At 44.6% G+C, this 42737-nt stretch carries 47 protein-coding genes, 1 pseudogene and 1 riboswitch; of the genes and pseudogenes, 15 read left to right on the top strand and 33 right to left on the bottom strand.

Features of this window, described 5'->3' with window-relative positions; all coding sequences use genetic code 11:
* Positions 1-102: 102 nt before the first annotated feature.
* Positions 103-654, bottom strand: a complete 552-nt coding sequence (locus FS666_RS10505) for a competence protein ComK (RefSeq protein WP_144463501.1) — start codon at positions 652-654, stop codon at positions 103-105.
* 217 nt (positions 655-871) lie between these two features.
* On the opposite strand from FS666_RS10505, the gene FS666_RS10500 reads away from it, so the two are divergent.
* A complete protein-coding gene (locus FS666_RS10500; RefSeq protein ID WP_120069151.1) occupies positions 872-1099 on the top strand; it encodes an IDEAL domain-containing protein in 228 nt (75 codons plus the stop codon).
* A gap of 161 nt (positions 1100-1260) precedes the next feature.
* Here the strand turns inward: FS666_RS10500 and FS666_RS10495 are convergent, their stop codons facing one another.
* The 9 genes from FS666_RS10495 to FS666_RS10455 all read right to left on the bottom strand — a co-directional run bounded on the left by FS666_RS10495 (position 1261) and on the right by FS666_RS10455 (position 9504).
* Positions 1261-2532, bottom strand: coding sequence for a M48 family metallopeptidase (locus FS666_RS10495; RefSeq protein ID WP_186306601.1), 1272 nt, complete (start codon positions 2530-2532; stop codon positions 1261-1263).
* A gap of 309 nt (positions 2533-2841) precedes the next feature.
* Positions 2842-3153, bottom strand: a complete 312-nt coding sequence (locus FS666_RS10490) for an AzlD domain-containing protein (protein ID WP_144463503.1) — start codon at positions 3151-3153, stop codon at positions 2842-2844.
* On the bottom strand, positions 3146-3868 hold the full coding sequence (locus tag FS666_RS10485; protein ID WP_120069160.1) for an AzlC family ABC transporter permease: 723 nt from the start codon (positions 3866-3868) through the stop codon (positions 3146-3148). Before FS666_RS10485 ends, FS666_RS10490 begins: the two co-directional genes overlap by 8 nt.
* Before the next feature lie 83 nt (positions 3869-3951).
* Positions 3952-5019, bottom strand: coding sequence for an NAD(P)H-dependent flavin oxidoreductase (locus FS666_RS10480; protein WP_144463504.1), 1068 nt, complete (start codon positions 5017-5019; stop codon positions 3952-3954).
* Positions 5012-5191, bottom strand: coding sequence for a hypothetical protein (locus FS666_RS10475; protein WP_120069166.1), 180 nt, complete (start codon positions 5189-5191; stop codon positions 5012-5014). The genes FS666_RS10480 and FS666_RS10475 overlap by 8 nt, the downstream gene beginning before the upstream one ends.
* Before the next feature lie 38 nt (positions 5192-5229).
* Positions 5230-6006, bottom strand: a complete 777-nt coding sequence (locus FS666_RS10470) for an enoyl-CoA hydratase-related protein (protein WP_144463505.1) — start codon at positions 6004-6006, stop codon at positions 5230-5232.
* Between the two features lie 102 nt (positions 6007-6108).
* Complete coding sequence (locus FS666_RS10465; protein WP_144463506.1) at positions 6109-7626, bottom strand: fatty acid--CoA ligase family protein; 1518 nt, start codon at positions 7624-7626, stop codon at positions 6109-6111.
* A gap of 129 nt (positions 7627-7755) precedes the next feature.
* Entirely contained in the window at positions 7756-8748 is a 993-nt protein-coding gene (gene lplA / locus FS666_RS10460) for a lipoate--protein ligase (protein ID WP_120069174.1), read from the bottom strand.
* Between the two features lie 21 nt (positions 8749-8769).
* Positions 8770-9504 (bottom strand): MBL fold metallo-hydrolase, encoded by a 735-nt coding sequence (locus FS666_RS10455; protein ID WP_120069177.1) that lies wholly within the window; start codon positions 9502-9504, stop codon positions 8770-8772.
* 163 nt (positions 9505-9667) lie between these two features.
* On the opposite strand from FS666_RS10455, the gene yhfH reads away from it, so the two are divergent.
* Positions 9668-9796 carry a protein YhfH gene (gene yhfH / locus FS666_RS10450; RefSeq protein WP_120069180.1) on the top strand — a complete coding sequence of 43 codons (129 nt, stop codon included), beginning with the start codon at positions 9668-9670 and terminating at the stop codon, positions 9794-9796.
* Positions 9797-9890: 94 nt separating this feature from the next.
* Here the strand turns inward: yhfH and FS666_RS10445 are convergent, their stop codons facing one another.
* A complete protein-coding gene (locus tag FS666_RS10445; RefSeq protein ID WP_144463507.1) occupies positions 9891-10973 on the bottom strand; it encodes a quinone-dependent dihydroorotate dehydrogenase in 1083 nt (360 codons plus the stop codon).
* A gap of 232 nt (positions 10974-11205) precedes the next feature.
* Between FS666_RS10445 and FS666_RS10440 the strand changes: the two genes are divergently transcribed.
* Complete coding sequence (locus FS666_RS10440; protein WP_120069186.1) at positions 11206-11769, top strand: SCO family protein; 564 nt, start codon at positions 11206-11208, stop codon at positions 11767-11769.
* A gap of 51 nt (positions 11770-11820) precedes the next feature.
* Here the strand turns inward: FS666_RS10440 and hemY are convergent, their stop codons facing one another.
* Genes hemY through hemE form a run of 3 tightly spaced genes read right to left on the bottom strand, consistent with a single transcriptional unit; the run spans position 11821 to position 15261 of the window.
* The gene (gene hemY / locus FS666_RS10435) at positions 11821-13233 is read right to left on the bottom strand and encodes a protoporphyrinogen oxidase (protein WP_144463508.1); all 1413 of its coding nucleotides are present in this window, start codon (positions 13231-13233) and stop codon (positions 11821-11823) included.
* A gap of 21 nt (positions 13234-13254) precedes the next feature.
* Positions 13255-14190 (bottom strand): ferrochelatase, encoded by a 936-nt coding sequence (gene hemH / locus FS666_RS10430; RefSeq protein WP_144463509.1) that lies wholly within the window; start codon positions 14188-14190, stop codon positions 13255-13257.
* 24 nt (positions 14191-14214) lie between these two features.
* Positions 14215-15261: a uroporphyrinogen decarboxylase gene (gene hemE, locus FS666_RS10425; RefSeq protein WP_144463510.1), complete on the bottom strand. Its 1047-nt coding sequence runs from the start codon at positions 15259-15261 to the stop codon at positions 14215-14217.
* Positions 15262-15983: 722 nt separating this feature from the next.
* Between hemE and FS666_RS10420 the strand changes: the two genes are divergently transcribed.
* The 3 genes from FS666_RS10420 (at position 15984) to FS666_RS10410 (ending at position 19539) form a co-directional block, all read left to right on the top strand.
* On the top strand, positions 15984-16496 hold the full coding sequence (locus FS666_RS10420; RefSeq protein WP_144463511.1) for an antibiotic biosynthesis monooxygenase family protein: 513 nt from the start codon (positions 15984-15986) through the stop codon (positions 16494-16496).
* A 104-nt stretch (positions 16497-16600) separates the two neighbouring features.
* Positions 16601-17995, top strand: a complete 1395-nt coding sequence (locus tag FS666_RS10415; protein WP_144463512.1) for a hypothetical protein — start codon at positions 16601-16603, stop codon at positions 17993-17995.
* Between the two features lie 332 nt (positions 17996-18327).
* Positions 18328-19539 (top strand): M20 metallopeptidase family protein, encoded by a 1212-nt coding sequence (locus FS666_RS10410; RefSeq protein ID WP_144463522.1) that lies wholly within the window; start codon positions 18328-18330, stop codon positions 19537-19539.
* A gap of 34 nt (positions 19540-19573) precedes the next feature.
* Here the strand turns inward: FS666_RS10410 and FS666_RS10405 are convergent, their stop codons facing one another.
* From FS666_RS10405 to FS666_RS10395, 3 genes are read right to left on the bottom strand one after another with little or no spacing between them, the layout of a single operon-like run.
* The gene (locus FS666_RS10405; protein ID WP_144463523.1) at positions 19574-20794 is read right to left on the bottom strand and encodes an ABC transporter permease; all 1221 of its coding nucleotides are present in this window, start codon (positions 20792-20794) and stop codon (positions 19574-19576) included.
* On the bottom strand, positions 20778-21530 hold the full coding sequence (locus tag FS666_RS10400; protein ID WP_144463524.1) for an ABC transporter ATP-binding protein: 753 nt from the start codon (positions 21528-21530) through the stop codon (positions 20778-20780). Before FS666_RS10400 ends, FS666_RS10405 begins: the two co-directional genes overlap by 17 nt.
* 55 nt (positions 21531-21585) lie before the next feature.
* Positions 21586-21879, bottom strand: a complete 294-nt coding sequence (locus FS666_RS10395) for a hypothetical protein (protein ID WP_144566819.1) — start codon at positions 21877-21879, stop codon at positions 21586-21588.
* 62 nt (positions 21880-21941) lie between these two features.
* On the opposite strand from FS666_RS10395, the gene FS666_RS10390 reads away from it, so the two are divergent.
* Positions 21942-22364: an HIT family protein gene (locus FS666_RS10390; protein ID WP_144463525.1), complete on the top strand. Its 423-nt coding sequence runs from the start codon at positions 21942-21944 to the stop codon at positions 22362-22364.
* A gap of 402 nt (positions 22365-22766) precedes the next feature.
* A complete protein-coding gene (locus FS666_RS10385; RefSeq protein ID WP_144462575.1) occupies positions 22767-23291 on the top strand; it encodes a tryptophan transporter in 525 nt (174 codons plus the stop codon).
* Positions 23292-23329: 38 nt separating this feature from the next.
* On the opposite strand, the gene yhzF is transcribed toward FS666_RS10385, so the two are convergent.
* On the bottom strand, positions 23330-23524 hold the full coding sequence (gene yhzF, locus FS666_RS10380; protein ID WP_144462577.1) for a membrane protein YhzF: 195 nt from the start codon (positions 23522-23524) through the stop codon (positions 23330-23332).
* 160 nt (positions 23525-23684) lie between these two features.
* Between yhzF and FS666_RS10375 the strand changes: the two genes are divergently transcribed.
* Positions 23685-24062 carry a YtxH domain-containing protein gene (locus FS666_RS10375; RefSeq protein WP_144462579.1) on the top strand — a complete coding sequence of 126 codons (378 nt, stop codon included), beginning with the start codon at positions 23685-23687 and terminating at the stop codon, positions 24060-24062.
* 148 nt (positions 24063-24210) lie between these two features.
* A complete protein-coding gene (locus FS666_RS10370; protein ID WP_144462581.1) occupies positions 24211-24780 on the top strand; it encodes an HTH-type transcriptional regulator Hpr in 570 nt (189 codons plus the stop codon).
* Positions 24781-24878: 98 nt separating this feature from the next.
* On the opposite strand, the gene FS666_RS10365 is transcribed toward FS666_RS10370, so the two are convergent.
* The gene (locus tag FS666_RS10365; RefSeq protein ID WP_144462583.1) at positions 24879-25211 is read right to left on the bottom strand and encodes a DUF1878 family protein; all 333 of its coding nucleotides are present in this window, start codon (positions 25209-25211) and stop codon (positions 24879-24881) included.
* A gap of 145 nt (positions 25212-25356) precedes the next feature.
* On the opposite strand from FS666_RS10365, the gene FS666_RS10360 reads away from it, so the two are divergent.
* The 4 genes from FS666_RS10360 (at position 25357) to wrbA (ending at position 27823) form a co-directional block, all read left to right on the top strand.
* Positions 25357-25902: a DUF3267 domain-containing protein gene (locus FS666_RS10360; protein WP_144462585.1), complete on the top strand. Its 546-nt coding sequence runs from the start codon at positions 25357-25359 to the stop codon at positions 25900-25902.
* Between the two features lie 112 nt (positions 25903-26014).
* Complete coding sequence (locus FS666_RS20285) at positions 26015-26194, top strand: hypothetical protein (RefSeq protein WP_018705485.1); 180 nt, start codon at positions 26015-26017, stop codon at positions 26192-26194.
* Positions 26195-26533: 339 nt separating this feature from the next.
* Complete coding sequence (locus tag FS666_RS10350) at positions 26534-27157, top strand: alpha/beta hydrolase (protein ID WP_144463098.1); 624 nt, start codon at positions 26534-26536, stop codon at positions 27155-27157.
* 54 nt (positions 27158-27211) lie between these two features.
* A complete protein-coding gene (wrbA, locus tag FS666_RS10345; RefSeq protein WP_144463096.1) occupies positions 27212-27823 on the top strand; it encodes an NAD(P)H:quinone oxidoreductase in 612 nt (203 codons plus the stop codon).
* 280 nt (positions 27824-28103) lie between these two features.
* Here wrbA and FS666_RS10340 read toward each other — a convergent pair whose 3' ends face one another.
* The 14 genes from FS666_RS10340 to FS666_RS10275 form a co-directional block, all read right to left on the bottom strand.
* Complete coding sequence (locus FS666_RS10340) at positions 28104-28325, bottom strand: hypothetical protein (protein ID WP_144463094.1); 222 nt, start codon at positions 28323-28325, stop codon at positions 28104-28106.
* Positions 28326-28374: 49 nt separating this feature from the next.
* Positions 28375-29160 carry a TatD family hydrolase gene (locus tag FS666_RS10335; protein WP_144463092.1) on the bottom strand — a complete coding sequence of 262 codons (786 nt, stop codon included), beginning with the start codon at positions 29158-29160 and terminating at the stop codon, positions 28375-28377.
* The gene (locus FS666_RS10330; protein WP_144463090.1) at positions 29157-29912 is read right to left on the bottom strand and encodes an ABC transporter ATP-binding protein; all 756 of its coding nucleotides are present in this window, start codon (positions 29910-29912) and stop codon (positions 29157-29159) included. The genes FS666_RS10335 and FS666_RS10330 overlap by 4 nt, the downstream gene beginning before the upstream one ends.
* Positions 29909-30673 carry an ABC transporter permease gene (locus FS666_RS10325; RefSeq protein ID WP_144463088.1) on the bottom strand — a complete coding sequence of 255 codons (765 nt, stop codon included), beginning with the start codon at positions 30671-30673 and terminating at the stop codon, positions 29909-29911. The genes FS666_RS10330 and FS666_RS10325 overlap by 4 nt, the downstream gene beginning before the upstream one ends.
* Positions 30673-30963 (bottom strand): MTH1187 family thiamine-binding protein, encoded by a 291-nt coding sequence (locus FS666_RS10320; RefSeq protein ID WP_144463086.1) that lies wholly within the window; start codon positions 30961-30963, stop codon positions 30673-30675. Before FS666_RS10320 ends, FS666_RS10325 begins: the two co-directional genes overlap by 1 nt.
* A 2-nt stretch (positions 30964-30965) precedes the next feature.
* The gene (locus FS666_RS10315; RefSeq protein WP_144463084.1) at positions 30966-31973 is read right to left on the bottom strand and encodes an ABC transporter substrate-binding protein; all 1008 of its coding nucleotides are present in this window, start codon (positions 31971-31973) and stop codon (positions 30966-30968) included.
* Positions 31974-32039: 66 nt separating this feature from the next.
* A riboswitch (TPP riboswitch) is annotated at positions 32040-32151 on the bottom strand.
* A gap of 192 nt (positions 32152-32343) precedes the next feature.
* Entirely contained in the window at positions 32344-33582 is a 1239-nt protein-coding gene (locus tag FS666_RS10310) for a helix-turn-helix domain-containing protein (RefSeq protein WP_144463082.1), read from the bottom strand.
* Positions 33583-33671: 89 nt separating this feature from the next.
* Positions 33672-34577: a TIGR01777 family oxidoreductase gene (locus FS666_RS10305; protein WP_144463119.1), complete on the bottom strand. Its 906-nt coding sequence runs from the start codon at positions 34575-34577 to the stop codon at positions 33672-33674.
* 18 nt (positions 34578-34595) lie between these two features.
* Positions 34596-35048: an SRPBCC family protein gene (locus FS666_RS10300; protein WP_144463080.1), complete on the bottom strand. Its 453-nt coding sequence runs from the start codon at positions 35046-35048 to the stop codon at positions 34596-34598.
* 268 nt (positions 35049-35316) lie between these two features.
* Positions 35317-35775: a hypothetical protein gene (locus FS666_RS10295; RefSeq protein WP_120070476.1), complete on the bottom strand. Its 459-nt coding sequence runs from the start codon at positions 35773-35775 to the stop codon at positions 35317-35319.
* Positions 35776-35914: 139 nt separating this feature from the next.
* The gene (locus tag FS666_RS10290; RefSeq protein ID WP_186306498.1) at positions 35915-37042 is read right to left on the bottom strand and encodes a glycerate kinase family protein; all 1128 of its coding nucleotides are present in this window, start codon (positions 37040-37042) and stop codon (positions 35915-35917) included.
* A 131-nt stretch (positions 37043-37173) separates the two neighbouring features.
* Entirely contained in the window at positions 37174-40317 is a 3144-nt protein-coding gene (locus FS666_RS10285) for a S8 family peptidase (RefSeq protein ID WP_144463076.1), read from the bottom strand.
* Positions 40318-40490: 173 nt separating this feature from the next.
* Positions 40491-40916 carry a hypothetical protein gene (locus FS666_RS20280; RefSeq protein ID WP_144487902.1) on the bottom strand — a complete coding sequence of 142 codons (426 nt, stop codon included), beginning with the start codon at positions 40914-40916 and terminating at the stop codon, positions 40491-40493.
* A gap of 86 nt (positions 40917-41002) precedes the next feature.
* A complete protein-coding gene (locus FS666_RS10275; protein ID WP_186306496.1) occupies positions 41003-42199 on the bottom strand; it encodes a CdaR family transcriptional regulator in 1197 nt (398 codons plus the stop codon).
* Between the two features lie 158 nt (positions 42200-42357).
* Here FS666_RS10275 and FS666_RS10270 point away from each other — a divergent pair.
* Positions 42358-42675, top strand: a pseudogene (locus FS666_RS10270) (NAD(P)/FAD-dependent oxidoreductase); the annotation flags it as partial.
* Positions 42676-42737 lie beyond the last annotated feature (62 nt).

Below are 42737 nucleotides of genomic sequence, written 5' to 3'. Positions count from 1 at the left end.
ATTACGGTAGGTGTCTTTGAGTTACTCTAAAACTTGAAAAAAGTATTTGACATTGTACGCTTTAACTAAAAAAAAAGAGAAGAAGGCGTGACTGCCCTTCTTCTACTCGTTGATCCAATAGGATCCATTAGGCTCAGATGCCCGGTTATGTAATAAGTGAGCCGGTTTTTTGTTGAATTTTTCCATTCTCTTCATATTCTGTGTAAACTTGATCCTGAGCATTGCTGTACGCGAAACCTGATTCTCCAAGGAGTAAAAAGAAAGCGGGAGATCAAAGCTTTCGCTGTTTTGGAACGTGACGACTGTTGCATACGGACCATTTTTTTCATAAGAAGCAATATAATCATGGGAAATCCATGCACATTGAGGACTAGCCGGTGATGCGGTTGGAAATAGATAGATGGAAGTATAGGGGTCTACAATGATGGGTGCCTTGTAAGTGATGCCGATTAACTGTTTTGTCCCATCCCTCCTTCCGCTGTAAGAGCTTCCAAAATATGCACAGCTTCTTTTTACAATGTCAAAGGGTCTGCAAGAGACTAAATAGCGGGCGCCTGCTTCAATCACTTCCGAGTATCCATCGCCCGCCGGCCGAATCATCATCGTATAAGGATTAATTTCATAACTTGACAGCACTCTGCCTTTTTCCGTCATTTTCCTGCCCCTTTCTACAGAATTAATACAATTTGCCTATAATAATAACATGGATTTCCAAAAATGTCATCAAAATTCTAAAAAATCAAAACGTAATTCAGGATAAAAGAACCATCTGTATTTTTTAAATAAAAAAGCATCAGAAAATTTAAATTCCTCTCTTGTGTTTTTGCCTAAATCCGTGTATAATTAAAAAAAGGTTCCGAGGTGATCATCGATGGAGAGGAAGAAAACTTATCAGGAACTGTTGAAAGAGTACACGATGACACAGAATCAAAAAGAAGCTAAAGCGTTGGAATGGTACACAGAAATTTTCTTAAATGATCTTTTGCAAAAGCGAAGAGAGGAACAGCTGCGTGCGGAAATTGATCTTGCGCTGGATCAAAGAGACGAGGAAGCTTTTATGAAGCTTTCAAAAGAACTCATAAGCCACATGGACAAATAAAAATTCATCCCCCTTTAAAAAGGGGGATTTTTTTGGTGTTTATTATAAAATGCTCAGGTTGTGAGTAATTTATTTGTCACTTAATGCTGCGTCCGGCTCCAGCGCCTTTGTTCCTTACAGATAGCTACGGGTCCCATGAAAACGGCAGCCATCTCTGTTTCCTAATCTTCATCCTCCTGTCTTTCAAATTCGTCGGCCATTTTGATCCGCTCCAGCATGGTAGGATGGCCGTACCGGAATATTTTTACCAAATACGGCGGATTGACCTGGCTTAACCCGGCTCTTGTCAAATCCTGAAATGTCCGCACCGCAGCGTCACGGTCTTCCGTCATTTCCAAAGCATACCGGTCCGCGCGCATTTCCTGGTAACGCGACACCCAGTTTGTCAGCGGGCTTGCGGCAAAAAGCAAAATGGATGTAATCAGCAGAAAAGCCGGGAGTGAGCTGATACTGGTCATGCTGTCCACTTTCCAGACTTTTCCCCTCTTCCTGACCCATAACTCCATCAGCTTCGCTGTCAGCCACAAACCAATGAAAGACAGCAGTACATATCCCGCAATCCCTTTATAGATGTGCTTCTCCACATAATGGCCCATCTCATGCGCCATGATGAACAAAACTTCTTCGTCATCAAGCCTTTCCAAAGTCGTATCCCAGAGGACGATCCTGGAATTGGAGCCGACGCCTGTCACATAGGCATTCAATGCGTTCGTCTTTTTGGACATATCCACTTCATATACGTGTTCGGCCGGAATGTCCGCTTCATCCGCAAGTGAAAGGATCTTCATTTCAAGCTGCTTGTCTTTTAGCGGGTAAAAGTCATTGTAAAGCGGGTCAATCACGACCGGCTGGATGAACATCATGAGGATTGAAAACGGGATGGACAACACCCAGACGGCCAGCCACCATTTCTTTTTGAACTTTTTCATCATCGAATAAATGACAAGGACCACAACACACATCGTTGCATAGCCGACCCAAAAGTCCAGAAACTGGTCCTTCATCCATGAAGAGAAATGCTGCGTGGAAATATTATATGTCTTAGAAAAAAGATAGGATGTGTAGGCAAGCGGAAAGGTGACGACAAATGTGGCAAGCGACAGCCAAAACAGATAAATGATTGTTTGAAGCGGGAACCATTTTGCAGTTTTGCCGGCCCATCGCTCAAACATCGCTGATATGCCAAACAGGAGAATCAGGTAATAAAACAGCCATTGATAGGGTGTCGCAAGGAAAAACATCAGGTTCCGGATTCTTGAATATTCCTCGCTGAGCATCAGTTCCCTGCTGTTTAAAAAAGTCGCGGGATCTATACTCGTCCCTTTATACATATCCGGAATGGCAGTGTCCGCCAAGAAAAACAGATACACATACATGGCCGCACCAAACAAAAAATAAGCGATCACTGCCCGCAATGCCCATTTTCTGACCAATGGTCTCCCCTCCTTGTCCATTCATTATTATATGTAGAATAAATAGCCGGCAGAACAAAACGGATACCTCATATTGTCTCCCCAAAAGAAAAAAAATAAGCGGGAGGCTAAAAAGAAAAGCGAAAGCGCCTTGATTAGCCCCGACAAGCACAAGCCGATTCCCGAGGAGGCAGTTCCTCAGCCACCACAGGGAAGCGGCTTGTGACCTCGAGGGGCTAGGCGCTGGAGCTGGACAAAGCGCGTACGAATCCTTACTATTAAATTCATTAAAAACAAATAATTTTTATTTTAAAAAAGCCCCCGCCAAAGTTAAATAAACAGCGAATAAATGCTCAATACCGCGATAGCGCCGATGACAACGATGATGACGTTGGCACCGAGAAATGCAATGATAAAAGCAGCCGCGGCTCCCACCACACCGTAAAGGAGATTTCCTTCATTAATAAGGAGGACAGCAGGAAAAATCAAAGCGCCAAGTGTAGCAAATGGAACATTTTGCAATACTCCCTGAATAAAGGGCGGGAGTTCCCTGCCCCTGAACATCACGAATGGAAGCATTCTGGGTATGTATGTAACAACCGCCATGCCGATAATGATGAAAATGATCAATGAACTAGTCACCGGCTGACTCCCCCCTGTTTTTAATGGTTTCAACCGCTTCAACCAAAACTGAGGCCAGAAGGGTAGCCGCCACAATGGCCCAGCCTTTTCCCATTACATTCCAAAAAACAAAAACGCTGTTAAAAACAGCAGCAAGAAGGGCAAGATAAATGACCTTTGCACTCTTTTTCATGGACGGTACAAGCAAACCGATAAACATGGCATAAAGCGCGATGGCCATGCTTTCCTGAAGCACCTGCGGGAGGCTGGCCCCGATGCCGTAGCCGACGCCTGAAAAAACAACCCAGCTGCCATATGCCAAAGAAATGATTCCAAATAAATAACCGGTCGAAACAGTGCCCGCTTTCGTAGCAGCAACGGAAAAGGTTTCATCTGTAATTCCAAATGCATAGACGGCTTTTTTCCATGGAACTTCCTTCTCCACTTTTTCATTCAATGAAGCAGACATAAGAAAATGCCGGATGTTCACAATGAAGGTGGTCATGATCACTTCAATTGCTCCTGTACCGAGAGCAAACATGCTGAGCGCCATATACTGTGAAGCCCCCGCAAACACGATGAGGCTCATCAAGACTGTTTCAAACAGCGAAAGACCCGCTGTTTTTGCCAAAAGTCCATAGGTGAGGGCAATCGGGGCGTATCCGATCGCTATGCTCACTCCATCCTGGAGACCGAGGCGGAATTGTGAGGACTTTACGTTCTGTACTGCTTCCAATCTCCTTCCCTCCAAAAACAATCAACTAATCTACCCATTATAACATCAAGAGAAGGAAACTTGCGAAAAAGACCAGTAAGCCGTTATCCCAATATTTCTTTTGCCTCTTCCATAATGGCCGCTACGATATCTGAAGCCCGGCTTTCCTTCCGTGACCGGAGCAGCCGCGTACCCTGCCCCGCCCACAGGGACATATATTCCGGATTATCCTGCTTTGCCGCCGCTTTCCTTATATCTGATGTGAGGGTATTTTGAGAGGGAAACGCCACCGGCTCTGCTGACCCTTCAAACTCTCTGATAAATTTGTTTTTGATTCCTCTTGCCGGCCTCCCTGAAAAGCTTTTTGTGATCACGGTGCTCTCTTCTGTGCTTTCCAACAATTGTTGCTTGTATACAGGATGGGCAGCCGATTCATCCGAAGGCAGAAAAACCGTTCCGAGCTGAACCCCCGAAGCGCCTAATGCCAGCGCAGCCACAAGGCCTCTCCCGTCCATGATGCCGCCTGCTGCAATGACAGGGACGCTGACATTGTCGGCGATTTGCGGAACAAGCGAAAAAGTCCCTATATTCGCACCGTATGGATGCCTGCTTATATCAAATGTCCCCCTGTGTCCCCCTGCGTCGCTTCCCTGGGCCACGATGAGATCCGCTCCTGACCGCTCCGCCTGGACTGCTTCATCGACCGTTGTTGCCATCGTAATGATGATGGCTCCTTTTTCCTTCGCCAGAGACAATTTATCTTCAGGCAAAACGCCGAAGGCAGTGCTGATGACCGGGACATTTTCATCCAATAAAACCTGAAACTGGTCATCAAACATATTGGCCGTTGAATAATCTTCCGCTTCTTCAATTCCCAGTTCTGCTCTAAATCGGTTCAGCACTTTTTGAGCCTGCTCGACGCCTTCCCAATGATCTTCCATATCGACACAGAATAAATTAGCCGCAAAAGGTTTGTCAGTATGTTCTTTAATGGCCCTGATATTTTTTCTCATTTCATCAGGCGTCATATATGCTGCTCCCAGAGTACCGAGGGCCCCCGCTGCAGAAACAGCGGCTGCAAGCTTGGCTGTAGCAGTGCCGGCCATTCCAGCCTGGACAATCGGATGCTGGATGTTTAACAAATCACATATGGGAGTTTTTAAATTAAGCATTTTTTCCATCCTTTTCCATCAGTCTGCGGACGTTTTCTTTGGGTGTCCAGCAATTGAATTGATAATGGGTCTTTGTTTCATATCCAAGTCTTTTACAATAATAGCTCATTTTTCCATCCTTTCTTTCAGCAACAAAATGAATACATGTTGCACAACAATGATATTTCTTCATAACCCGCACCCCGTTCCATTTGGCCGAAAGAGCATTTCCTATTTCCCTTGATAAACCGGCTTCCTTTTTTCGCTGAATGCCTGAAGCGCTTCAAGGCGGTCTTCGGTGGGGATGGTCAGCTCGTAGGCTTTCCTTTCAATTTCCAGTCCTGTTTGCAGGTCTGTATTCATTCCCGTTTTGATGGCGTACTTTGCCTGCTGTACGGCAATCGGACCATTGGCTAAAATCGCGTCCGCAAGTTCCATTACCTTGCCCATCAGTTCTTCCTGCTCCGCAATATCGGTAACTACTCCATATGTATATGCCTGTTCTGCCGTCAATCTCCTTGCTGTCAAGATCAATTCCATCGCCTTGGCTTCTCCGATCAGGCGCGGAAGCCTCTGGGTTCCTCCAGCTCCCGGGATGATGGCCAGGCTTGTTTCCGTCAACCCCATCATCGCTCCTTTTGCCGCAATCCTGAAATCGCATGCCAGTGCAAGCTCCATACCTCCTCCGAAAGCATGGCCATTCATCGCGGCAATGGTCGGCTGCGGCAGCTTTTCAACCGCATGGAACACATCTCCGATTTTATTGACATTGCGGCGGACCTCCTGCTCCGACAATGTCTTTCTTTCCTTCAAATCAGCACCGACACTGAATGCTTTATCACCGGCTCCTTTAAAAATCACCAGCCGAACATTTTTATCTGTTTTTAATATTTCTGCTGTTTCTCCCAATTCACACAGTGTTTCGTAATTAAAAGCATTTAAAGAATCGGGACGGTTAATCGTTACAGTCGCAATAAAATCTTGAACATCCAACTGAATATATTTCATGGTTAATCCCCTTCCTTCATTGATCTCACCATTATATATTTCTTGATATATTTAAAAAAACCTTTCTTTCAATGGAAAAATCACGGAAGAAAACATCCGTGATCATTGAAGAATCCGGTTCTTCAGTTCCCTTTTCATAATTTTGCCCGTAGAATTTTTCGGGAGTTCCTCAATAAATTCAATGGATTTAGGAAGTTTGTACGAAGCCAGCCTTTCAGCAAGAAATTGATGAAGCTCCGCCTTATCCACTTTTTCATCCCTTGGTACGATAAAAGCTTTCACGGCTTCTCCCTGATCTGCATCGGGCACGCCGATCACTGCTGCTTCCAGAACACCCGGATGTCCATACAGGACTTCCTCCACCTCTCTCGGATATACATTATAGCCTCCAACAATGATAAGGTCTTTCTTGCGGTCAACTATATAAAAGTAGCCTTCTTCATCCATTTTCGCCAAATCTCCCGTATACAGCCAGCCGTCACGGATCGCCTTTGACGTTTCTTCAGGCATGTTATAATATCCTTTCATGACATTCGGCCCGCGGACTGCCAGTTCTCCCACCTCGCCTGCAGGAAGCTCGTTTCCGGCTTCATCGACCACCTTATTTTCCACGTTCATAATGGAAGTGCCGATTGATCCGGGCTTCCGCGGCCTGTCGAGCGGGTTGAAACATGTGACAGGTGACGCCTCCGATAGTCCATACCCTTCGGAAATGACGACATTGAATTTTTCCTCAAAGTTTTTCAGCAAAGCGACCGGCATGGAAGCCCCTCCCGAGATGCAGAGCCTTATAGAAGAGAAATCATCAGGATTGCTTTCCGGATACTGGTACAGAAAATTATACATCGTCGGCACCCCTGCAAAAATGGTCGCTTTAAAATTCTTGGCCACACGGAAAATTTCCTTCGGGCTGAATTTTGGTAAGATGATCAAAGTCGATCCGCTTATAAGCGGCGCATTCAAAACGACGGTCAGGCTGAATACATGGAACATCGGCAATGTTGTAATGACCGTATCTTCCCCGCCCATTTTCAAATAGTCGCGGATATCACGAGCGTTGGAATACAGATTTCCATGAGTCAGCATTGCGCCTTTTGGCTTTCCGGTAGTACCGGATGTATACAATATGACCGCCGTATCTCCGCTGTTTATAGGCACCGCTGTAAAATCTGCATCTCCGGAATGCAAAATTCCAGAAAACGTTTCCATTTCAGCATTCAATTCAGCTCCGGTTTCACAAATGATATAATGCTCGATTTTCGGAGCAGCCATTCTCAGTTTTTCTATATAGGGAATCATCTGATCCAAGGCAATCACTGCTTTTACATCTCCATCTTTCAATATGTAGGCGATTTCAGACGGAGTATAGGTCGGATTGATCGGAATCGCTGTCGCCCCAACACGCATAATCCCATAAAGGCTGATAATGAAGTGCGGAGAATTTCCAAGCAAAAGGGCAACATGGTCCCCCTCTCCTATTCCCGCTTTCGCCAGCCCGCTTGCAAACTTGTTGACGGACACATTCAGTTCTTCATATGTCGTCGGATCGTCCATAAAGTAATAGGCGATCTTTTCACGGTTCTTCATTGCACTTTCATGTAAACTATCAGGTAAATTCATAACGGCCCTCCTATTGAATGAATGATCATTCATTTTTTGACGTTAAAAAATCCCATGATGCATTACTATTTCAATTATAATAAAAGTTCAAAAAAGCCACAACCCCATTTTTCGGGCTGTGACTCCTTTTTAATATATCAGATCAAGCACTTCCTCTTTCCCAATATTGCCGAAATAATGGCGGATATCTATATTTTCAAGCGCCTTTGCTATTTCAGATCTTTCGTATTTTACTCCTGTCAGCCTGTCTTCAATATCGCTTACATCTCCAATTCCGAAAAAGTCCCCGAAAATTTTACACCCGGTAATCAATCCTTTGTTCACATCCAGTCGAAATTCGATTTGTCCAACGGGGAACCGGTGAGAGTGCTGTATGTTAAATTTCGGTGATTTCCCATAATTCCAGTCCCAGTTCCGGTATCGCTTTTGGGAAATTTCATTGATTTTTTTCCAATCGTCTTCCGTCATTTTATACTCGGGGATCGGATCCTGCCCGTCGAAAATGTAACGGAGAAGCAGTTCTTTAAACTGCTCGGTTGTCATCTTTTCTTCCAAAAACTCCGAGATGTTTGCTACACGGCTCCTGATTGATTTGATCCCTTTTGACTCGATTTTATCCTTTCGCACCTTTAATGCTGAAACGACATTTTCAATTTCGGAATCAAACAGCAATGTCCCATGGGTGAACATACGGCCTCTTGTAGCAAACTGGGCATTCCCGGATATTTTCCGGCCCTCCACCACGATATCATTTCTTCCCTGCAGCTCCGCTTTTATCCCAAGCTTCTCCAACGCCTTGATAACAGGCTCCGTAAACTTCCGGAAGTTCATGAAGCTGTCCCCTTCATCTTTCGTGATGAAGCTGTAATTCAAATTTCCCAAATCGTGATAAACCGCTCCGCCCCCTGACAGCCGCCTGACGACATGGATGCCGTTTTTTTCCACATATTCCGTATTGATTTCCTCGATTGTATTTTGGTTTTTTCCAATGATGATTGAGGGTTCATTGATATAAAACAGTAAATACCCATCATCGTTAATATCGAGATTCTTAAGAGCATATTCCTCAATCGCCAGGTTGATCCGCGGATCGGTAATGCCCTGATTATCAATAAAAAGCATGATATTTCCTTCCCCTTTACTTTAAATTTCCATTTTCAATCCTTCTTGGGCAATGATAATTTCTCCTGCGAACTGTTCGGCAGCTTCGTCTTTAAGCCTGGACAGATCTCCAAAATGGGGGAGATGCGTCAGGATAAGCTTGTCCACGCCCGCCTGTCGGGCAGTCTTTCCAGCTTGCTCGCTCGTCATATGGCCGGCAGCACTGCCGTCCATCCCTTTATAAAAATTCGATTCACAAAGCAGCACATCAGCTCCTTTGGAAAAGTCCGCCAGTTCTTTGAAGTATGAAGTATCTCCCGTGTAAACGATGGCCTTTCCATCTGCTTCTATTCTCATGGCGAAGCAGGGAGCTGAATGATGTGTCTGCAGAAAGGAGATCGACAATGGGCCGATATGTAATATTTCATCAGGTTTATAGGCTATCCCTGCTGTTACATCTTTATAAGTGAGCTGCTTAAACCCCTCCGAATCCAGCCCATGGCCATAGATGGGAAGGGTTTTGTCATACTGGCCGGTAAACTTGCCGACATAAAGGGCATGCTGGACTACCCCGATGTCCGCCGTATGGTCCGCATGGTAATGCGAGAGTATAATCCCGTCCAGTTTTTCAGCACTTATTATTGTTTGAAGCTTGGATAAAACAGCACTGCCGCAATCCATGAGCAAATAAAAACCGTTATGGGCTAACAAGTATCCCGAACTTGCTTCTCCCGCTTTCGGAAATCCACCCCAGTGTCCGATGATTGTCAGATCCACTTTTATCACTCCCTGCCGTATCTCTCATAATAATAACTATACTAGATTTTTGAATTTTTAGCAGGAAAATAGAAATTTCCTGTTGACAGCAAAACAACTGTTATAATACAATATAAACAACGAAGCACCGTTGTATAACAAACTTGAGGGAGTGGAAAATAAAATGATGGAAAACGTAGTAGAATTCTTTAAAAATTTGCCTCCAAAGAAATGTACAGAATGCGGAGAAACCGTATCAGAACAACACGAGTGCTATGGAACGAAATGTGATAAGTGCTTAGGTTTCAAATAAGATGACATGTTCCCCCCAACACCGGGGGTTATTTTTTTGGCAAATCTGTTATAATACAAAAATGGAGCTGCCGCAATGACAACTCCTTTCTTCTCTAACGGCCTGCCCCGACCGCCTCTTTCATATTTGAAAATCCATCCCTTTTCATCAATTCCAGCAATCTTGTATTAATGGCCTTGACGATTCCAGGGCCTTCATAAATCATTCCTGTGTACACTTGGATGAGGCTTGCGCCGGCAAGGATTTTCTCATAGGCATCATCCCCGGTGAAAATGCCGCCGACTCCAATGATGGGCACCTGATCACCGATTTCTTCATATATTTCTTTGATCCATGCAGTTGATCTTTCTTTCAGCGGAAGGCCGCTGAGACCGCCGGCTTCTTCAACATGAGCTTTCGAAGCCAGCCCTTCCCTTGACAACGTCGTATTTGTGGCGATGATTCCGGAGAGCCCTTCATCCACTGCCGCATGCACCACATCGCGCATATGTTCATCGGTCATATCAGGAGCCACTTTTAAAAAGACCGGCTTTTTCGCTGCGCCATTGGCTTCCAATTCATTCTTTTTCTTCTGAATGGAAGCGATCAACTGCTTGAGGCTCTCTATTTCCTGCAGGTCACGCAAATTAGGAGTATTGGGCGAACTTACATTAATAACGAAATAATGCCCGTACGGATATAGGACATCCAGGCACTTTTCATAGTCACCCGCCGCTTCTTCATTGGGGGTGATTTTATTTTTGCCGATGTTGACACCTATCGGCACCCCTGCTGCTTCATAACTATGTAAGTTCTTTGCGGCAGCATCCGCTCCTTCATTATTGAATCCCATGCGGTTGATCACCGCACTGTCTTCCGCGAGGCGAAAAAGCCGGGGTTTTTCATTTCCGGATTGCGCAAGCGGTGTGATGGTCCCGACTTCAACAAAGCCGAAACCCATGGCAGACAATGCATGGTAAACCTCTGCATTCTTATCAAATCCGGCAGCAAGCCCGACCGGATTTGGGAACCGTATTCCACAGACATCTATTGCCAGGCTTTCATCATGAACCTGATACATGGAACGGAGCAAACCCTTTCCGCCCGATTTATCAGCAAGTTTCAATGCGGACACCGTACGATGGTGTATCTCCTCGGGATCCATCTTAAATAAAAATTTTTTTATCAGAGGGTATATGACTCCTCACGCCTTTCTAACATGCCGTTTGAAATTCTTTTCTCGGATTGATATTACCATTATCCCCCGCGACTCTCAATAAGGTGCAGGCTTCATTTTTTGTCCGGCAGGCAAAAAATTCACAGGAATTCCTCTAAAATGAATTATTTCTGAACATTGGCCGTTTGCCGCCAACGCATTGCATATATTGGGTATAATGGATGCAAATGTGCGTTTTTCGGGAGGTTTTTTTTTGAAAAAAGTTTTTTCCGTTATTTTCATATCTTTCATTCTCATTTTAAGCGCCTGCTCTTCGCAAAAAAGCGGAAAGCCCATTGAGGACTTCAATTATACTGATCAGGATGGGAAGCCTTTCGGGCTCAAGGATTTAAAAGGCAAGGTCTGGGTCTCCGATTTCGTTTTCACGAATTGTACGACGGTCTGTCCCCCAATGACGATGAATATGAGCGATCTGCAGGAAAAAGTGAAAGAAAAGGGGCTGGACGATGTCCATTTTGTTTCTTTCAGTGTAGACCCGGAAGTCGATACACCCGAGGTGCTAAAAAAATATGGGGAATCTTTCGGCGCCGATTTTTCCAGATGGCACTTCCTTACAGGGTACTCACAGGAAGAAATAGAAGATTATGCTCCAAAAAACTTTAAAACAGTCGTGAAAAAGCCGCGCGACGATGACCAAGTCATCCATGGAACCAGCTTCTACCTTTTTAATAAAGACGGGGAGCTGATCGGGGAATATCCCGGAGATAAAAAAGTACCATTCAAACAGATCATTAAAGATATCAAAGCGGCACTTTAACAAGACAGCGGAAGAATAAGCCTAACGGGGACTATTCTTCCGCTTTTAATTTTAACCGATATGTTGTAAAACCTCGTCTGCCGCCGCTTTTCCCTGGTCAATACAATCGGGAATTCCCAGCCCTTCATAGGAGCTTCCGGCAATGAATACGCCGGGCATGGCATCCCGAAGATTTGATTTGATTCTGCCAATCCGTTCTTTATGGCCGACAGTGTATTGCGGCATCGCCTGTTTCCAGCGTGTCACAATGGTAAAATCCGGCTTTGCATGTAAATCCATTGTCCGCTTCAAATCCGCCAAAACAATTCTTTCTATCTCTTCATCCGATAAATCAACAACTGTTTCCTCACCTGCGCGGCCAACGTAGCAGCGCAGCAGTACTTTGCCTTCCGGTGTTGTATGCGGCCATTTTTTATGCGTCCATGTACATGCAGTGATTGTGTAATCACTGTTTCTTGATACTACAAAACCGGTCCCGTCCATGTGATCATTGACATCTTTCGCATCAAAGGCCATCGCAACGGTTGCCACCGAAGTTGCAGGCATTTCCTTCAGCCCATGAATGAGAGGGTCATCAGGAAATAAATCCGCCAGCGCAAAATGAGGCAGAGCGAGGATGATACTGTCCGCTTCCACCCACTCCCCGTTATTCAATTGAAGCTTGTATCCTTTTTCATCGCTATTTACAATCGAAACGACACGTGTCCCTTTTAAGATGGAAGAAGGATCGAGTTTTTCTTCAATTGCCTTGACAAGTGACTGCAAACCGCCTTTCAAAGTTAAGAAAATCCCTTGATTCTTTGGACTTACTTCTTTTTTCGGTGCAGAGGGCGTTGTCTTTTTCATGCCCATGATCAAACTTCGGTATTTTTGTTCCACCTGATAAAACTGCGGAAATGTAGACATCAGGCTGAGCCGGTCAATGTCGCCTGCATAAATACCCGAAAGCAGCGGTTCGATGAGATTTTCCACCACTTCGTCCCCGAGACGCCTGCGGAAAAAGCCGCCCAATGATTGATCGCCCGAAACTTTTGAGCGCGGCATGACAAAATCCGCCGCCGCCCTCATTTTGCCCTGGATGGAGAATAAATCCGTTGTAATAAAAGGTGTGATTTTCGTCGGAATTCCCATGACAGCTCCTTTGGGCATCGGATGGAGCTTCTCATTGGCAAGTACAAAAGACCGTCCCGCTGTATTGTTCACCAGTTCATCTTTCAAACCGACATCGATGGCAAGCTCCGCCGCACTCCTTTTCCTTTCAAGAAAGGAGTCGGGTCCGCGTTCGATTGTAAATCCATCTTTATATACTGTTTGAAATTTGCCTCCAAGCTTATGGCTTGCTTCAACAAGCAAAACTTCACACGGCAGCTGCTTTTCATGAATTGTTTTCTGCAAATAATACGCTGCTGTTAAACCGGTAATTCCACCGCCGACCACAACAACTTTTTTCCTGTCTTCCGCCAAACCAAAATCGCCTTCTTTTAATTATTGTTTTCCAAGTTTTTTTAAAACAACTGCAGCCAGTGCATCGATAAATTCAGGCTGCGCATCCGGCATCGCAGGCCGGTAATACGCCGCCCCCACTTCATCTGTCACAACTTTGCACTCGTGGTCATTATCATAGAGCACTTCCAGGTGGGTTGATACAAATCCCGCCGGGATATAAACAAAAGCCTTGTACTTTTTCTTGTGATATAAATCACGTGTTAAATCCTGCACATCCGGGCCGAGCCACGGCTCTGGCGTATTGCCCTCACTTTGCCACCCAACCTCATATTCTGTGATGCCGGCTCCTTGTGCAATCAAGTCTGCGGTCTCCTGCAATTGCCGGGGATACGGATCTTGAAATTGAAGGATTTTCTCCGGCAGGCTGTGTGCCGATACGATCAGGCAGGCAGCCTCCCTTTCTTCTGCCGGCATGTTATCGTAAACTTCTTTTACCTTCCTGACCCAGTAATCTATGAATTTCGGTTCCTTGTACCAGCTTTCAATGGACGTGATTTCAGGGCCTCCCAATTCGGCGGCCTTTTCCTGTGCCCGTCCGTTGTACGACTTGACGCTGAAAGTGGAGAAATGAGGAGCCAATACGATCGATACGGCCTCTTCAATGCCGTCGTCATGCATTTTCTGTACTGCGTCTTCAATGAAAGGCTCAATGTGCTTTAACCCGATGTATGCCTTGAATTCAACATCGTCCTGAATTTCATTCAACCGGCCGGCAAGCCCGTATGCCTGGTCTTCGGTAATTTTTGCAAGCGGTGAAATTCCCCCGATCGCCTTATATCTGTTCCTTAAATCTTCCAATGCTTCGGGGGAAGGCTTCCTGCCGCGCCTAATGTGAGTATAATAACGTTCAATATCATCTTCGTTATATGGAGTTCCGTATGCCATAACGAGCAATCCCATTTTCTTTTTCGGCATCTTGCTGCTCTCCTTCTGTAAAAATTACTGCTTTAGTTTCTCTGCACTGTATTCATGAACAAATGCAGTCAGTTTTTTCAGTGTATCTGGTTTGACTTCGGGGAATACGCCGTGGCCAAGATTGAAAATAAAGCCCGGCTTTTCTATTCCCTGATCAATGATTACCTTCGCCCTCTCTTCTATGACATCCCATGAAGAAATGAGCACAGCCGGATCCAGGTTTCCTTGCACTGCTTTTGTAATGCCTAGCTTACGGGCATCTGCAATCGGGAGCCTCCAATCAAGGCCTACCACATCAAGCGGCAAATCGTTCCATTCCAGCGCAAGATGGCTGGCTCCCACTCCATGCATGATGAGCGGGACATTCTCGTTTTTCAATTCAGTAAATATCTTTTCCATAACAGGCTTGATAAACGTGCGGTAATCTGCACGGCTCAGTGCACCGACCCATGAATCAAATAATTGCACGGCGCTGGCTCCCGCCTTGATTTGGGCTTTTAAATAAACGACCGTCATATCAGCAAGCTTTTCCATCAATAGCGACCAGGCTTTTGGCTCCGAATACATGAACGCTTTCGTTTTATGGTAATTTTTTGAAGGGCCTCCTTCAACCATATATGACGCCAACGTAAATGGTGCCCCTCCAAATCCGATCAACGGGACCGTTAATTGCTCTTCCGTTAAAATCCTGATTGTTTCTAAAACATAATCAATATCTTTTTCCGGATGGAGCTCACCGAGCTTTTCAACATCAGCTGCGGAACGAATCGGATTATCAATGACAGGGCCGACTCCACTGACGATTTCGACATTCACGCCCAGCGCCGGAAGAGGTGTCATGATATCTTTGTATAAAATAGCCGCGTCCACATTATAATTTTCTACCGGGAGCCTTGTTACGTATGCGCAAAGCTCCGGACGATGCGTGATTTCAAACAGAGAATACTTTTCTTTCAGTTCCCGGTATTCCGGCTGAGAACGCCCGGCCTGGCGCATATACCAGACAGGCACATGATCCGTTTTCTCCCCTTTTGCAGCCCTTAAAAATGTATCATTTGTTATTTTGCCCATGAACAAGGAAGCCACCTTTCAGGTTTTTTATATAAACGTTAAAAAAATATAAAATTAGACACAACTTTTATCCGATGATGATGTGACATGTCCAGCTCCAGGCGCCACCGGCGCAAGGATTAAGCCAATCGCTGATGAAGGCAAACTACGCCTTCGCAAGCGTAGTCTAGCTTTGCGCCTAAAGCTGCGCGCCTTGCGCTTTTCTTGTCGTTTAGGAAATTATAAAATGCTCAGGTTGTGAGTAACTTTTATTTGTCACTTATTGCTGCGTCCGGCTCCAGCGCCTATCGACTAGCAGACTTCACGCTTCTTCCTACGATAAGTCAACATCGCTCCGCTGCGCGTGTTTCCTTTATCTCGTCAGAAGCGCTCCAGTCTGTACGTCGATCAACAGGCGCTTGCGCCTTTGTTCTCGATTGACACATGCCTACTATAGTATTTTTTTATTCCAAAGTATAGCGGAATGCGGGGTTGTCATAAATTTGTGCTTTTTTATGAGCTATAGAAGCATAAATTAGACTAAAAATTGTATTCAAATGATGACGTTCGGTGTCCAGCTCCGACGGACAGGAGGTCCTAGTGCCGACGAAGCCACAGGACGTGGCGCTTTATGTCGGCCAGGCGCCTTGCGCTTTTCTTATGAGCTCCCGCGCTTTGTTTTGTCCTTTCCCATTTTGGGTAGACTCATGTAATGATTATTCTAAAGAAAAGGGGTGTCTTGATTGTACACATACATTACAACAGGAACTTATTATTTCTTGAAAAAACTTGTGGAACAGCATCCGGACGAATGTATGCTTTTAATGCAAAACGCGGAAACGGCCCTGTTATGGCATGAAACTAATGGAGCAACGGTTTTTCAATCACCCAGAAAATACGAAGTCATCCATTCGTCAGGGCAGCTTGAAGAGAAAGGGTTCGTTGCTTGCAACCATATACCTGTGCGCGAAGAGGGCCGGCCGGTATTTGAATTTAAGTTTACAGAGCGGATGAAAAAAGTCGATTCATTTCCCGGCTTCACCGCCTTTAGATTACTGCGCCCGCTTTCCAATGATACGTATATTGTCATGACGATGTGGAAGAATGAAGAAGCTTACAAAGATTGGAAGCAATCTTCATCGTTTGCCGAATCTCATTCAACAATCCAACCCGCTAAAAGCACAAGCGTATTTTCGGGACCATCTTATGTATCCGTCTTTGTGCTGGATGATGAAAAAGAGGAAAATGCAGATTAAAGCCTGAATATGTTGACACACCCTTCCCGGGTTTTCATATGATGCAGTATAGGAAATTGGGCTTTTGTCCCTACCGACATATGAAGCTGCAGGGGGGAATGAATGTGGGAATGGAATTGACTGCTTTACATTGGATTTATCTTCTGTTCATCGGGCTTACAATCCTGTTGATGTTTTTTAGGCGTGACATTACAATTGTTTGCGTGACAGGTGTTTTTCTGCTCGCTTTTACCTCCACGGGATCATTGGCCGCATCCATCAGCAGTATTTTTACAAGCTTCATGTATGCCATTTCCGAGCTTTTGTCCATCATCCTCGTCATTTCCATCATTTCATCCATGAGCAAAATATTAATGGCAGCCGGAATCAATGACCTGATGATTTCTCCATTTGCCAGGGCGATCAAAACGCCGGCGCTCGCCTTTTGGACGATCGGAATCGTCATGATGATCATTTCCTGGTTCTTCTGGCCCTCTCCTGCTGTCGCCTTGATGGGGGCTGTGCTGCTTCCCGTCGCCCTCCGTGTCGGCCTTCCGGCCCTTGGAGCCGCGATTGCCATGAACCTGTTCGGGCAGGGCATAGCATTATCCGGCGATTTCATCATCCAGGCCGCACCCAAACTGTCCGGGGATGCGGCAGGCATTGCCGCTTCCGATGTTATCGCCGCAAGCATCCCTCTTATCATCATTATGGGAGTTGTAACAACAGTCACCGCATTTATCCTTTTAAAAAGGGATATGAAAAAAGGAAAGCTTAACTCCGTAAAAGGATTCGCCTCAGAAGAAGCCATGAAGGAAAGTGAAAAAAGCGAACCCTCCCTTCCCGTCAAACGAATCTTCGCAGTCATTATTCCTCTCTTATTTGCAGGCAATATTGTCATGATGTTTACTTTGAATCTTCAAGGCGGCGAAGCCACCGCCCTCATTGGCGGTACATCCGTATTAATACTAATATTCACATCTATTGCGGCGCATAAACAGCAGGCATTGGAAAAAACAACGAAATTTCTTATAGAAGGGCTGCAGTTCGGCTTTCGGGTTTTCGGTCCGGTCATTCCCATTGCCGCATTTTTCTATCTGGGCGGAGGCGGATTTGAGCAGATGATCGGCAGTCCCTTGCCTGAAGGATCCGAAGGGATCATCAACGACCTTGGAACAGCACTTGCCGCTGCCGTACCTGTCACCAAAACATTGGGAGCATTTACAATTGCCGCAGTCGGAGTGATTACAGGATTGGACGGCTCCGGTTTCTCCGGCCTTCCGCTGACAGGCTCCATTGCCGCACTGTTCGGCAAAGCCATCGGTTCCGGCACAGCCTCTTTGACAGCTTTGGGACAGATTACAACAATCTGGGTCGGGGGCGGAACCCTCATTCCGTGGGCGCTCATACCGGCCGCGGCCATCTGCAATGTCGATCCTTTTGAACTGGCCAGGCGCAATCTCGTCCCTGTCATTACCGGCTTGATCGTTACAACCATTGCCGCTTTGTTTTTCATATAAAGAAAAGCGCAAGCGCCCGTTTAGCGACGTACAAACTGGAGCCCTCCGCAATGAGATAAAGGAAACACGGCGACGAAGGAGCCGATGTTGACTTATCGTAGTGGAGGAGGGCGAAGTTTGCTAGTAGCTGGGCGCTGAAGCTGGACATAGCACAAAAAGATAACGAGTTATCAATAACTTAAGCGGTTTATAATTTCTATAAGGAAATGCGCCTGCAGGCTGCATTTCCTTATTTTTCGTTAACAATACAAATTCCATGTTTTCCAATCGTTAAGATATAAAATTCCCACTATGTTATAATTTAGAAAAACATAAACAGGCGGTGGTTCTCGTTGAAGCAGGCACTATTTAAAAAACTGGAAGAACATTATGAAGAAATGGTTCAAATCAGGCGCCACCTGCATCAAAATCCCGAATTATCATTCAAAGAAACCAAAACAGCGGCCTATATCGCCGATTTTTATAATCGTCTCGGGATCGATGTAAAAACCGGTGTGGGAGGCAACGGTGTTGTGGCTCGGATCAAAGGCGGAAAGCCCGGTAAAACAATTGCTTTGCGCGCTGACTTTGACGCACTTCCGATCAAGGAAGAAACCGGCCTCCCGTTCAGCTCAAACGTGCCGGGTGTCATGCATGCATGCGGCCATGACGGCCATACTGCATTATTATTGATCATTGGAAAGGTCCTCAACGAAATGAGAGAGGAACTTTCCGGCGAGTATGTTTTGATTCATCAGCATGCCGAGGAGCTTGCACCGGGCGGAGCCATTTCCATGATCAAGGATGGCTGCCTGGATGGTGTAGATGCCATTTTCGGCACGCATTTATGGGCGGAGATTCCATATGGAACGATCAGTTATCGGACAGGCCCGTTCATGGCTGCTGCCGACCGGTTTGAAATTGTCATTAAAGGCCGCGGGGGCCATGGGGCCATGCCGCATAAAACAAAAGATGCAGTTGCGATTGGTTCCCAGCTTGTCATGAATATCCAGCAAATTGTAAGCCGAAGGGTGAACCCTGCCGAACCGGCGGTTGTCACCGTTAGCTCTTTTATTGCGGAAAATGCCTTTAATGTCATTGCGGATACAGCTAAACTCCAGGGCACTGTCCGGACGTTCAGCGAAGAAGTCCGTGACTTGATCGAGCAAGAAATGGATGCTGTTGTTAAAGGGACTTGTCTGGCCAATGGAGGCTGCGGACATGAATTTAATTATTACCGCGGTTATCCGGCAGTCGTCAACCACAAACAGGAGACAGAATTTTTGGCCGGCCTTGCGGCAGATGTTCCGGGTGTTTCCAACGTCGAAGAATTGGAACAACAAATGGGTGGAGAGGACTTCGCATATTATTTACAGCATGTAAAAGGTACTTTCTTCTTCACCGGCGCCCAGCCGGATGATGCCGAAACTCCGTACCCGCATCATCATCCGAAATTCGATATTAACGAAAAGTCGATGCTTTTGGGAGCTAAAACTTTGGCAATGGCTGCTGTTGAATATCAAAAACAGGGGCTCCCAAAAGATGAATCCGTTGCAGTTTCATAATTACGCAAAAAGCACCCGCTAAATGCGGGTGCTTTTACATTTGTTCCATTTTCTTGATTCTTCCGGGGGCATATTGTTTCCCGAAGACAAAAGCAAACAAAAGGCTTGCCATTAAAATCAGCCCCGCGTTGACCAAGCTTCCGCCAAGTAGAGCGGCCAGCCCGAACACCAGCCCCTGAACGACGAGAACCTGGATCAATAAGCGGTAAAAATCCAGCTTTTTATATAGGGGCAGTACAGGATACAGATGCACCCATACCTTCGCATCATGCCGCCTGAAGATGGGCAGAAGCTGAAATCCCGTCAAATACAGAAAGAGAATCGAAATGCCGATCGCTGCGTATAGATTATCGACAAAAAATAATAGAACGGCCGCAATCAATGTTAATCGGACAATCAATCCCGAATACTCGCTGGTCCGTACAAGCGTCCTTGAATATAAGTACCGGTAAGTGTTTTTATCCGCAAATGGAATGAAGCGAAAGAGAGGATCCATCCACTTCCTTCTCCATACTTTGCTTTTTATATGAGGGACATCGGTAAACATATTGGCCATCCTGTAAAACATTTGCATCCTGCTTTGTTCTTTTTCAATCAGCAGCTCCCATTTCAGCATCTTATTTTTCACAGAAGCTCTCATATAAAGAGCAAAAGCAGCCATGATGAGAAGAACCGCCAATATGAACCACCAAGCTTTTGCAATGATAAGGTAAAGGGCCGCTGCATTCAGGATGAAGCGAATGATCGGATCCGCAGTCAGCGTCCCCTGTTCAATTGTTTTCAGCGTGTCCCAATGCAGTCTTAAGTTCCAATATTTCAGTAGCAGCAACACAGCAAATAAATAGAGGAAAGAAACCAATCCGGCACCCGTTGACTTGAAATACATGGGCATCAGTGCTGCAAGCACGAGGAGAAGAATATACGCCTGGATGATAAAGCTGAGCCTCATCCCTTTGCTGAAATATCCCGCCAGCTCATTCTCCAATGGCAGAAGAAATACCATGTCCGCTTCCTTTAACAATGTAATGATCGGGCTGATGGTCAGAAATAAGGCTAAAATAAGCGACATGACAAGGGGAGCCGGGAAATCCTGCGGAAGATTCCTCACCCATTGCGAATAATAATAAATGGCTGCACCGCCTCCGAAAATCAACACAAACTTCATATGGTCATTAAACATATATTTGAAGTAGCGGCGCATTTCTTTTATAAATTCCTGAAGCCTTTCAGTCCATAGCTCATTTATTTGCTTCATCGGGCTCTTCCTTTGTCAATTGAATATAAATGTCGTTCAAGGTTGCTCCGCGCATGCCGAACTGCTCTTGCAGTTCTTCCAAAGTTCCCTTTGCCCGTACTTTTCCGTCATGCAAAATGACAAACCCGTCACAAAATTGTTCGGCAGTGGCCAAAATATGGGTGGACATTAGAATGCCGGCCCCTTGTTCTTTCATCTTTTCCATTATTTCAAGCAGCGACTGAATTCCGAGCGGGTCAAGTCCTACAAACGGTTCGTCGATGATATACAATGATGGTTCAATCAGAAAGGCGCACATGATCATCACTTTCTGTTTCATGCCTTTGGAAAAATGGGCAGGGAACCATTTCAATTTTTTATCAAGCCGGAATTCCTTGAGCAGCGGCATGACTCTCGATTCATATGTATCCTGCGATAACCCATAGGCCATTGCCGTCAATTGCAAATGTTCCTCAAGTGTCAATTCATCATACAGCACCGGTGTTTCGGGCACGAAGGAAAACTGCTTCCGATATTTGACCAGATCCTCTTCCAATCGCGTACCATTTATCGTGATTGTCCCTGAACGCTGCTCCATCAACCCGATAATATGTTTAATTGTCGTACTCTTTCCGGCCCCATTCAGGCCGATCAGGCCGATCAGCTGGCTTTTTTCCATGGAAAAAGATATATCTTTCAATACGGGCCTTTTCGTGTATCCGCCGGTAAGGTTTTTGATTTCCAATAAAGACATCATCAATCGTCCTCTCGTTCAACTGATTTCATTGTAACAAAAAACAATCGTGCAAGCACTAACGGCTGGCGAATTTTACCTCTAATAGATCGTGCCCAATCGCACAATATATATTTCGAAGGGAGCGGGAAAAAGCGAAGCTGGGGTGGTTGTCGTAGACACTGATCTGCAGTAGACGCGGAAAGTCATCAATTGCATGAACAGTAATCTGTACCTTACAAGGGGATGATTGCGTTGGGCATGATAATGATTGATCGAATGCTTCTTTAATCGAACCGATGGGCGAGATGAAGAACACTTTCCAAAATGAACCGCAATCCTTCAATGTGCAGAGCTTAACGGCTCTGCACATTTTGCTGTTCACTTCCTGTATGATAAAATGGACTATCATAATCAATTTGAGGTGAAGTGGACATGAGCAACTGTATTTTTTGTAAAATTGTAAATGGCGAACTTCCGTCAGCAAAGGTTTTTGAAAACGAAGATATTCTGGCTTTTTTGGATATAAGCCAAATTACAAAAGGACATACACTGGTCATTCCGAAAGTACATAAGGAAGATATATTTGAAATGGACGAAGAGACTGCGGCCAAGCTTTTTTCAGCGGTTCCCAAAATTGCACAGGCCATTAAAGGCGAATTCGGCGCGAAAGGCATGAATCTGCTGAACAACAATGGTTCTTTTGCCGGACAGGAAGTTTTTCATTACCATATGCACCTGATTCCAAGATACGATGAAAATGACGGTTTTTCAAAACGGTTTGTCAGCCACCAATCCGAGTACTCTTCTGAAGATTTACAAAAGTTGGCATCAGCAATTTCAAATCAATTGAAATAATGTTCTTCCTTCTCAAGATCAAAGGCGCAAGCGCCTGTTTATCGACGTACAGACTGGAGCGCTTCTGACGAGATAAAGGAAACACGCGCAGCGGAGCGGAGCGATGTTGACTTATCGTAGGAAGAAGCGTGAAGTCTACTAGTCGATAGGCGCTGGCCGCCTTAAAGCGCCACGTCCTGTGGCGCCGGCGGCACTAGGACTTCCTGTCCGTCGGAGCCGGACGCAGCACTAAGTGACAAATAAGTTACTCACAACCTGAGCATTTTATAACAACGCTAAACAACGAAAAAAGGCTTCATTTTCAGAAAATAGTATGCTACAATACTGTTAATCTTTCGCTGGCAGCATCAGAGCATGTCAGGATTGAAATTACGAGCTTAGTTGAGAAGAGGAGAGTTACAAATGAATACAAGAACGCTTGTCATTTTATCGTTATTTGTTGCGATCGGGGCTGCACTGCATTTTATCATGCCCGGCATCTATATGGGTATGAAGCCGGATACGATGCTGGCCATGATGTTTTTGGGAATTGCACTTTTCCCGGATAAGAAAAACGTACTTCTGCTCGGTCTAGTTACCGGATTGCTTGCAGGGCTCACTTCAAGCTTCCCCGGAGGGCTTATTCCAAACCTGATCGACAAACCGATTACAGCTTTTGTTTTCTTCGGACTTTATTTACTGATCGCCAAAAACATGTCCAACCTGATCGGGGTCTCAATCCTTACGGGAGTTGGCACGATCGTTTCCGGAACAGTCTTCCTGACATCAGCTTTGCTTATTGTCGGCGGGTTGCCTGCACCGTTTGCAGCACTGTTTGGCACAGTTGTCATCCCTGCAACGATCATGAATGCAATTGCCATGTTTATCCTTTTCCCGATTGTAAAGACGATTTTAAGAAGGACGAATCTGATGCAGCAAGCTTCTTAAAACCAATAAGAACCCCGCCGTTGGTGAGGGTTCTTATTTTACTTAAAAAATATTGCAAATAAAACACCGGCGGCGAAAAGGATTCCGCCAATGCTTCCAAGGGAAGCAGCACGGGCCTTCAATATTTTCTTCGGCGGATAAATGCCGGGCCGTTGGTATAAAATGACATTATAGAACATGGCCGCGAGCATCAGTAAACCGAGGATGATGAAAACGATCATGATGATGTTCAAGCCGTCCACCTCAAAGCCCTTAATTTTATTGCGTCGCTAAGCGACGCCTTATGCTTTTCTATATCTTATGCAAAAATAGTGTGTACATGAACAAGTTTGGGTAAAGTGATTAGCAGGAGAGTTTAATTTTTTCAAGAAAAATAAAAAAAGGGTGAGGAAAATGAACAAAAAAATGTTAACTTGCGGACTATTTGTGGGAGGAGCCATTGGTGCAGCCGCAGCCCTTCTTTACGCTCCTCTATCCGGCAAAGAGCTGCGAAAGCAAATGAGAGAATCGAAAGATGAATGGATCAAAATTGCCAATGAGTTTAAAGAAAATGCAACTGAATTGAAAGAATCCGTGACAAAACTTTCACAGGATGGAAAAGAAATCATCAAAGAGCTGGCAACCGATGTGAAAACAGCTGTGGAAGAATGGCAGCATGAAATCGAGCCTACGAAGGAAGCCATGCAGACTGAAATAAAAAATATCCAAAAGACGATTGCCGAGCTTGAGAACAAGCTTCAAGAAGGAAAAGATGCTATTCGTCCTTCCTGACCGTCTTCCGGGGCAAGAGACCTGTGCTATATTTCTCTTGCCTTATCTCTAAATTCTTTCATTCTAAATTTTTTCAATTTTTTTCAGATTGAATTTTTATTATTTTTCTTGCATAATAATAGAAACACCTTTAAAGCGGGGGAATAAAATGGCAAGTAAACACGTTTCCGTCAAAGAAGCAATGATTTTCAGCCAGCGCATGGCCCAATTGAGCAAAGCATTATGGAAAGCCATTGAAAAAGATTGGCAGAACTGGATCAAGCCTTATAATTTGAATATCAATGAACACCATATTTTGTGGATCGCCTATCATTTAAAAGGCGCATCCATCTCAGATATTGCAAAATTTGGTGTGATGCACGTCTCCACTGCCTTCAATTTCTCTAAAAAGCTTGCAGAGCGGGGATATCTTCAATTTTCCAAAAAAGAAAATGATAAACGGAATACGTACGTGAAGCTGACAGAACGCGGAGAAGATCTTCTACTTGAATTGGCCGACTGTTATAATCCCGACGCAGACTCAGTTTTCACAGGAGCAGCACCTCTCAAGGATTTATACGGCAAGCTCCCTGAAGCAATGGAAATGATGGTGATTGTCAGGCAAATATATGGTGATGACTTTATGGATATTTTTGAAAAGTCTTTCAGTAATCTTGAATCCGATTTTTTTGAAGAAGGAAGAAGATTGGAAAAGGCTGAAATCAACAGTGCCGTATAAATTTGCGATCAAGAAGTTAGAAAATTATAAACAAGACAACGAAGACTATTCGCAGCTTATCATTTGGTGACTTTTTGAACATTCTCCATAAGAGGAAATCATTTGATATTCAGCCTTAATACTTTCATTAGTTCGGGATAGATATTTTGTTTTAAACATGCCTGTATCGTTTCCTCAGGCTGTAATTTTCCATTCAATTTGGAAATAAATTGTTTAAAAAGCGGAAAATGAAACACAAATTTTTCCGCTTTCTGTTTTTCCATCTCGGCTGACAGCTCTTCACACAACTGAAAAAATTCCTCCACTTCCTTTTCCGCCAGTCTTTTCTTAATGATCAGCAGATCAAAGTCCTTATTCACCGGCTGGATCATGTCCAACAGCAATTTTTGGTGATATTCCAGCAGCAAGATCCGCTCATATAACTCGTCCATTCGCATACCTCCGGCTTTTATCATCCATTCACCACAAAATTGTAACAAGGCAATGAAAAAAAGCAAAAATCATATTGCAATTCCCTTCCATCCATCGTACATTATGAGTGAATGAAAACATAAGCAAAGTTGGGGGGCTGTCGCCATGCATTGTTGGAAAGCATACAGCGTAGACCGCAAACATCATTTTTTCCGGCGTTTTTTTATTTCCGCCATCATTTCGGTATTTGTTTTTATCATATCCTATGTAACAATGCAGACAATTGCGGCCCGGGAATTCAATGATAAATTTTTTCTTGTATTTTTATGTTGTTTCATTATACTATATCCGGTTCATAAATTTTTTCATATTGTACCGATCATGTCTTATTATAAACATATGAAATGGGAAATCGAACGGTATTTTCGTATTTTGCCGGTGATAGATTTGAAAGTGAGGCACCCGATTCCTAAGGCCAGATTCGGTTTGGCGCTTATATTGCCATTTATTGTATTGAATGTACTGTTTTTTGCGGCCCTTTTTTTATATCCGCAATTCGGACACTATATTACCATTTTGCTTGCATACCATAACGGCATATCGGCGTTCGACCTTTTATATTTTAAAACATTGTTCTTTTCTCCCAAAAATGCCCTTGTGGAAGAAAACAATGAAGGCTACGAAATATTGGTAGAAAACGATCCCTGGTAATATGCTTCCATTAAGTTTGCCGAAAACTTATGGAAGCGTCATTTTTTATGCTGTCTTTTTTTTGTGAAATTTGCTATCGTATGTTTATGAGATAGTTGGGGGGAGATTTGGATTGCCGGCGTTGTTTATAATATTTGCTATTTTCATTTTATACATTTTTAATAACTTGACATATTCCCTCTGTGTGCAACGGGAGATACCTGAGGAGCGCCACCCAAAAATATTCCGCACTATTAATATATTGATTACGATTTTGCTATTCTCCTCTTATATTGAAATACTGTACACATAGGAATAGCGCGCCGGGGGTAAGCTGTTTGCCCCTCTCGAACCGCGCTTCGGCATGTTCAGGCTGCGACGTCCTGTCGCTTCACCTGCACTAGGACTTCCTGTCGGTAAGCCGATTCAGGCAAACCGGACAATAATCATACAATTAAGAAAAGCGCAAGGCGCCCGTCTATCGGCGACAAGCACAAGACGAATTGCGAGGAGGCAGCTTTTCAGCCACCACAGCAATTCGGCTTGATCCTTGCGCCGATGGCGCCTGAAGCTGGACATTACGTTAATCTTGTTTGAAGAGAAAATTCAGTAAAATTTTATGTTTTCTTATCTCTCAATGAAAGGAGTAAACATGAAACATATTTTTAAAGAAGGGACCCATCCTGCGGCTCCCACTTTGCTTTTGCTTCACGGCACAGGCGGAACAGAAACGGACCTTCTCCCTCTTGCCGAAAAAATCGACAAGGACGCTGCCGTCTTGAGTGTACGCGGAAATGTCCTGGAAAATGGGATGCCCCGTTTTTTTCGAAGATTGGCCGAAGGCGTATTCGACGAAGCCGATCTGATTTTCCGGACTAAGGAATTGAAAGATTTTCTGGATGGAGCGGCAAAAAAGTATGAATTTGACCGGAATCATGTAATAGCCATCGGCTATTCGAACGGGGCCAATATCGCTGCAAGCCTGCTTTTCCATTACGAAAATTCGTTGAAAGGCGCTATTTTACATCATCCGATGGTGCCAAGGAGAAACATCGAACTTCCGAATCTGACAGGCAGGCATATTTTTATAGCGGCCGGAAAAAACGATCTCATGTGCCCGCCACACGAGTCTTTAGAACTTCAAGACCTGCTTTCCGGAGCGCATGCGGATGTGACTGTACATTGGGAAAATAACGGACATCAACTCACTTGGACGGAAGTTGAAGCGGCTGCCGGCTGGTATAGAAAAATCCGCCTCCGAAATTCCGAAGATTGACTCCTGCAAAAGAGGGTAATCTAAAAGTTGAAACTAACTCAAGGAGGCGATGGAATGGCGAACGTAAAACTTGCAGTCATCTACTATAGCTCCACAGGAACGAACCATCAATTGGCCAAATGGGCGGAAGAAGGAGCGAAGGAAGCGGGCGCTGAAGTAAGAGTATTAAAAGTGCCTGAACTGGCTCCCCGGTCTGCCATTGAATCGAATCCGCTATGGAAAGCCCATGCGGATGCAACGCAGGATGTGCCTGAAGCCAAATCCGAGGATTTGGAATGGGCGGATGCCATCATTTTCAGCGTTCCAACCAGATTCGGCAATGTTGCGAGCCAAATGAAACAGTTTCTTGATTTGCAGGGTGGCCTTTGGGCTCAAGGGAAACTTGCAAACAAAGTGGTCAGCGCCATGTCTTCAGCACAGAACCCCCACGGCGGCCAGGAAGCAACAATCTTGGCATTGTATACAACCATGTATCATTGGGGCGCCATTGTGGCGGCTCCGGGATATACGGATCCCGTTTTGTACGGAGCAGGCGGAAATCCGTACGGGACAAGCGTCTCTGTTGACCAGGATGGCAACATGGTCGAGGATGTGAAAGACGCCGTAAAATATCAGGCGAAACGCACCGTCACGGTGGCGGAGTGGGTGAAAAAAGGGAGCCAGTAAGCGGCGATTGGCCCAGCTCTTATGTAGAAGATTCGTCGATTTTTAAGAAAAGCGGAAGCGCCTTGCCCATCGACGTACAGACTGGAGTGCCTCCGACGAGATAAAGGAAACACGGCGAGGAACGAGCCGATGTTGACTTATCGTAAGAGGGGGTGCGAAGTCTGCTAGTCGATAGGCGCTGGAGCTAGACAACAAAAGGCTTTGTTCAAAATTTTAATGCTAAAACATCTTATACTTAAACAGCAAAAAAGCTGACCGGCGGCGGTCAGCTTTTTTGCGCTTATTCATCTCTTAAATCACGCGGGCCGTATGAAGCGTGTTTATCATCCTCGAACTCTTCCCGTTTTTCTACCAATTCATCGGATACATCATCTACAGGCATAACGAGCTGGTCGCGCTGCGCTTGCTTCACTTTATCATTGTAAAAAGCTTTGCCTTTTTCATTTCGTTCTTTCAAAGCTTTTGCTCTGTCTATTTTATCTTGTGTCGGTTTAGACTCCATGTTTGATCCCTCCACTCTCTTTACTCTTCTTTTTCCGTTCTGAGGGATGTTAAACCAGTTTTAGTTGATAGAAGTCAGCTGTGTTCTTATAAAGAGTTTCATAGACCTCTTCCAGCCTGTATTTTTTAATAGAAGCGATGCCGTCAATTGCTTTATGAATCATGTTCGGATGCGTCATTTTTCCGGAGAACGGCCCTTCAAAGCGCCATGGCCCATCCGTTTCCACCATCATTTGATCGAGCGGGTATGCCTTGACAAGCTCCTGAATTTCTTGTTCGTAAACCACATCAGGCGTCACAGAAATGAACCAGCCGTTCGCAATCATTCGCCGGACTGTCTTGGAATCTCCTTTAAACCAATGGAAATGCGCTTTTTCCACCCCATGCTTTTCAAGTAAGTCGCAGGTGATCGGTGCATCATCGTATACGGCGTGTAAGATGACCGGCTTGTCCCATTGCCTGGCCTTTACGATAAATTGTTCCAGCAATTCGATATATCCGCCGATGGAAAAATTAGCTCCCTTTTCCGAACGCAAATAATAAGGCAGTCCGACTTCCCCGATAGCGACCATTTGCTCCTGATGTTTTTCCATCCATGAAAGCAGATCCTGAAGGTCTTCATCAGCAGGCAGTTCCTGCTCCGGATGGAATCCGAATGCCGCATGCACCCGGCGATATTTTTCAGCCAGGCGCAAATTGTGAAGGCACGATTCCAAATGAAAGGAAACTGAAATTAAATCCGTACAACCAGCGGAATCCATTCCTTCCAGGATTTCTTCCGTTTCCTTCCCCGTGTATAAATCCAAGTGAATATGGGAATCGATGATCTTTTTCACTGTCGCTCACCTTCCCCGCTGCCATTTATGATCCAACTGCTGACCTCCTGTTTCCAGTCAAGGAACTCGCGCATAAAAAACAACTCCTTCTCCCGCGGCCTGTCAAAAGGCAACTTGAATTCCTTCATCACGGTCGCCGGCTTTGTTGAAAGGACTGCAATCCGGTCAGAAAGGAAAAGAGCCTCTTCGATATTATGTGTCACGAACAGAATTGTCTTTTTATATTCCATCCATATGGATTGCAGCCATTGCTGCATATCCTGTCTCGTAAAATCATCAAGTGCCGAAAACGGCTCATCCAGCAAAATAAGCGGCTGGGGACTTAATAACGCCCTGATAAAAGCGGCCCGCTGCTTCATGCCGCCTGACAAAGCATCCGGCAACTCATTTTCGTATCCGGCAAGCCCGGCTTTTTCAATCATTTCCAAAGCCCGCGCTTCATCCGCTTTTCCGGTCAGCTCCTGCCCCAAGAGCACATTCTGTAAAATGGTCCGCCACGGAAACAGTGAGTGTTGCTGCGGCATATAGCTGATATGGCCGCGTTCTCCCGTAATTTCCTGTCCATCCAAAAAAACGCCGCCTTGATCTGGAGCCAGAAGTCCTCCGATAAGGTGAAAAAGTGTGCTTTTACCGCTTCCGGAAGGACCGAGAATCGTGACAAATTCCCCTTCCTCAACCGAAAGCTGTAAATCCTTCAATATTTCTTTTCCCGCAAAGCTTTTGGACAAATGTCTGATTTCCAAGTCGCTCATCTATTAACCTTCTTTCTTCTCCATTTGACAAGCTTAGCTTCAGCAAATGTAATGACGGCAAAAAACAGCAGGCTCAACATCATGATGATAAAAATCGCCACAAATACCCGGTCTGTGCGGAAAGATGAAGAGGACAGTGTCATATAGACTCCAATCCCACTTTTTGCCCCGAGCCATTCGGAAATCACGGCTCCCATCACACTGTAGGTCGCTGAAATTTTCAGCCCTGAAAAAACGGAGGAGAGGGCATACGGCCACTCCAGCTTTGAAAACAACTGGATTTTGGAAGCCCCCGCCATCAGCATGTAATGCTTCATATCATGCGGGACATTCCGGAAACCGTCCATAGCCGCAACTGTAACTGGGAAAAAGCAGACAAGCGTAATGACGATGATTTTGGGCAGCAGCCCGAAGCCGAACCAAATGACCAATAGTGGAGCCAAGACGATGATTGGAACATTTTGCGATAAAATCAAAAGCGGATAAACTGACTCCTGGACTCCCGGGAGCAAATGCAAAATGACGGCAGTTAGCAGGCCGACAGCACAGCCGATCACAAAACCTCCGGCTGCAAGCCCCACGGTCGATTGAAGATGCGGCAGGATCCCCTCGAAACCTTCCATTCCTTCGGCAAAGATGGAAGAAGGTGCAGGAAGGAGCCACTCGGGAATATCGAGCATTTTTACCGCCAATTCCCATATACATAATAAAAGGAGGAGGACCGCTGCCGGCCTCCATCCTTTCTTTGCGACCCACCCCATTATTGGTATTTCTCCGTCAATTGGCCCATTGTTATCCCTTCCGGCTGATATAGTATTTTCACCTGGGAAATGACATTGCTGCTGCCTATTTCAATCATGCGCTCATTCATTCTCCTGATAACTTCCATCAATTCGGAGAATTCGCCTTCCATCGTTGTCTCCAGCGGGTGCACCTCATGTTTGATCCCTGCTTCCCGGATCACTTTGATCGCTTCATCCACATAGGGAATGACGTCTTCGCCGTTCTTTGTTTTCGGGATGATTTGTATGCTGACTAATGAGTTGGCCATTTTCAGTCCTCCTTTTCGGGTAAAAATTCATTCGTGAATGCTTTATCCACATCAATTTCTTTTTCAAGCAATCCTTTATCGAGCATCCAATCCATATAATTTTGCCAAACTTCGGCTTTTTGTTCTCCCCAGCGCGGGGCATCATCCTGATAGCGCGGTGCCAGCCATTCCTGGCTTTTCTTTACAAGTTCTGCGTCCAGATCTGGAACGGCTTTGATTAAAATATCAGCGGCCTCTTCAGGCTGGTCGATGGCAGATTCATAGCCTTTTGATACTGCAGCCATGAACGCTTTGACAGTCTCCGGATCTTTTTCAATCATTTTTTCGCTCGTCGAAATAACAGGTGTGTAATAATCGAGCTTGTCCGAGTAATCCGTAAGGTAGACCATATTGATCTTTTCACCGCGAAGCTCCGCTTCCACTCCGGTCCACGCATAATAGATCCAGGCGAAGTCAATATCTCTTTTTACAGCCGTAAAAAAGTCGGCATCCCCCATGTTCACGATGTCCACCTTCTCAACATCCGCACCTTCCGTTTCCATCAGGGATGCCAAAACCGCTTTTTCAAGCGGAGCCCCCCATCCTCCATACGCTTTTCCTTCAAAGTCCTTTGGCGACTTGATATTTTTTTCTTCCGGGGATGCAAATCCCGATGTGTTATGCTGGATGACCGCGCCAATTGAAACAATCGGGACATCCTGAACACGCGCTTCCGTTATGCTCTCCTGGTAGCTGACACCAAACTCGGATTTTCCTGAAGCCACAAGCTGATCCGCTCCGGCTTCCCCTGGCAGGATGATGTCCACATCCAATCCTTCCTCTTTGAAAAAGCCTTTCTCCTGTGCAACATATAACCCTGTATGGTTCGTGTTCGGCGACCAATCCAGGACAACAGACACCTTTTTAAGACTTTCCTCTTTCCCGGCTGAATCGCTCTTATCCTTCGCTTGTCCACCGCAGCCGGCCAACAATAATAAAACACTAAAGATACTTCCCAACCATTTTTTCATTGAATTTCCTCCCTGATGTCATATAAGAAATGGCGCCAAGGGAAAATGAACCCAAGGCGCCAAGGCATGCTAAAATTTGACGTTCCCTTCGCTGGTATGAGCCAGATCAGGTTCAAAGGGTCAGCATTTTCCCCGAATGCTTTCTCAACCGGCACCACCGGTTCCCCTACTTCATCATTATTTAATTCCCCCTCATTATAGCAGAAAAAAAAGAAAACTGCTCCAAAAAGAGCAGCTTCCCTGATCCGTACGCCAAATCAAACTGGTGGAAAAATAGGCGGTGACTGCGGAGTGATTCCGCCTCCGATAATCGGAGCAATGTAAAATACCCATGCAATGCTTGCGGTTACAATCAGTTTTTTCATTTTCATCACCTCTCTGCTATTTTTTTATAATAATAAAGTGCTCTATCCGTATCTCTAGCTAAATAATATTCTGCTAAGGATAAAGCAAATTTATTATAATCTTCAATGAAAAAGAACTTTTCCAAAAACGGCAAGACATCGTTTTCAAGAAATGCCATTGCCTTTTCTTTATGGTCTTTTAATAAATATTGATAATATCGAAAAATCAATTCTTGCTTTTTCATAGAGTTAGCTTTTGTTTCCACCAAAATCTTAGAAATATTCCGAAGTGCTTTTTCTTTCTCTCCTAGGGAGATCAAAAGCTCAGTATAGCTGCATAAGCTTACCAGGTATTCTTTCTGTGATTGGGCTTTTTCCATTGAAAGGAGATAATAACCTGCGGCCTCTTCGAATTTTCCCGTTTTTTCAAGCAACAGGGCGTAGTTGTTATACATGGTAGAAATTAATTCTTCTGTATTGATTAAATTCATATTCCTGAATATAAAACGATACTGCTCTGCAGCGTTTTCGTATAAACCCAGATCTGTGTATGCGATACCTAACAAAAATTGAGTATGTAGTATACGCAAATAGTTAAAAGACCTGGAGTAAGCCTCCAAAGCATTGTGACCATAAGCAACACTGCTGCTGTTGTCTTTCAAGTTGGCATAATTAAGTGCAATAAAATAATACATTTCCGCTTGCCAAGGGGAGGGCAATAAGTCGTTTGCCTCAAGTTTCAACAAAGTATCCAGTGACTTTTTATAATCTCCTTTAATAATATCAAATGCAGCATTGATATATTCATAAAGCTCTTTTTCTTGGGCACTTAAAGAATTCAAAATTTGCCTTAGTGTTTCCTGTTCCTTCACGGCTCTCTCAAAGTCATTGACGAGCAAAAAATATCGATATAAGTATAGATGGTAGCGTGCAATGTAATTGGAGAAAGTAATGTATTCCCGCTGTTCTTCCACACGTTGGTAGCACTCTTCTGCGCGCTTCTTATCGTACGAAAGGACAGCATCCAATAAATCAGAGAGGTCGGCTGCAATCGTTTCCGAAGCTCTTTGAATCGAGTCTAACGAAATGCCCAAACGCTCGAGCAGGAGCATGATAGTTTCCTGATTCACTTCTTTGTTGTAATTCTCAAACTTGCTCAAATGTGTAACGGAACATATGCCATTGCACAGCTCAGATTGCGTCATATTTCGTAATTGGCGGTGATATTTGATCATTGCGCCGATATTCATTTTCTCCAAATTCATCTTTTCATCCTCTGGTCATACTACTTGTATAGATAAATAGTAGCACAATTTGGATAATAAATCTATTTTTTTCATGAACTTGTAATTTTTTACACTGAAAAAATATCTTTTAATGCCTCTTTTAAATCCGGAAACAAATAATCATATTGATTCTCTATTGCTTTTTCCGGAATCACGCGCTGGCCGCTAACCAGCATGCTGCTCATTTCTCCAAGCATTAATTTTAAAGCAAACTCGGGGACTGGAAGCCAATGCGGCTTTTCCAGAACGGAACCGATCACCTTCCCGAAATCTTTCATCTGTACGGGGGTTGGTGCGGTGACGTTGAGCGGGCCTTCAATGGCTGGAGTGTCGATCGCAAACTTGATCATGCCGGCGGCATCTTCCACATGAATCCATGACACCCACTGTCTCCCGGACCCCACGGTCCCGCCGATGCCGAATTTATAGGGCAGCGCCATGAGCGGAAGCGCGCCCTTATTGCCGAGAATGATTCCAAAACGGGCAAAAACTATCCTGACACCAAGCCGGCTGGCTTCGGCCGCTTTTTCTTCCCACTTCTGCACAGTTCCGGCAAGAAAGTCACTGGCATTGCTTGTGCTTTTTTCAGTAAAAGTGTCTGTGTCCGACATACCGTAATATCCAACGGCGGAAGCGTTGATCAGGACTTGGGGCTTGCTCTCCAATTTTTCAATCAGCCGAATGATTTCCCCTGTGGCCTCCATCCGGCTTTTGATGATCCGCTCTTTCTTTTGCTTTGTCCAGCGAAAACCGTTGATTGATTCTCCGGCCAAATTCACGATGGCATCTACGTTTTCCAAATTTTCTTCTGGACGGCTGCCCTGCTTGAGCCACTCGACGGCCTGCATCCGGTCCGTCTGTCGGATCTTTTCAGCGTTTCTTGATAAAACCGTTACTTGGTTGCCATCAGCCAACAGCTTTTCCTGCAAAACCTGTCCGAGAAACCCGCTTCCGCCTGCAATGACTACATGCAATTGCTCCACACTCCCTTCTTACGAAAATATTTTTTTCACTTTATCATTCCGGTATGTAAACATCTCCGTCATTTTTCCTTTGACAAAGGGATGAAAAGCCTTACCTATCGCGCCGAGTGGAAGAGCATACTGCAAATGGTCGCGGACTTCCGTCCCTTCTTCATTGTGGAAAAACAGATGTTCATGCCGCCAATAGGCGAACGGTCCTTTTTGCTGCTCATCTATGAAACGTTTAAGTTTTGCAACTTCTTTTATTTCGCCTTCCCACCTGGTTCGAAAGCCTGGAAAAGGGGACAGGGAATAGCTGATCCTCTGGCCTGTGAACATCAAAGAAGGCGGCTCCTGAATAAATTGGAGCTTAAACTTTGGCGGCGTAAGTATGGCCAAATTATTTGGATTTGAAAAAAATTCCCACACTTCACTAATCGGAGCATTTACAATCAGGCTGTTTTCCATAGTATATATCTTCAAGCCGGCACCCCCTTTTCCCTTTATTATATGGTTTTATACGTTAAAAAACTGAGCAAAGCCAAATTAATAGGCTATAATGAAGAATCAGGTGATCTTTTATGAAAAATGATAGAAAAGCCCGGCTGAAAAAGCTGGTAAAAGAAAACAAAATAAAACGGAGAACTTAAAATTTGAGTTTGTTTTAAGTGAAGATGAATATTCATATGTGACGATAGATTATTGGGTAAAATAAAAAGCCGATCGTTTAATGGATCGGCAATTTACATACTTATGTTAAGCTGATTGATTTTAATTCTTCCTGCTTTTTTTCAGTAACGGTAAATCCCAGTTTTTCAAGTGTCCGGATGATGCCGCTACAATAGTCTTTGTGTGCAATGAGGAACGTGCGGTCCGCTTCAATTTTTTCCTTTACGCTGGAAAGCATTGAGAAAAGTGCAGCCGTTTTTTCGTATGTTTCGTCTTTCGGCATATCTTCCAAAAGTGAGGTTGCTTCTTCTGTGACCGGCAAAATCCATATTTCGCACGGATTCGGAATTTCAAGCAGTTGATTGAATACATCCATTTTTTCCAACGGGGTTCTAAATGTAAAATCGGTCAGTTCATAAACACATGTTGTAGAATAATCGATATCAGGAAAAGGTGAAGGATCACCTTTTACGAAAGATTTGACTTTTAAATTGGTTTCGCCAAGCGTATGGTCATCCGAGTGAGAAGAAATCGTATTCACTGTAATGCCCCCTCTCCAAATTTAGAGCTGTTCTTTTCTCTAAAAAGAGAAATACCCTTCTTTCCGGAATGTTAAACAGTGGCTTTCTCCTATAAACGCATCGCAAACAGCGGACACTTTGAAGGATAAGGGAGAATATTTATTTGAAAAAGGTACGGCAAACCTGCTCAGCAGTATGTTCAAGGAGCTTGGGAGCTGATTCCATTGCTTCAGCAAGTGTCATTGGCCTCGTCATGATGCTGTTTACACTGATTACTCCATATTGATAAAGACTTTCGATATTTTTTCCGACAGATCCTGCAATAATAATAGTCGGGACGTCCAACTTTTTTGCCGCCTGCGCCGCCCTCATCGGCGTTTTGCCGAAGGCTGTCTGGAAGTCGACCTGCCCTTCACCTGTGATTAACAAATCAGCACCTGCCAGCTGTTCCTTTAGCCTTGTATATTCCATTACAACCTCGGCACCCTTTTCCATTACAGATGGAAAAAATGCCTGAAAGGCACCGCCGAGTCCTCCGGCCGCCCCGGCACCCGGCATGTTGTGCAGCTTTACGCCCATAATTTCCTTTACCTTGTTCGCCCAATGCGTCATGTTTTGATCCAAAATTTGGACGGTCTCTTCCGTAGCTCCTTTTTGGGGGCCGAAAACAAAGGAAGTGCCGTTTTTACCGACGAGCGGATTTTCAACATCCGACGCGATAACAAAATGACTTTCCTTGATGCGCGGATCAAAATTTTCTAAAGATATTTTGTGAACTTGGTTTAGTTCTCCGCCGCCGAATCCGATTTCTTTTTTTTTCTTATCTAAAAGCTTCATCCCGAGCGCCTGCAGCATTCCTGCTCCGCCATCATTTGTCGCGGACCCTCCAAGCGCTACAATGAATCTTCTATAACCCTCGGCAAGGGCGCTTTTGATCAGTTCTCCTGTCCCGTATGTCGTTGTAATAAGCGGATTACGTTCTTTTTCTGGGACCAGATCCAAACCGGAAGCGCTGGCTATTTCTATGACGCATGTTTTTTCATCTCCAAGAATGCCGTAAAAAGCTTCAACCGGCTTTCCAAGCGGACCCGTCACTGTAACAGCAGTCTTCTTTCCGTTCGTTGCTGCCACAAGCGTATCCATCGTTCCTTCACCGCCGTCGGCCAAAGGGACAGTGATTGTTTGAGCATCAGGAAAAGCATTCTTAATTCCTCTTTCAATCGCAAGAGCTGCCTCCAAAGCGGAAACACTTCCTTTGAACGAGTCGGGTGCAATCAAAATCCTTATTTCAGCCTCCCCCTTTCATATGTATCGAATTCTTCTGTTTAGCTTAACATAAAAGCCGATATTGCCGCTTTTGTTCCACATTATTTGTGGATGGACACAAAAACCCCCGGCAGGCCGAGGGTTTCAGGAAATTACTTTTTATATTTTTTCACCTTCACTTTTGCAGCTTTGCTTGTATTTCCGGCTGCGTCTTTTGCCGTTACAGACAGCGTAGTTCCGGCTTTTTGCTTCTTGATTTTCACTTTGAACTTGCCTTTTGCATCGGCCTTTTTCTTCCCAAGCGATTTTCCTTTATGTTTCACATAAACAACGGCATTCTTTTCTGTTTTACCGGAAACAAATTTGTCCCGATCCGTCACCTTGTTTACCTTTGGTACCGCCGGAGGAGTTTTGTCCTTAACCGTCACTTTAACTGCCTTGCTTTCATTTCCTGCAGCATCTTTTGCTGTCACATAAAGAACGGTACCGGCTTTTTGCTTCTTAATCGCGACTTTAAAATTACCCTTCGCATCAGCTTTTTTCTTCCCTATTGTCTTCCCTTTATGCTTCACGAAAACCATTGCACCGGATTCCGTTTTACCGGTCACAGCCTGATCCGAATCGCCGACCGGCTTCACCTTCGGCTCTGCAGGCGGTGTTTTATCAATCACAACAATTTTGGCTGCTTTGCTCTCTTTTTTGGAAACACTCTTAGCAGTAATAGAAAGCTCCGTCCCGGCTTTTTGTTTCTTAATCTTTACTTTGAATTGGCCTTTGTTGTCGACTTTGGCCTCCCCAAGCAACTGTTTCTTTGCTCTAACAGCAACGGTCGTTCCTTTTTCCGCCTGGCCTGTCACAACTGTATCACTGTCACTTACCGGCTTTACTTTAGGGGTTTTAGGAACCGGTGTTTCCTTGACTGGAACCCTGATGGAAGCCACTCCGTCATTTGCCACCAATTGCAGGACTTTATTCGCTTGCTGCGGGCGAATTTCAATTGTAAACTTTCCATTCTCTGCTTTCCCTTTTGCTATAAGCTTATTGCCATCTTTTAACTGAAGGTTCGTTCCATTTACAGCATTTCCTGTAATTTTTAAATCATTGTCTGTTAAGGGATTGACTTTAAGTCCCAAGCCAACAGTATTGAAGGCGCTCCAGACATTCAGCCTGCCCCAGCCGGAAACTTCGTCGTATCCCGGTTCTAAGACTCTGACCGGATAATCGTCGTCCACGTAATCCGGTTCACTCACAGGCTCCTCAACAGCAATATCGTCTGCTGTTTCGGTCAATATCCTTCTTACTTTTTCCGGTTCCAATTTCGGATTTTCAGACAGTAATAATCCTGCAGCAGCCGCAACATGAGGGGTTGCCATCGATGTACCGCTGAGATAAGTGACATTTCCGTTCGGAAGCAAGCTCGGAATGTCTGCCCCTGGAGCCACGAGATCAAGTCCTTCTCCGTAACTCGAAAAGTCGGAAACAATATCAAGCCTGTTAGATGCCCCCACGGCAATGGAATACTTGGAAGCAGCCGGGTAATCCAACATATCCACCCCATCATTCCCGCTGGCGGCGACGATGGTCACATTTTTAGATGCAGCATACTTTAACTGTTCTTCTATTACCCTGCTATACGGCCCGCCGAGACTAAGGTTAATGACACGGGCCCCTTTGTCTACAGCGTACTTGATTCCCAAAGCAATTTTCTCAGTATCGCCGCTTCCGCTGGCATCAAGGACTTTTACAGGTAAAATTTTCGCGTTTGGATGGATACCCGTCATGGAATAATTATTATCCACTCCTGCTGCAATGATTCCTGTAACGTGAGTTCCATGGCCTTCGTCATCGTATGCATCATCATCTCGGTTCGCAAAATCATACCCCGGAATAACTTTTTCTTCCAAGTCAGCTAGAGTATGATCAACTCCTGTATCCACGACTGCAATGACAACATTTCCGAGCTGTTTTTTCTTATAAGTTTCATAGAGTTTTTCAAATCGGATATCGGCGTTAGCCTTACCATGATCTTGCCCTGTATTTTTCAGGCTCCATTGCGAGCCGGACTGGACATCTGTAAAAGGTGGAACAGGTGGTTTATCGGAGGCATTTTTATGATATGTATACACAGGCTCCGCATACTCTACTTCCGGTAATTTCTCCAAATTTTTAGCTATTGTCTCCGGTTTTTCACCCGCGTCCAGAACATACATATTATTCAGGGAAGTGGCATTCCCCTTAACCGTTTTGATAGAAGTTGATTTCGCGATCCCTTTAGCCTTCTTTTGAAATTCAGAAGCGGCTTTTCCACTCTTTAATTTAACGATGACCCGGTCTGTATCCGATTGTGAAACAGCCATTCCATTTTCTTGTAAAATTGTAGAAATCTTTTTATCTATCAACTTGTCAATGCCGATCTCTTTTGCGATTTTTTCAATTTCCGGCTTAAGCCAGCCGGGCACATTTTGGATGACAATCTCATACAGTTCATTGATCGCTTTCTGATCCTTTTCGGTCAAAGAATAGTCACTGCCATCCCCTTTTTCCGCCAGCTCACTGAAAATCGGCTTCAATTTGACCAAATCGTTATAAACTTGATCTTTAGTCTTTTTGTCAAAAGTCATTTTGGCGACAAGGAAAGGCGCCACCTTATAGTACAGGGAAGTCAATTCTTGTCCCTTGTCCGTTTTTGACAGCAGTTCGTCTCTTACCAGCCGGAGTTCTTTTAAAATTTCCACACCCGCTTCCCGTTTATTTACACTTAATTCAACGGGACAAGCCTCCTCTGGCAAGTCGGCCGGGGACAACGTTTCTCCTTTATAGCCGATAGTATAATCGACTGCCTGCGGTTCTTCCATTTCACCTTCGTTTTCTTCTGTTTCTATCTCTTCAAAGGTGCCGTAATATTCCACTTTAATAAAATAAGCGCCTTTCCAGGCGTGCGGCATATGAATGACTGCAGATGCCCCTTCAGTGATTTCAGCTCTATAGTTATCAAACGTAAAATCCTGTTCAGCCCTGTTTTTATCAGGATAAACTGAAACATTTCCTTCAAAATCTCCGGAGACTTCTATTTCCATATGCGTATCTTGTTTAATCTCCTCGTCCGTCGGCTCTATTTTATACCATCGAACTTCTCCAGGTTCACTGAAACTTCCATTCAGCGTCTCGCCTTTTTTAAGCCGAATCGCCTCATCTGCAGTTCCCGGACTGGCTTGCGGAGCAAGCGGCTGCACTACACTAAGAAACAGCATAATAGCTAGCAGAAATGCAGTGTACTTAATTTTCCCCTTTTTCATACATTCACCCCATTAATTTAATATAATAGGATTATACGATAATTCAAGATTAATTAATAGCTACTTTGGAAATATTTTTTATCTATTGAAAAAACTCCCACCATGAAAGTAGCGCACAAAAAAAAAGAAACCCTTAATAATTCCGGATTTCTTAAGTAATTATATCTATCCATTTAACCCTGTCTGATCAGGCGTTGTATTTCTGTCTCCAAAACAAAGACCCGCTTGTTTAATGCAGCGTTTTGGTCATCCACATGTTGGGTGATTCGGTCGGTGTAGTCTCCAAGATGTTGAATAATGCTTTTATGCAACTGTTCCTGTCCAGTTTTCAAATCTTTTACTTCCTTTTCTATAACACCCATTCGTTCATCGATGTTGTCGAAACGTTGCTCAAAGGCATCCATTCGACGATCCATGTTATCAAGCCGCCGGCCAAAGTCGTCCATTCGGCGATCTACTTCATCAAACCGCTGGCCTAAACCTGCCATTTGGCGGTCCATGCTATCTAAATGATGTTCAAAACTGCCAATTTGCTCTTTAATAGGTTCTATTTCTTCTTTGATGACTGTCCGGAGCGCTTTTATTAATTCTTCATTCATCATTTGATACCCCCGATAGTCCTTAACCCATTAAATTATATCACAATTCAAATGAGACCAGAGCTTAACCGATTTTTTATCACTTTTCAAAAGCTGCCGGCAGAATGATTTTTTCCTTTTTTCAACGCCACATACAAAACAAGACACTGTTCAAATGACTGCGTATCAATATGAAAAATCTCGCTGATTTTATTAAGGCGGTAGATGAGGGTGTTCCGGTGTACATACAGATTGCGGGCCGCCCGGCTGATGTTCATGCTGCTTTCACAGTATGCAATGAATGTTTTTACAAGCATATCCATCTCAGGATGCTTCCAGATGACTTCGATATCATCAGCAAATGATTCCAGGAAGGAAAGGTTGATTCCTTCCAGAAATATTTCAGGCAAAATTGTCCAACTGTCAAACGAGTAAACCGCATCTTCCGGCTCTTTCTCCAATCCTACCATCAATGTTTTGTATGCCTGATCATAAGAACACGAAGCGCCTTCGAAACCTTTGTAGCTTTTCCCATGTGATATGGATACCTTGCAATGAAGATTTTGCTGTTCCATAAAGGATGTCAATTTTTCCGCTGCATATTCACAAAGGTTCTTTAATTTCGGGAAGTCGCAGGCCTTCATTTCCTTGATGACAATCCATTTATCCTGGGCAATGGGACAGACAATATCATCCATGTTATTCTGAAACAAATGGCAGATGAGGTTATTCAGTTCAAGAAGCGACAGATTGGCAAATTGTTTGGCTTCCGTATGGATCCTGACAAGCGACGGAAGATGGACAAGGATACAGACCCTGGGCTCGTCAAATTGAACGCCGAGCAACTCACAATAGCTTTCAAGTTCTCTCTCATTCTCCCATTCTTTATAGTGAATCAGGTGCTGGACAAACACTTCCGTCGTTTTCATTTGTACGAAGTAAGCTTCTGTGCGGAAATTTTCCTGAAGCATCATTTCCACATGATTCCGGACGAACTTGACATATTTTTTGACTTCCGAAGGCTCACCGATAATCCCGAGCACACCGATGACTTGATTGTTAAAACGAATGGGGACAGCCACTCCCGGCAGGACATTTTCAAGCGCTGCCGCTTCTTCTTTTGTAAAAGCAACCTCTCGCCCCTCTTTGATCACCTGGATGGACACGCGATGGAGGGTGCCGACACGTTCTTTGCGGTCGCATCCGATAATCAGGCCCTCGGCATTTGTAATACTCATGGAAACTCCCAATAAAGCTGAAGTTTGTTCTACAATGGATTGTGCAACTTGCTCAAGAACCTTCACGCTCTTCACTCCAAATAACATTAAGATTTCGTTGCCTTTAATCGGATTATATCAAATTTTCTGTGTATTTGTATTCCAAATTTTGTGCAATTTGATGATTGATTCATAGGGGAAGTCATCTATAATTACAGTAAAAACCAGGCAGGGAGGGAACTTTTTTGAAGAATCATATCATTATTGTGGGCGGAGGCGTCATGGGCTCGAGCACCGCTTACCATCTCCGGAAAATCGGCTTTGAAGGAAAAGTTACAGTTTTCGAGAAAGACCCGGTTTACGAATACTCCTCCACTCCGCGCAGTGCCGGGGGAATCAGGCAGCTTTTCACCACCGCCATCAATATAAAGCTGAGCCGATACAGCCTTCAGCAATATAAAAAATTTCCGCAAGACATGAAAATCAACGGCGATCCGGCAGAAATTGACTTCAAACAGCGCGGCTACCTTTTTTTAGCCACAAAAGAAATGCTTCCTGCCATTGTATATGGTAATCTAAAAATGAACCACAATCGCACTTGAAAATTGAACCACTTCAATAGAAA

The sequence above is a fragment of the Siminovitchia fortis genome, assembly GCF_007681465.1.
Taxonomy (GTDB): Bacteria; Bacillota; Bacilli; order Bacillales; family Bacillaceae_C; genus Siminovitchia; species Siminovitchia fortis.
This window is presented reverse-complemented; position numbering and strand designations above follow the sequence as displayed.

Bases quoted from the DNA above. Each gene is read 5' to 3' on its own strand.
- FS666_RS10330 (WP_144463090.1), bottom strand. From the start codon at position 29,912: ATGAGCGACTTGGAAATCAGACATTTGTCCAAAAGCTTTGCGGGAAAA.
- yhfH (WP_120069180.1), top strand. From the start codon at position 9,668: ATGATGGAAAACGTAGTAGAATTCTTTAAAAATTTGCCTCCAAAGAAA.
- FS666_RS10325 (WP_144463088.1), bottom strand. From the start codon at position 30,673: ATGGGGTGGGTCGCAAAGAAAGGATGGAGGCCGGCAGCGGTCCTCCTC.
- FS666_RS10370 (WP_144462581.1), top strand. From the start codon at position 24,211: ATGGCAAGTAAACACGTTTCCGTCAAAGAAGCAATGATTTTCAGCCAG.
- FS666_RS10360 (WP_144462585.1), top strand. From the start codon at position 25,357: ATGCATTGTTGGAAAGCATACAGCGTAGACCGCAAACATCATTTTTTC.
- FS666_RS10480 (WP_144463504.1), bottom strand. From the start codon at position 5,019: ATGCTTAATTTAAAAACTCCCATATGTGATTTGTTAAACATCCAGCAT.
- FS666_RS10285 (WP_144463076.1), bottom strand. From the start codon at position 40,317: ATGAAAAAGGGGAAAATTAAGTACACTGCATTTCTGCTAGCTATTATG.
- FS666_RS10365 (WP_144462583.1), bottom strand. From the start codon at position 25,211: ATGGACGAGTTATATGAGCGGATCTTGCTGCTGGAATATCACCAAAAA.
- FS666_RS10340 (WP_144463094.1), bottom strand. From the start codon at position 28,325: ATGGAGTCTAAACCGACACAAGATAAAATAGACAGAGCAAAAGCTTTG.
- FS666_RS10375 (WP_144462579.1), top strand. From the start codon at position 23,685: ATGAACAAAAAAATGTTAACTTGCGGACTATTTGTGGGAGGAGCCATT.
- FS666_RS10475 (WP_120069166.1), bottom strand. From the start codon at position 5,191: ATGAAGAAATATCATTGTTGTGCAACATGTATTCATTTTGTTGCTGAA.
- FS666_RS10395 (WP_144566819.1), bottom strand. From the start codon at position 21,879: ATGTGCAGAGCCGTTAAGCTCTGCACATTGAAGGATTGCGGTTCATTT.
- FS666_RS10470 (WP_144463505.1), bottom strand. From the start codon at position 6,006: ATGAAATATATTCAGTTGGATGTTCAAGATTTTATTGCGACTGTAACG.
- hemH (WP_144463509.1), bottom strand. From the start codon at position 14,190: ATGCCGAAAAAGAAAATGGGATTGCTCGTTATGGCATACGGAACTCCA.
- wrbA (WP_144463096.1), top strand. From the start codon at position 27,212: ATGGCGAACGTAAAACTTGCAGTCATCTACTATAGCTCCACAGGAACG.
- FS666_RS10385 (WP_144462575.1), top strand. From the start codon at position 22,767: ATGAATACAAGAACGCTTGTCATTTTATCGTTATTTGTTGCGATCGGG.
- FS666_RS10405 (WP_144463523.1), bottom strand. From the start codon at position 20,794: ATGAAGCAAATAAATGAGCTATGGACTGAAAGGCTTCAGGAATTTATA.
- FS666_RS10390 (WP_144463525.1), top strand. From the start codon at position 21,942: ATGAGCAACTGTATTTTTTGTAAAATTGTAAATGGCGAACTTCCGTCA.
- FS666_RS10320 (WP_144463086.1), bottom strand. From the start codon at position 30,963: ATGGCCAACTCATTAGTCAGCATACAAATCATCCCGAAAACAAAGAAC.
- lplA (WP_120069174.1), bottom strand. From the start codon at position 8,748: ATGCTTTTTATTGATAATCAGGGCATTACCGATCCGCGGATCAACCTG.
- FS666_RS20280 (WP_144487902.1), bottom strand. From the start codon at position 40,916: ATGAATGAAGAATTAATAAAAGCGCTCCGGACAGTCATCAAAGAAGAA.
- FS666_RS10350 (WP_144463098.1), top strand. From the start codon at position 26,534: ATGAAACATATTTTTAAAGAAGGGACCCATCCTGCGGCTCCCACTTTG.
- FS666_RS10500 (WP_120069151.1), top strand. From the start codon at position 872: ATGGAGAGGAAGAAAACTTATCAGGAACTGTTGAAAGAGTACACGATG.
- hemE (WP_144463510.1), bottom strand. From the start codon at position 15,261: ATGGGCAAAATAACAAATGATACATTTTTAAGGGCTGCAAAAGGGGAG.
- FS666_RS10310 (WP_144463082.1), bottom strand. From the start codon at position 33,582: ATGAATTTGGAGAAAATGAATATCGGCGCAATGATCAAATATCACCGC.
- FS666_RS10465 (WP_144463506.1), bottom strand. From the start codon at position 7,626: ATGAATTTACCTGATAGTTTACATGAAAGTGCAATGAAGAACCGTGAA.
- FS666_RS10315 (WP_144463084.1), bottom strand. From the start codon at position 31,973: ATGAAAAAATGGTTGGGAAGTATCTTTAGTGTTTTATTATTGTTGGCC.
- FS666_RS10505 (WP_144463501.1), bottom strand. From the start codon at position 654: ATGACGGAAAAAGGCAGAGTGCTGTCAAGTTATGAAATTAATCCTTAT.
- FS666_RS10400 (WP_144463524.1), bottom strand. From the start codon at position 21,530: ATGATGTCTTTATTGGAAATCAAAAACCTTACCGGCGGATACACGAAA.